The 56,925-nt window shown below is 72.4% G+C and carries 50 protein-coding genes, 2 rRNA genes and 2 pseudogenes (1 of these 54 only partly in view); 36 read left to right on the plus strand and 18 right to left on the minus strand.

All coding sequences use genetic code 11. The features are described 5' to 3' along the window. The 4 genes and pseudogenes from ACFYOY_RS17995 to ACFYOY_RS18010 all read left to right on the plus strand — a co-directional run. Positions 1-93 (plus strand): 23S ribosomal RNA (locus ACFYOY_RS17995); the annotation flags it as partial. 110 nt (positions 94-203) lie between these two features. Continuing rightward, positions 204-320: ribosomal RNA gene (rrf, locus tag ACFYOY_RS18000) — 5S ribosomal RNA — on the plus strand. Positions 321-818: 498 nt separating this feature from the next. Further along, positions 819-1,517 (plus strand): annotated as a pseudogene (locus tag ACFYOY_RS18005) (tetratricopeptide repeat protein); the annotation flags it as partial. A 207-nt stretch (positions 1,518-1,724) separates the two neighbouring features. Further along, positions 1,725-2,735: a tetratricopeptide repeat protein gene (locus tag ACFYOY_RS18010; RefSeq protein ID WP_351886423.1), complete on the plus strand. Its 1,011-nt coding sequence runs from the start codon at positions 1,725-1,727 to the stop codon at positions 2,733-2,735. A 73-nt stretch (positions 2,736-2,808) separates the two neighbouring features. Here the strand turns inward: ACFYOY_RS18010 and ACFYOY_RS18015 are convergent, their stop codons facing one another. Further along, positions 2,809-4,155, minus strand: coding sequence for a DUF1015 domain-containing protein (locus ACFYOY_RS18015; protein WP_351886330.1), 1,347 nt, complete (start codon positions 4,153-4,155; stop codon positions 2,809-2,811). 76 nt (positions 4,156-4,231) lie between these two features. On the opposite strand from ACFYOY_RS18015, the gene ACFYOY_RS18020 reads away from it, so the two are divergent. From ACFYOY_RS18020 to ACFYOY_RS18035, 4 genes are all read left to right on the plus strand, one after another. Continuing rightward, the gene (locus ACFYOY_RS18020) at positions 4,232-5,269 is read left to right on the plus strand and encodes an HAD-IIA family hydrolase (protein WP_351886328.1); all 1,038 of its coding nucleotides are present in this window, start codon (positions 4,232-4,234) and stop codon (positions 5,267-5,269) included. 106 nt (positions 5,270-5,375) lie between these two features. Then, on the plus strand, positions 5,376-6,425 hold the full coding sequence (locus ACFYOY_RS18025) for an iron chelate uptake ABC transporter family permease subunit (RefSeq protein WP_351886325.1): 1,050 nt from the start codon (positions 5,376-5,378) through the stop codon (positions 6,423-6,425). Further along, positions 6,422-7,486: an iron chelate uptake ABC transporter family permease subunit gene (locus ACFYOY_RS18030; RefSeq protein ID WP_351886322.1), complete on the plus strand. Its 1,065-nt coding sequence runs from the start codon at positions 6,422-6,424 to the stop codon at positions 7,484-7,486. Before ACFYOY_RS18025 ends, ACFYOY_RS18030 begins: the two co-directional genes overlap by 4 nt. Before the next feature lie 139 nt (positions 7,487-7,625). Next, positions 7,626-8,528, plus strand: a complete 903-nt coding sequence (locus ACFYOY_RS18035; protein ID WP_388588346.1) for an ABC transporter ATP-binding protein — start codon at positions 7,626-7,628, stop codon at positions 8,526-8,528. A 131-nt stretch (positions 8,529-8,659) separates the two neighbouring features. Here the strand turns inward: ACFYOY_RS18035 and ACFYOY_RS18040 are convergent, their stop codons facing one another. Continuing rightward, entirely contained in the window at positions 8,660-9,007 is a 348-nt protein-coding gene (locus ACFYOY_RS18040) for a sterol-binding protein (protein ID WP_351886319.1), read from the minus strand. 275 nt (positions 9,008-9,282) lie between these two features. Here ACFYOY_RS18040 and ACFYOY_RS18045 point away from each other — a divergent pair, with 275 nt between their 5' ends. The 6 genes from ACFYOY_RS18045 to ACFYOY_RS18070 all read left to right on the plus strand — a co-directional run bounded on the left by ACFYOY_RS18045 (position 9,283) and on the right by ACFYOY_RS18070 (position 16,371). Then, positions 9,283-9,555 carry a hypothetical protein gene (locus ACFYOY_RS18045; RefSeq protein ID WP_351886417.1) on the plus strand — a complete coding sequence of 91 codons (273 nt, stop codon included), beginning with the start codon at positions 9,283-9,285 and terminating at the stop codon, positions 9,553-9,555. Positions 9,556-9,668: 113 nt separating this feature from the next. Then, positions 9,669-10,565, plus strand: coding sequence for a TlyA family RNA methyltransferase (locus ACFYOY_RS18050; protein WP_351886414.1), 897 nt, complete (start codon positions 9,669-9,671; stop codon positions 10,563-10,565). A gap of 83 nt (positions 10,566-10,648) precedes the next feature. Beyond that, positions 10,649-11,587: an NAD kinase gene (locus ACFYOY_RS18055; protein ID WP_388588350.1), complete on the plus strand. Its 939-nt coding sequence runs from the start codon at positions 10,649-10,651 to the stop codon at positions 11,585-11,587. A gap of 445 nt (positions 11,588-12,032) precedes the next feature. Next, positions 12,033-13,778 (plus strand): DNA repair protein RecN, encoded by a 1,746-nt coding sequence (recN, locus tag ACFYOY_RS18060; protein WP_351886316.1) that lies wholly within the window; start codon positions 12,033-12,035, stop codon positions 13,776-13,778. A gap of 149 nt (positions 13,779-13,927) precedes the next feature. Next, complete coding sequence (locus ACFYOY_RS18065) at positions 13,928-15,088, plus strand: glycosyltransferase family 4 protein (protein ID WP_388587991.1); 1,161 nt, start codon at positions 13,928-13,930, stop codon at positions 15,086-15,088. 110 nt (positions 15,089-15,198) lie between these two features. Next, positions 15,199-16,371 (plus strand): glycoside hydrolase family 64 protein, encoded by a 1,173-nt coding sequence (locus ACFYOY_RS18070; protein WP_388587994.1) that lies wholly within the window; start codon positions 15,199-15,201, stop codon positions 16,369-16,371. Between the two features lie 340 nt (positions 16,372-16,711). Here the strand turns inward: ACFYOY_RS18070 and ACFYOY_RS18075 are convergent, their stop codons facing one another. Next, complete coding sequence (locus ACFYOY_RS18075; protein ID WP_351886408.1) at positions 16,712-18,367, minus strand: PucR family transcriptional regulator; 1,656 nt, start codon at positions 18,365-18,367, stop codon at positions 16,712-16,714. Between the two features lie 129 nt (positions 18,368-18,496). After that, positions 18,497-20,305 carry a glycoside hydrolase family 15 protein gene (locus tag ACFYOY_RS18080; RefSeq protein ID WP_137969928.1) on the minus strand — a complete coding sequence of 603 codons (1,809 nt, stop codon included), beginning with the start codon at positions 20,303-20,305 and terminating at the stop codon, positions 18,497-18,499. Positions 20,306-20,724: 419 nt separating this feature from the next. On the opposite strand from ACFYOY_RS18080, the gene ACFYOY_RS18085 reads away from it, so the two are divergent. The 14 genes from ACFYOY_RS18085 (at position 20,725) to der (ending at position 37,203) form a co-directional block, all read left to right on the plus strand. Next, complete coding sequence (locus ACFYOY_RS18085; protein ID WP_351886310.1) at positions 20,725-22,380, plus strand: CTP synthase; 1,656 nt, start codon at positions 20,725-20,727, stop codon at positions 22,378-22,380. A gap of 78 nt (positions 22,381-22,458) precedes the next feature. Beyond that, positions 22,459-23,085, plus strand: a complete 627-nt coding sequence (locus ACFYOY_RS18090) for an NUDIX hydrolase (protein WP_351886307.1) — start codon at positions 22,459-22,461, stop codon at positions 23,083-23,085. A 467-nt stretch (positions 23,086-23,552) separates the two neighbouring features. Next, on the plus strand, positions 23,553-25,589 hold the full coding sequence (locus ACFYOY_RS18095) for a tetratricopeptide repeat protein (protein WP_351886405.1): 2,037 nt from the start codon (positions 23,553-23,555) through the stop codon (positions 25,587-25,589). 197 nt (positions 25,590-25,786) lie between these two features. Then, positions 25,787-26,902, plus strand: coding sequence for an alanine dehydrogenase (gene ald, locus ACFYOY_RS18100; protein WP_351886403.1), 1,116 nt, complete (start codon positions 25,787-25,789; stop codon positions 26,900-26,902). A 559-nt stretch (positions 26,903-27,461) separates the two neighbouring features. Further along, positions 27,462-28,478, plus strand: a complete 1,017-nt coding sequence (locus ACFYOY_RS18105; protein WP_020872375.1) for a ParA family protein — start codon at positions 27,462-27,464, stop codon at positions 28,476-28,478. Continuing rightward, positions 28,463-29,041 carry a hypothetical protein gene (locus tag ACFYOY_RS18110; protein WP_351886303.1) on the plus strand — a complete coding sequence of 193 codons (579 nt, stop codon included), beginning with the start codon at positions 28,463-28,465 and terminating at the stop codon, positions 29,039-29,041. Before ACFYOY_RS18105 ends, ACFYOY_RS18110 begins: the two co-directional genes overlap by 16 nt. A gap of 68 nt (positions 29,042-29,109) precedes the next feature. Next, positions 29,110-30,735 carry a segregation/condensation protein A gene (locus ACFYOY_RS18115; RefSeq protein WP_351886300.1) on the plus strand — a complete coding sequence of 542 codons (1,626 nt, stop codon included), beginning with the start codon at positions 29,110-29,112 and terminating at the stop codon, positions 30,733-30,735. After that, complete coding sequence (gene scpB, locus ACFYOY_RS18120) at positions 30,732-31,412, plus strand: SMC-Scp complex subunit ScpB (protein ID WP_059146883.1); 681 nt, start codon at positions 30,732-30,734, stop codon at positions 31,410-31,412. Before ACFYOY_RS18115 ends, scpB begins: the two co-directional genes overlap by 4 nt. Beyond that, positions 31,412-32,512: a pseudouridine synthase gene (locus tag ACFYOY_RS18125; protein WP_351886297.1), complete on the plus strand. Its 1,101-nt coding sequence runs from the start codon at positions 31,412-31,414 to the stop codon at positions 32,510-32,512. The genes scpB and ACFYOY_RS18125 overlap by 1 nt, the downstream gene beginning before the upstream one ends. Before the next feature lie 205 nt (positions 32,513-32,717). Then, positions 32,718-33,080, plus strand: a complete 363-nt coding sequence (gene aroH / locus ACFYOY_RS18130) for a chorismate mutase (RefSeq protein ID WP_208518005.1) — start codon at positions 32,718-32,720, stop codon at positions 33,078-33,080. Further along, positions 33,077-34,162 carry a prephenate dehydrogenase gene (locus tag ACFYOY_RS18135; RefSeq protein ID WP_351886291.1) on the plus strand — a complete coding sequence of 362 codons (1,086 nt, stop codon included), beginning with the start codon at positions 33,077-33,079 and terminating at the stop codon, positions 34,160-34,162. Before aroH ends, ACFYOY_RS18135 begins: the two co-directional genes overlap by 4 nt. A 143-nt stretch (positions 34,163-34,305) precedes the next feature. Further along, positions 34,306-35,010, plus strand: coding sequence for a (d)CMP kinase (gene cmk, locus ACFYOY_RS18140; RefSeq protein WP_351886289.1), 705 nt, complete (start codon positions 34,306-34,308; stop codon positions 35,008-35,010). Next, complete coding sequence (locus ACFYOY_RS18145; protein WP_351886286.1) at positions 34,968-35,684, plus strand: lysophospholipid acyltransferase family protein; 717 nt, start codon at positions 34,968-34,970, stop codon at positions 35,682-35,684. Before cmk ends, ACFYOY_RS18145 begins: the two co-directional genes overlap by 43 nt. A gap of 55 nt (positions 35,685-35,739) precedes the next feature. Beyond that, complete coding sequence (der, locus tag ACFYOY_RS18150; RefSeq protein WP_388588003.1) at positions 35,740-37,203, plus strand: ribosome biogenesis GTPase Der; 1,464 nt, start codon at positions 35,740-35,742, stop codon at positions 37,201-37,203. Between the two features lie 141 nt (positions 37,204-37,344). Here der and ACFYOY_RS18155 read toward each other — a convergent pair whose 3' ends face one another. After that, positions 37,345-37,644, minus strand: a complete 300-nt coding sequence (locus tag ACFYOY_RS18155) for a hypothetical protein (RefSeq protein WP_351886282.1) — start codon at positions 37,642-37,644, stop codon at positions 37,345-37,347. Between the two features lie 158 nt (positions 37,645-37,802). After that, a complete protein-coding gene (locus ACFYOY_RS18160) occupies positions 37,803-38,711 on the minus strand; it encodes a hypothetical protein (RefSeq protein WP_351886401.1) in 909 nt (302 codons plus the stop codon). Between the two features lie 280 nt (positions 38,712-38,991). On the opposite strand from ACFYOY_RS18160, the gene ACFYOY_RS18165 reads away from it, so the two are divergent. The 3 genes and pseudogenes from ACFYOY_RS18165 to ACFYOY_RS18175 form a co-directional block, all read left to right on the plus strand. Next, positions 38,992-40,230: a glycosyltransferase family 4 protein gene (locus ACFYOY_RS18165; protein ID WP_388588005.1), complete on the plus strand. Its 1,239-nt coding sequence runs from the start codon at positions 38,992-38,994 to the stop codon at positions 40,228-40,230. A gap of 41 nt (positions 40,231-40,271) precedes the next feature. Next, positions 40,272-41,132 carry a hypothetical protein gene (locus ACFYOY_RS18170; RefSeq protein ID WP_351886398.1) on the plus strand — a complete coding sequence of 287 codons (861 nt, stop codon included), beginning with the start codon at positions 40,272-40,274 and terminating at the stop codon, positions 41,130-41,132. Between the two features lie 76 nt (positions 41,133-41,208). Then, positions 41,209-42,165, plus strand: a pseudogene (locus ACFYOY_RS18175) (helix-turn-helix transcriptional regulator); the annotation flags it as partial. On the opposite strand, the gene ctaD reads toward ACFYOY_RS18175, so the two are convergent. From ctaD to gvpO, 9 genes are all read right to left on the minus strand, one after another. Further along, entirely contained in the window at positions 42,137-43,840 is a 1,704-nt protein-coding gene (gene ctaD, locus ACFYOY_RS18180; RefSeq protein ID WP_351886276.1) for a cytochrome c oxidase subunit I, read from the minus strand. The pseudogene ACFYOY_RS18175 and the gene ctaD overlap by 29 nt on opposite strands. 88 nt (positions 43,841-43,928) lie before the next feature. Beyond that, positions 43,929-44,159: a gas vesicle protein K gene (locus ACFYOY_RS18185; RefSeq protein ID WP_388588355.1), complete on the minus strand. Its 231-nt coding sequence runs from the start codon at positions 44,157-44,159 to the stop codon at positions 43,929-43,931. A gap of 44 nt (positions 44,160-44,203) precedes the next feature. Further along, entirely contained in the window at positions 44,204-44,404 is a 201-nt protein-coding gene (locus ACFYOY_RS18190; RefSeq protein WP_014059691.1) for a gas vesicle protein, read from the minus strand. After that, the gene (locus ACFYOY_RS18195) at positions 44,401-45,264 is read right to left on the minus strand and encodes a GvpL/GvpF family gas vesicle protein (protein WP_388588009.1); all 864 of its coding nucleotides are present in this window, start codon (positions 45,262-45,264) and stop codon (positions 44,401-44,403) included. The genes ACFYOY_RS18190 and ACFYOY_RS18195 overlap by 4 nt, the downstream gene beginning before the upstream one ends. Then, on the minus strand, positions 45,261-45,542 hold the full coding sequence (locus tag ACFYOY_RS18200) for a gas vesicle protein (RefSeq protein WP_351886395.1): 282 nt from the start codon (positions 45,540-45,542) through the stop codon (positions 45,261-45,263). Before ACFYOY_RS18200 ends, ACFYOY_RS18195 begins: the two co-directional genes overlap by 4 nt. A gap of 80 nt (positions 45,543-45,622) precedes the next feature. Continuing rightward, positions 45,623-45,811, minus strand: coding sequence for a gas vesicle protein GvpG (locus ACFYOY_RS18205; protein WP_374212267.1), 189 nt, complete (start codon positions 45,809-45,811; stop codon positions 45,623-45,625). Positions 45,812-45,828: 17 nt separating this feature from the next. Then, a complete protein-coding gene (locus tag ACFYOY_RS18210; RefSeq protein WP_351886268.1) occupies positions 45,829-46,548 on the minus strand; it encodes a GvpL/GvpF family gas vesicle protein in 720 nt (239 codons plus the stop codon). Further along, positions 46,545-46,997, minus strand: a complete 453-nt coding sequence (locus ACFYOY_RS18215; protein WP_078640669.1) for a gas vesicle structural protein GvpA — start codon at positions 46,995-46,997, stop codon at positions 46,545-46,547. The genes ACFYOY_RS18210 and ACFYOY_RS18215 overlap by 4 nt, the downstream gene beginning before the upstream one ends. Positions 46,998-47,042: 45 nt before the next feature. Next, positions 47,043-47,345 (minus strand): gas vesicle protein GvpO, encoded by a 303-nt coding sequence (gene gvpO / locus ACFYOY_RS18220; RefSeq protein ID WP_078640668.1) that lies wholly within the window; start codon positions 47,343-47,345, stop codon positions 47,043-47,045. A 389-nt stretch (positions 47,346-47,734) separates the two neighbouring features. Here gvpO and ACFYOY_RS18225 point away from each other — a divergent pair, with 389 nt between their 5' ends. Continuing rightward, the gene (locus tag ACFYOY_RS18225; RefSeq protein WP_093460717.1) at positions 47,735-47,950 is read left to right on the plus strand and encodes an I78 family peptidase inhibitor; all 216 of its coding nucleotides are present in this window, start codon (positions 47,735-47,737) and stop codon (positions 47,948-47,950) included. 165 nt (positions 47,951-48,115) lie between these two features. On the opposite strand, the gene ACFYOY_RS18230 is transcribed toward ACFYOY_RS18225, so the two are convergent. Next, positions 48,116-49,150, minus strand: a complete 1,035-nt coding sequence (locus ACFYOY_RS18230; RefSeq protein WP_351886263.1) for a phosphatase PAP2 family protein — start codon at positions 49,148-49,150, stop codon at positions 48,116-48,118. A gap of 304 nt (positions 49,151-49,454) precedes the next feature. Further along, positions 49,455-50,642, minus strand: a complete 1,188-nt coding sequence (locus ACFYOY_RS18235) for a hypothetical protein (RefSeq protein WP_351886260.1) — start codon at positions 50,640-50,642, stop codon at positions 49,455-49,457. A 354-nt stretch (positions 50,643-50,996) separates the two neighbouring features. Between ACFYOY_RS18235 and ACFYOY_RS18240 the strand changes: the two genes are divergently transcribed. Further along, the gene (locus tag ACFYOY_RS18240; protein ID WP_351886257.1) at positions 50,997-52,664 is read left to right on the plus strand and encodes an MFS transporter; all 1,668 of its coding nucleotides are present in this window, start codon (positions 50,997-50,999) and stop codon (positions 52,662-52,664) included. A 266-nt stretch (positions 52,665-52,930) separates the two neighbouring features. Continuing rightward, positions 52,931-54,118 (plus strand): acyl-CoA dehydrogenase family protein, encoded by a 1,188-nt coding sequence (locus tag ACFYOY_RS18245; RefSeq protein WP_351886254.1) that lies wholly within the window; start codon positions 52,931-52,933, stop codon positions 54,116-54,118. 30 nt (positions 54,119-54,148) lie between these two features. Here the strand turns inward: ACFYOY_RS18245 and ACFYOY_RS18250 are convergent, their stop codons facing one another. Further along, positions 54,149-54,580 (minus strand): cell division protein SepF, encoded by a 432-nt coding sequence (locus tag ACFYOY_RS18250; protein ID WP_351886251.1) that lies wholly within the window; start codon positions 54,578-54,580, stop codon positions 54,149-54,151. 233 nt (positions 54,581-54,813) lie between these two features. Between ACFYOY_RS18250 and ACFYOY_RS18255 the strand changes: the two genes are divergently transcribed. Both ACFYOY_RS18255 and ACFYOY_RS18260 read left to right on the plus strand, forming a co-directional pair. Continuing rightward, positions 54,814-56,016 carry a DUF5685 family protein gene (locus ACFYOY_RS18255; RefSeq protein WP_351886392.1) on the plus strand — a complete coding sequence of 401 codons (1,203 nt, stop codon included), beginning with the start codon at positions 54,814-54,816 and terminating at the stop codon, positions 56,014-56,016. 501 nt (positions 56,017-56,517) lie between these two features. After that, positions 56,518-56,925 carry the 5' end (the start) of an FAD/NAD(P)-binding protein gene (locus ACFYOY_RS18260; RefSeq protein ID WP_388588018.1) on the plus strand. Its footprint extends 1,482 nt past the window's final position, so 408 of the gene's 1,890 nt are visible here — the first part of the coding sequence; it begins with the start codon at positions 56,518-56,520; its stop codon lies off the right edge, out of view.

The raw sequence follows: 56,925 nt of genomic DNA on the forward strand, positions 1-56,925 counted from the left end.
GGCTCCCAGTAGACGACTGGGTTGATAGGCCAGATATGGAAGCCGGGTAACTGGTGGAGTTGACTGGTACTAATAGGCCGAGGGCTTGTCCTCAGATGCTCGCGTCCACTGTGTGGTTCCCGGGTTGCGAACAGTCGCACCGGTGAATCAGTTCCACTTGACTTAATTGAAGAGTGTGCTTGTTCGCTAGAACCCGATAGGGTTTCGGTGGTCATTGCGTTAGGGAAACGCCCGGTTACATTCCGAACCCGGAAGCTAAGCCTTTCAGCGCCGATGGTACTGCAGGGGGGACCCTGTGGGAGAGTAGGACGCCGCCGAACAATCTTTGAAGGACCCTTGGTCCCAGCGTGCATGCTGGGACCAAGGGTCCTTTTCGTTTTTGCTGGGCCCGCATCGGTGTGGCTGGTGCGGGAGAATGGCTGCAGTACATGAAGACAGGAGTCACGCCGATGTCCACCAACTCTCCCGACGACCGGTCGGGCCGCGAGCCGCGGCGCCGGGACGCCGGCGACCGGCGGGACGTTCGCGGCTCGGGACCGCGCCGCGATGGCGATCGTGGCGGTTTCCGGCGTGATGACCGCCGGGACGAGCGGCGTGATGATCGCCCGCGTGGGCCGCGCCGGGATGACGATCGTGGTGGGTTCCGCCGCGATGACCGCCGCGACGATCGCAGGGATGACCGCCGCGGCGATCGACGCGACGATCGCAGCGATGACCGGCCGCGTGGGCCGCGTCGGGACGATGACCGCGGAGGCCGCCCCGGCGGCTATGTGCGCCGCGACGACCGGGGCGGGGGCGGCCGTCCCACCGGCCGTTACGAGCGACGAGACGATCGTCGTGACGAGCGGCGTGATGACCGGCCGCGTGGGCCGCGCCGCGATGACGACCGCGGTGGGTTCCGGCAGGGGGGCTTCCGCGGGGACCGTGACGATCGGCCGGGCTTCCGCCGGGACGACGACCGCGGTGGTTTCCGTCGCGATGACCGCCGTGACGATCGGCCGGGCGGCCCGCGTCGGGATGACGACCGCGGTGGGTTCCGCCGGGATGACCGTGACCGTGGCGCCCGGGGCGGCGGCTACGACCGCCGGGACGACCGGCCTTCGTACCGGCGTGAGGACGACCGCGGTGGGTTCCGCCGTGACGACCGCCGGGATGAGCGCCGTGACGACCGCCGGGACGAGCGGCCTTCGTACCGCCGTGACGACGACCGTGGTGGGTTCCGTGGTGGAGACCGCCGTACGGACGATCGCGGTGGGTTCCGTGGTGGAGACCGCCGTACGGACGATCGCGGTGGGTTCCGTGGTGGAGACCGTCGCACGGATGATCGTGGTGGGTTCCGTCGGGATGACCGTCGCGATGAGCGGCCGGGCGGGCCGCGCCGCGATGACGACCGTGGTGGGTTCCGTCGGGACGACCGCCGGGATGAGCGGCCGGGCGGGCCGCGCCGCGATGACGATCGTGGTGGGTTCCGCCGTGACGAGCGGCGTGATGACCGGCCGCGTGGGCCGCGGCGCGACGACCGGGACGGTGGCTTCCGGGGTGGCCGGGACGACCGCGGGCCGCGTCGTCCGTACGGTCAGGGCGGGGGCCGCGACGACCGTCGCTCCGGTGGCGGTGGTTTCAAGCGCCGGGACGACCGCGCCGGGGGCTACGGACGCCGTGACGACCGCGCGGGCGGCTACGGGCGCCGCGATGAGCGCGGCAGGGACCGTGACCGCGAGCCGATCAAGCGGCTGCCGATCCCCGAGGACGTCACCGGCGAGGAGATCGACAAGAGCGTGCGGCAGGAGCTGATGAGCCTGCCGAAGACCCTCGCCGAGGACGTCGCCAGGAACCTCGTCATGGTCGCCAAGTTGCTGGACGACGAGCCCGAGCAGGCGTACCAGTACGCGCGCGTCGCCCTGCGGCTCGCCTCCCGGGTGGCCGCCGTGCGCGAGGCCGCGGGCTTCGCCTCGTACGCCGTCGGGAAGTACTCCGAGGCGCTCGCGGAGTTCCGTGCCGCGCGCCGGATGACCGGCAACTCCGACCTGTGGCCGGTGATGGCCGACTGCGAGCGCGGCATGGGCCGTCCCGAGCGGGCGCTGGCCATGGCCGGTGAGCCGGAGGTGCAGAAGCTGGACCGGGCCGGTCAGGTCGAGATGCGGATGGTGGCCGCCGGTGCCCGGCGGGATATGGGCCAGGCGGACGCCGCCGTGGTCACCCTGCAGAGCCCGGAGTTGGCCTCGCATTCCATCCAGCCGTGGACCGCCCGGCTGCGTTATGCGTATGCCGACGCGCTGCTGGCGGTCGGCCGCGAGGACGAGGCCCGCGAGTGGTTCGCCAAGGCGCTCGAGGCGGATCAGGGCGGGACCACGGACGCGTCGGACCGGCTCGCCGAGCTGGACGGGGTCGAGTTCGTGGACGCCCTCGACCCCGAGCAGGAGGCGGACGACGCCCTCAAGCCGGACGCGGAGTCCAAGGTCGAAGAGGTCGAGGTCGAAGAGGCCAAGGTCGACGAGTCCAAGGTCGAAGAGGCCGAGGTCGAAGAGGCCGAGGTCGACGAGTCCAAGGTCGAAGAGGTCGAGGCTGACGAGGAGCCCGAGCTCGTCGAGTCCGAGCTCGTCCAGCCCGAGGACGCCGAGGACGAGCTCCAGGGCGACGACGTCGAAGACCCGGCCGAGGACGCCGAGCCGACGGCGGAGGCGAGGTCCGAGGACCAGGCCGGGCTGCCAGAGAAGGACGGCCACGGCAGCTGAAGTCATGAGTGGGGCGGGATCCCGGTGCCCGGGGTTCCGCCCCACTCGTATGTCCGCTCGCAGGCCGAAGGGCTCAGCCCAGCGTCAGGCTCCGCAGCACCAGCCCCGTCGCCGGCTTCGGCCCGAAGGACGTCGACTTGTGCGGCATCGCGATGCCCTGCCGTGCCAGCTCGTGCACGACGTCCTCGCCCACCGCATGCATCAGCACCGCCGTACCGCCCAGCCGCTCCGCCTGTTCGACGGCCGCCGCCGAGTCGTGGATGTAGCCGATGTGCTCGGGCGTGTCCGGGACGTTCCACAGATGGTCCAGCAAGGCGTGGTGGAGCACCGTCGCGTCCAGCGTCCGCCATGCCTCGGGCCGTCCCTCGGGGACCGTACGGGCCAGCAGTTCCGGATCCGGCCGGTCCAGGAGGTGGAAGCGGCCGTCCCCGGCCAACAGGAAGGCGTTTGGCGCGCCGGGCTCGGCGCGTGCTGCCTCGGCCGCCTCGGCGAGTGTTTCCAGGGCGCGCGGGAGCGGGCCGTCGATCGTCCGTACCCGGAAGGCATGCCGCGCCGCCGTAAGAGCGTCGTCCGGTGACAGTTGGCGGAGCAGCCGGTGGATGGCCCGGACGCGGAGGGGATAGCGGGTGGTGTCGACGAGCAGGACGAGCCCGAAGTCCCAGGGGCCGGGCTCCCGGCGCTCCTCGCGCAGCCGCAGATAGGTGGCCCAGCGGTGGTGGCCGTCGGCGATGAGGGCCTGGTGGTGGCGGAGGTCGGCGGAGACCGCCACGAGGTCGGCGGGGTCCGTGACCCGCCACAGATGGTGGTCGACGCCGTCCTCGGTGGTCGTGGAGAGCAACGGCTCGCGCCGGATGGCGCTTTCGATGACCCGAGCGGCCCCGCCGGTGCCCGGCTCGCCGGTCCCCGGCCCGGGGGCTCCGTTCCCCGAAGTCCCGTTCCCGTTGCCGCGGTAGGCGAGCAGCAGCGGCTCCAGGTGGGCGGCGGTGGCGCGCATCAGATCGGCTCGGTCCTCGACGACATGCGGCATGACCTCTTCGTGGGGGAGGACGATGCCCTCCTCACGGGGGCTCAGCCGCAGTGCGCCGATCAGTCCGCGCTGGAGGGTGGGGCCGTCGCGCTGTTCGTAGACGTAGAGCGCGGGTTCGGGGTCCGGGGCGAGCACGCCGTCCGCCTGCCAGCGGCGCAGCGTCTCGGCGGCCTGGCGGTGGCGGGCCTCTGCGGAGTCGGCCTGCGGCAGGATCAGCCGGACGATGTTGTAGGGGTCCGCCGTCTCCAGATGGCGCAGGCCATCGGGCCGTACGACCACATCGTAGGGGGGTGAGGTGACGGCGGCGAGACTGCCGACCCGCTCCGCGACATAGCGCAGCCCCCGGAAAGGGGTGAGCTGCAGACCTTGTCCGCCAGGCCCTGAAATGCTCATCAGTGAATGTTATGCCCCGCGCGGCGATACGCGATGATCGGGGGAGAAGCGCACAGATCAGCGAGGAGTTGCCCCCATGAACCAGCCCGTCCGCACCCGGCCCGAGTCCAGCCGGCAGTCGCTGAACGAGGCGTACGACACGGCCCTGCTGGACCTCGACGGGGTGGTGTACGCGGGCGGCGAGGCCATTGACCATGCCGTGGAGTCGCTGGTCACCGCGCGGGACGCCGGGATGCGGCTGGCGTATGTGACCAATAACGCGCTGCGGACGCCGGAGGCGGTGGCCGAGCATCTGACGCGGCTCGGGATGCCCGCCGCCCCCGACGATGTGATCACCTCCGCGCAAGCGGTCGCCCGGCTGATCTCCGAGCAGGTGCCCAAGGGGGCGCGGGTGCTGGTGATCGGCGGGGAGGGGCTGCGGGTGGCGCTGCGCGAGCGCGGGCTGACGCCGGTGGATTCGGCGGACGACGACCCGGCGGCGGTGGTGCAGGGGTACGGGGGGCCGGATATGCCGTGGGCGCGGCTGGCGGAGGCGGGGTACGCGGTGGCGCGGGGGGTGCCGTGGTTCGCCTCCAACCTGGATCTGACGATTCCCAGCGGGCGGGGTATCGCCCCGGGTAACGGCGCGGCGGTGGAGGTCGTGCGCATCGTCACGGGCAAGACCCCGCAGGCCGCGGGGAAGCCGCTGCCGCCGATGCACCGGGAGACGGTTCTGCGCACCGGCGCCCAGCGGCCGCTGGTGGTCGGGGACCGGCTGGACACCGATATCGAGGGCGCGTACGCGGGCGGGGTGGACTCGCTGCTGGTGCTGACCGGGGTGACCACGCCCGCACAGTTGCTGGCCGCCGAGCCCCGGCACCGGCCGGCGTATGTGGACCGTGACCTGCGGGGGCTGCTCACCCCGCAGCCGGAGGTGGCGCGCGACGAGGCGTCCGGCGGTTTCCGGTGCGGGGGTTGGACCGCGCGGGTGGCCCAGCGCGCGCTGGTGCTGGAGGGCGAGGGCAAGGAGCCGCTGGACGGTCTGCGGGCGCTGTGCGCGGCGGCCTGGTCCGAGGCGGGGGACGGTGTGAGCGAGGCGGATGCGGGGAAGGCGCTGGCGCGGCTGGGGTTGTGAGCCGAACTCGCGCTCCAGGAAACCCGCGCACATGCGGCCAGCGGGACTTAGGGTAACCTAACTTAACCTGAGTCCTGATCGGCCGTGTTGTGAGGTGGAGTTCCGCGTGACCGTGGTCAGTCCGGCGAAAGCCGGGACCGAGACAGCGAGCGCGCCGCCCCGGCGGCGCACCGCGCGCCGTGCGACCGGCCTGATCGCCTCCCTGGGCGTGCTGCTGGCGATCGCCGCGGCGTCCATCGCGATCGGCGCCAAGCCGATTCCGCTGGACCAGGTGTGGCACGGGCTCTTCCACTACACCGGCAGCGACACCGATGTGGTGATCCGGGACGTACGGCTGCCGCGCACCATCCTCGGGCTGCTCGTCGGCGTCGGCCTCGGCCTCGCTGGCGCGGTCATCCAGGCCCTCACCCGCAACCCGCTCGCCGACCCCGGGCTGCTGGGGCTGAACGCGGGTGCGTCCGCCGCCGTCGTCTCGGCCATCAGCTTTCTCGGCGTCACCTCCCTGACCGGCTATGTGTGGTTCGCGTTCCTCGGCACCGCCGTCGTCTCCGTGCTGGTGTACGCGCTCGGCGGCAGCCGGAGCGCCACCCCGGTGCGGCTCGCGCTCGCCGGTACGGCGGTGTACGCGGCGCTCTACGGCTACATCAACGCCGTTCAGCTGCTGGACAGCGCGGCGCTCGACAAGATGCGCTTCTGGACGGTCGGTTCGCTCGCCTCCGCCAATATGACCGTGGTCCGGCAGGTGACCCCGTTCCTCCTGGCCGGTGCGGTGCTTGCGCTCGCGCTCGGCCGTTCGCTCAACGCCGTGGCGCTCGGCGACGACACGGCGCGCGCGCTCGGCACCAACCTCAACCGCACCCGGGCGCTCTCGATGGCCGCCGTCACCCTGCTGTGCGGTGCCGCGACCGCCGCCTGCGGGCCGATCGCGTTCGTCGGGCTGATCGTGCCGCATCTGGTCCGCGCGATCACCGGGCCCGACATGCGCTGGATCCTGCCGTATGCCGCCGTGCTCTCGCCCGTTCTCCTGCTGGGCTCCGATGTGCTGGGGCGGCTGGTCACCCGGCCCGCCGAACTGCAGGTCGGCATCGTCACCACGTTCATCGGCGGGCCCCTGTTCATCTACCTCGTACGCCGCCGAAGGATGGCCCAACTGTGAACGCGAGCAAGCGCATCAGCAAGCGCGGGACGCGCGCGGTCACGCTGCGCACCGCCGGCCTCTCGCTGCGCCTGGACGTCCGCGGCGCGGTCGTGGGGCTGCTGCTGCTCGTCGTGGCGCTGGCGATGAGCGTGGTCCTGATCGGCACCGGCGACTTCCCCCTCGCCCCCGCCGATGTCCTGCGCACCCTTACCGGAAACGGCACCGTGGCCCAGGACTTCATCGTCAACGAACTGCGGCTGCCCCGGATCCTGGTGGGGCTGCTGGTCGGCGCGGCCCTCGGGATGGCCGGGGCGATCTTCCAGTCCATCTCCCGCAACCCGCTGGGCAGTCCGGACGTGATCGGCCTCGGCCAGGGCTCGGCGGCCGGGGCGCTCACCGTGATCGTCCTCCTCCAGGGCGATCCGACCGAGGTCGCCATCGGCGCGCTCGGCGGCGGCCTGCTGACCGGGCTTGCGGTCTACGCGCTGGCCTGGCGGCGGGGCGTGCACGGATACCGGCTGGTGCTGGTGGGCATCGGCACGTCCGCGATGCTCACCGCCGTCAACGGCTATCTGCTCACCAGGGCCGACCTCCCGGACGCGACCCGCGCTGTGGTGTGGATCGCCGGATCGCTCAACGGACGGGACTGGGCCCAGGTGTGGCCGCTGGCATGCGTCTGCGCGGTGCTCCTGCCCGTGGTCCTCGGGCAGGCCCGGAACCTGCGGATGCTGGAGATGGGCGACGACAGCGCGTACGCGCTCGGGGTGCGGGTCGAGCGAACCCGTCTGGTGCTCATGTTCGCGGCCGTCGTGTTCACCGCCGCCGCCACGGCCGCCGCCGGGCCCGTCGCCTTCGTGGCGCTCGTCGCCCCGCAGCTCGCCCGCAGGCTCACCCGTTCGTCCGGGCCCAACCTGCTCCCCGCGGCCTGGATGGGCGCGGCCCTGCTGGTCACCGCCGACTGGGCGGCCCTGCGGGCCTTTGGCGCCGACCAGCTTCCGGTCGGGGTGCTGACCGGGATGCTGGGCGGGGCCTATCTGCTGTGGCTGCTGGTGACTGAGCGCAAGGCGGGGCGGATATGAGGGCTTGGATGGGTAGGTCGATGCGGGGGCGGGTTGGGTGCTGGATGAATGGGGTGCTGGGTCCCGATACGACGCTGGGGCCAGGTATGACGCTGGGGCGGATATGACGACTGTGGGCACGACCCGGACGGAAGGCGACATGGACAAGGACACCCGGCAGACCGTGGCCGACGGCGGCAGCGGGAGTGGCAGCGGGAGCGACACCGCTCAGGGGCGGCAGCGGCTCATGGCGGAGGGGCTGACCCTCGCCTACGACCGGCGCACGGTGGCCGAAGAACTGTCCGTGACCATCCCCGACCACTCCTTCACGGTGATCGTCGGGCCGAACGCCTGCGGCAAGTCGACCCTGCTGCGCGCCCTGTCCCGGATGCTCAAGCCGGTGGCCGGATCGGTGCTGCTGGACGGGCAGGCGATCGGCACGATGCCCGCCAAGAAGGTCGCCCGCACCCTCGGGCTGCTGCCCCAGTCCTCGATCGCCCCGGACGGGATCACGGTCGCCGATCTGGTCGCCCGTGGCCGCTATCCGCACCAGGGGCTGCTGCGGCAGTGGTCGGAGACGGACGAGCGGATCGTCGACGAATCGATGGCGGCGACCGGGGTGGCGGAGCTCGCGGATCGGTATGTCGACGAATTGTCCGGCGGTCAGCGTCAGCGGGTATGGATCGCGATGGCCATCGCCCAGCAGACCCCGCTGCTGCTCCTCGACGAGCCCACGACCTATCTGGACATCCAGCACCAGATCGATGTGCTGGACCTGTGCGCCCAGCTCCACGAGGAGCAGGGCCGCACCCTCGTCGCCGTTCTGCACGACCTGAACCACGCCGCCCGCTACGCCACCCATCTGATCGCGATGCGGGGCGGCGAGGTCGTCGCCGAGGGGGCGCCGGGGGACGTGGTCACGGCGGAGCTGGTGGAACGGGTCTTCGGGCTGCCGTGCCAGGTGATCGACGACCCGGAGACGGGGACGCCGCTGGTCATCCCGGCCGCCCGCCGGTCGCGTACGATGCCTGCGCCGCTGGCGGGTGCGGTGAGCGAGTCCTGAGTGCCTTGAGCCTCGCGGCGGGGGCGCGGTCGGGCTGGTGTCCGCGCCCGTGAGCGGTGGCGCGCTGGCTGCCGTGCCCCGCCCTCGGCGCCTCGGCGTCCCGCCGGCGGCGTGGGCGAGCGATGTGGCGGCTAGAGCAGCTTCCGTAGCCGCAGCAGGTCGCGCAGCCCGGCCTCGAGCTTGACCCGTCCGCTGCCCCACGCTCGTGCGAAGTGCAGCTCACCGTCGACCAGGGCCACCAGGTCGTCGCCGGTCATCGCCAGCCGGATCTGCGCGCGCTCGGCGGGCGGGCCCGGCTCGGTCATCACATCCTCGATCCGGCTGTCCACGAGACGGCCGGCGAAGGTGGTGTCCAGGTCGGTGATCCAGCAGCTGACGGAGCGATCGAGCGCGGCAGCGCTGTGCAGGTCCCCGTTCGCGCTCGCGAGGTTCTCCGCCAGTTTGTCGAGTGCGCTGCGGCACTGTTCCAAGGTCGCCATCGAGCATGACGTTACCCCAGGTCCCGTACGTCGGAGAACGAGGGATTCGCGGTAGCGTCGGGGCCATGAGCGAGCCGATGTCGGTCGGATGGCCCGGCCCACAGCCCGATACGGCGGCCGAGCGGGCCCAGGAAGCCACGCCCGAGCCGCTCCCGGGGGCTGGTGCGGTGCCCGGTGCGTTGCCTGGTGCGGAGGCGGGACCGTCCACGGTTCCGGGAGGGCCCGCGGCGGTGGCTCCCGGGCCCAGGGCGGGGCAGGAAGAGACGCCGGAGCCGGTGCCGGAGGGCGTATCGGAGCCGGTGCCCGAGCCCGTGCCGGAGCCGCCCGGCCCCGCTGAACCGGCCCCGCTCGGCGTGGACCGTACGCCCACCGGCGTCCCCGAGGTGGATGCCCGGCTCGACCGGCTGGCCGACGCCGACCACCTCGAGACGAGCGGGCATCTGGAGGTGTACGAGGATGTCCACGGTGGCCTTCGCGACACGCTGACAGCACTCGACCGGCGGCCCGGACCTCCGGCGCCCGGCCCGCGGACCCCGTCCGGTACGTAAGCGACTCCGTCGGCTGGGTACGCGGCCCCGTCCGTTACGCAAACGGCTTCGTCCGCTACGCAATGACCTCATCCGCTACATGAACAACCTCAGGAGCTGAACCACCCGTGGCAGTGACCCGCCCACGACGCGTACGACTCGACGCAGAGCTGGTGCGCCGCAAGCTGGCGCGTTCGCGTGAGCATGCGAGCCAGTTGATCGCCGCGGGCCGGGTCACCGTCGGCGGGGCGGTGGCGAGCAAACCGGCCACGCAGGTGGAGACCAGCGCGGCCGTCGTCGTGATCGAGGACGACAGCGATCCGGACTACGTCTCGCGCGGTGGCCACAAGCTCGCGGGGGCGCTGTACGCGTTCAGCGAAGAGTACCGGGAGGGCGCGGGTGCGGGGCAGGACTCCGCGGCCCGCCCGGCCCCGGCCCCGGGCGTGGGAGCCGGTGCCGGAGCCGGGTTGAAGGTCGCCGGGCGGCGGGCGCTGGACGCGGGCGCGTCGACCGGAGGCTTCACGGACGTCCTGCTGCGCGCGGGCGTCGCGCAGGTGCTCGCCGTCGACGTCGGCTACGGCCAGCTCGCCTGGTCGCTGCAGAGCGATGAACGCGTCAGTGTTTACGACCGTACAAACGTACGCGAGCTGACACTTGAGCGGATTGGTGGGGAACCGGTGGACCTGGTGGTCGGCGACCTCTCCTTCATCCCGCTCGGGCTGGTACTGCCCGCCCTCGTGCGGTGCGCGGCGCCCGACGCCGATCTGGTGCTGATGGTCAAACCACAGTTCGAGGTCGGCAAGGAGCGGCTGGGCAGCGGGGGAGTAGTCCGCAGCGCCGACCTGCGCGCCGAGGCGGTGCGCACGGTGGCCGGGCGGGCGGCGGAACTCGGACTGGGCGTGCTGGGCGTGACGGCCAGCCCGCTCCCGGGGCCGTCGGGCAATGTCGAGTACTTTTTGTGGATGCGCGCCGGGGCGCCGGCACTGGACCCGGCGGATGTTGACCGTGCAGTGGCGGAGGGGCCCAGTTGACCACTTCAGAAGCAGCGCAGGAGAAGGAAGCAGCGCCCGTGTCCGAGACGGCAGCGGCCGCGAAGGCCACGCGCGAGGGGGCTATGCCCGAAACGGCGCACGTGCCGTCGATGCCGGCGGCCGAGCCGACGGCGGACCGCACTGTCTTCCTGCTTGCGCACACCGGCCGCCCGGCGGCCATCCGCAGCGCCGAACTGGTCGTTCAGGGGCTGCTGCGCAGCGGAATCGGGGTACGGGTGCTCGCCGCTGAGGCCGCGGACCTGCCGCTGCCACCCGCTGTCGAGCGCGTCGACGCGGACCGTGACGTGCTGAACGGCTGTGAGCTGCTGATCGTGCTCGGCGGGGACGGGACGCTGCTGCGCGGAGCGGAGTTCGCCCGGGTCTCGGGTGTGCCGATGCTCGGGGTGAACCTCGGGCGGGTGGGCTTCCTGGCCGAGGCCGAGCGAGACGACCTCGACAAGGTGGTGGACCGGGTGGTGACCCGGCAGTACGAGGTCGAGGAGCGGATGACGATCGATGTGCTCGTCCGCAACGACGGGCACATCGTGCACACGGACTGGGCGCTGAACGAGGCGTCGGTGGAGAAGGCGGCGCGTGAGCGGCTGCTCGAGGTCGTCACGGAGGTCGACAACCGGCCGGTCTCGCGCTTCGGCGGCGACGGCGTGGTCTGCGCGACCCCGACCGGCTCGACGGCGTACGCGTTCTCGGCGGGCGGGCCGGTGGTGTGGCCCGAGGTGGAGGCGCTGCTGATGGTGCCGATCAGCGCCCATGCGCTGTTCGCCAAGCCGCTGGTGACGTCGCCGAAGTCGGTGCTCGCGGTGGAGGTGCAGCCGCAGACTCCGCACGGGGTGCTGTGGTGCGACGGCCGCCGCACGGTGGAGCTGCCGGCGGGGGCGCGGGTGGAGGTGCGGCGGGGCGCGGTACCGGTGCGGCTGGCCCGACTCCACCATGCGTCGTTCACCGACCGCTTGGTCGCCAAGTTCGCGTTGCCGGTGGCGGGGTGGCGGGGGGCGCCGCACTAGTTCGGTGGCTGCCGGGGTGCGGTGGTCGTTGCCGGGGTGCGCGGTGGGTCCGGTGGCGGGTGCTGGGTGCGGGGCCCTGGACCGTATATTTACGGCGCCATTGGCCGGGGGCGTGGGGTTGGTCGGGGATGGGCGCCACACGAACACGTAAGCGTCCAGGGCCCCACCCCTGCGGCCCCGCCCCTTCCCGTCTCGCTGGCGTCCGCGCCCCGGTGGCACGGGCCGCCTGTCCGTCCCGGGGGCGGCAATTCAGTCTCTCCGGCGTTTGAGGAGCGGGGTCCGGGGCGGAGCCCCGGCGGGGGTGAGGGGGGGGAGCCCCTCCGTCGGGGAGGGGCGGGGTGGGGGGGGCTTTCCGCCGGAGGCGCCCACCCTCCGCACCGGGCATGTGTGCGGGTCGACCCCACAAGTGGCGCCCCTTCGTCGCATCGCACCGGCCAAACCTCGTATGGTCGTGCACGTGCTGGAGGAGATGCGGATACGTGCGCTGGGCGTCATCGACGACGCGGTCGTCGAGCTGTCGCCCGGCTTCACCGCGGTGACCGGTGAGACCGGCGCGGGCAAGACCATGGTCGTCACCAGCCTCGGGCTGCTGCTGGGCGGCCGGGCCGATGCCGCCCTGGTGCGGATCGGGGCCAAGGCGGCGGTCGTCGAAGGGCGCCTTACGGTCGACGCCCGTTCGGCGGCGGCCGTGAGGGCCGAGGAGGCAGGGGCCGAGCTCGAGGACGGCGTGCTGCTGATCAGCCGTACGCTCTCCGCTGAGGGGCGGTCGCGCGCGCATGTGGGCGGCCGGTCGGTACCCGTGGGGCTGCTGGCCGAGCTGGCCGACGATCTGGTGGCCGTGCACGGTCAGACCGATCAGCAGGGCCTGCTGCGGCCCGCCCGGCAGCGGCAGGCGCTGGACCGGTACGCGGGGGCCGCGGTGGCCGGGCCCCTGGAGAAGTACGCGGGGGCCTATCGCCGGCTGCGCGCCGTCTCGGCCGAGTGGGAGGAATTGACCACGCGGGCCCGCGAGCGCGCGCAGGAGGCGGATCTGCTGCGGTTCGGGCTCGAAGAGGTCGCGGACGCCGAGCCCCGGCCCGGAGAGGACGCCGAGCTGGCGGCCGAGGCCGAACGGCTGGGGCACGCCGAGGCCCTGGCGTCCGCCGCCGCTCTCGCGCACGCCGCCCTTGCCGGGAACCCTGAGGACCCCGAGGGCGTGGACGCGGCCACGCTCGTCGCGGGCGCCCATCGCGCCGTGGAGGCCGTGCGCTCCCATGACTCGGCCCTCGCCGGGCTCGCCGACCGGATCGGTGAGATCGGCATCCTGGTGTCCGATGTGGCCGGGGACCTCGCGGGGTACGCCGACAACCTCGACGCCGACCCGATCCGCCTGGGCGCCGTCGAGGAGCGCCGCGCCGCGCTGGCGCAGCTGACCCGTAAGTACGGCGAGACCATCGCGGACGTGCTGGCCTGGGCGGAGCAGGGCGCCGCCCGGCTGGCCGAACTCGACGGCGACGACGACCGCATCGGCGAGCTGGCCGCCGAGCGCGACGCGCTCCGCGCCGAGCTGGGCGAGCTGGCGCAGACGCTCACCGACGCCCGTACGGAGGCGGCGGGGCGCTTCGCGGAGGCGGTCACCGCCGAGCTGGCCTCCCTGGCGATGCCGCATGCCCGGGTCACGTTCGCGATCAGCCAGACCGAGACGGAGGCGGACGGCATCGAGGTGGGCGGCCGCACGGTCGTCTTCGGGCCGCATGGGGCCGATGAGGTCGAGCTGCTGCTCGCCCCGCATCCGGGCGCCCCGCCCCGGCCGATCGCCAAGGGCGCCTCCGGGGGTGAGCTGTCCCGGGTGATGCTCGCGGTGGAGGTCGTGTTCGCGGGCTCGGACCCCGTACCGACCTATCTCTTCGACGAGGTGGACGCGGGCGTCGGCGGTAAGGCGGCGGTCGAGGTGGGCCGCCGGCTGGCCCGGCTCGCGCGCTCCGCGCAGGTCGTGGTGGTCACCCATCTGCCGCAGGTCGCGGCGTTCGCCGACCGGCATCTGGTGGTCGAGAAGACCAACGACGGCTCGGTGACACGCAGCGGGGTGAAGGCCATGGAGGGCGAGGACCGCGTACGGGAGCTGTCGCGGATGCTCGCGGGCCAGGAGGACTCCGAACTCGCGCGGGCGCATGCGGAAGAGCTCCTGGAGGCGGCACGCGCGGGACGCTGACCTTCACCCGAAAGGGTGGTACCGCGGACGCACGGGCGAGCTCGGGGTAGACGTCGCCGGGGAGCGTTGCGACGAGGGTTCGGCGAGTGCTGGCATCCTTGGGCGGTCCCTCCTTTTCGCCCCGACACCGTCTCAGGAGCTCCGCCCGCGTGAGCAGTACCGTGAGTAGCACCCCGGTCCCGCCGCACGGGCAGCCGTCGCTGCACGCCGTTCAGGTGCTGGGCGGGGGGAGTTCGGGCAGCGGGGTGCATGTGCGGTCGCTGTCGGCCGGGCTGGTGGCGCGCGGGCTGCGGGTGACCGTCTGCGGGCCGTGGAGCGCCGAGCGGGGCTATGGCTTCGCCCAGACGGGAGCGCGGTTCACCGGGCTCGACGCCCTGACGGGCGCCGGAAGCATGGCGTCGCTGCGCAAGGCCACCCACGGGGCGGCCCTGGTGCACGCCCACGGGCTGCGTTCGGGGCTGCTGGCCGCGGTGGCGCTGCGTGGCCGGAATGTGCCGCTGATCGTCACCTGGCACACCCGTGTGGATGCCGAGGGGGCGCGGGCCCGTCTCGTCGGGCTGATGGAGCGCCGGGTGGCGCGGGCCGCCGCCATCGTGCTGGGGGCCTCCTCGGATCTGGTGGAGCGGGCCCGGGCCCGCGGCGCCCGCGACGCGCGGCTCGCCCCGGTCGCGGTGCCCGCCCCGCGCCGGGGACCGGAGCCCGGTGACGGCCGCCGCCAGAAGGCGCGGGCCGAACTGGGCGTGGTGGAGCGGCCGTTGCTGGTCACGGCGGGGCGGCTGGAGGCGGTGGCCGGACATGGCCCGCTGCTGGACGCGGCGCGGCGCTGGCGCGGGCTGGACCCGCAGCCGCTGCTGGTGGTGGCGGGGGAGGGGCCGGACCGTGCGGTGCTGCAGCGCCGGATCGACCTGGAGGGGCTGCCGGTGCGGCTGCTCGGCCGGCGTGAGGATGTCCCAGGGCTGCTCTCGGCGGCCGATGTAGCGGTGCTTTCCAGCCGCTGGGAGGCGCGGTCGCTGCTGGCCCAGGAGGCACTGCACGCGGGGGTGCCGCTGGTGGCGACGGCGGTGGGCGGGGTGCCGGAGCTGGTCGGGGACGCGGCCGAACTCGTCCCGTACGGCGATCCGGAGGCCCTGGCCAAGGCTGTGACCGGACTGCTCGCCGATCCGGTGCGCCGGGTGGAGCTCGCCGCGGCGGGGCGGGCGCGGACGGACGGCTGGCCGACGGAGGACGACACGGTCGCCCATGTCCTCAGCGTCTACGATGAGTTGGTGCAGACCTTTCTGTGTGAAGGGGTTGACGGGCCCGGTCGTTGATCGGCAGGGTGCTGGGCAGAGGAACGAGAGAGCGCTCTCAACTCGCGCTTCTCGTTACCCCCCACGCCATTTTCCCGGCAACCCCCACTACGCCGAGGAGCACCATCATCATGATCAGTCGCAGGAAGCTGCTGGGTGGCATAGCCGCCTCCGCCGCTGCCGCGGGAACCGGCCTGGCCTTCGCAGGCGGCCGCGCCAGCGGTGCGCCGAGCACGAAGGCCGCCGCCTCCCTGCCCCTGACCGTCGTCAACAAGACGGGGCAGTACGACAACGCATCGGTCTGGCTCTACATCGTCGGCAACGAGGGCGACCGGCAGGTGCACGTCACCCCTGACGGCACCATCGCCCCCGTCGCGCTCTCCGACAACGGCTCGGACGGTTTCACCGACTACGCGATCCCGCTGGCCGGAAGCGGTGACACGAAGCTGAACCTGCCGCAGATGTCGGGCCGGATCTATGTCGCGCTCGGCTCGAAGCTCAAGCTGAAGGTGGTCGAGGACGGGGCGGGCAAGCCCGCGCTGCAGTACCCGGCCGGCTGGGTGTCCGGTGACCCGAACTTCGACATCATGCACGACTGCGCGGAGTTCACGTACAACTCCTCGGGGATGTTCTGCAACACCACCATGGTGGACATGTTCAGCGTCCCGCTGTCGATCCACCTCACCGGCGCCCAGGATCAGACGACCGGCACCCTCAAGGACGGCGCCCGCGCCAAGGTCTTCTCCGACCTCGCCGGCGTCGACGCCTACAAGAAGCTGATCGTCGGCGACAATCTGCGGGTGATCGCTCCGGGCCATGGCATGGGCGCGGGGCTGTTCGCGGAGGACTACTTCGCGTCCTACATCGACCAGGTCTGGGACGCCTACGGATCGAAGGACCTCAAGGTCACCACCAACGCGGGCACCTTCACCGGCCGGGTGAGCGGCGGGAAGTTCGCCTTCACCGGCCCGGCGTCGGTCTCCTTCGACAAGCCCTCCACCAAGGACGTGCTGTTCTGCGACGGCGCCCTGGCCGCGCCCAACGACGGGACGACGGGCCCGGTCGCGGCGATCCTCGGCGCGGGCTTCAACCGCACCACGCTGCACAACACCGATGCCCAGCCGACCACCGACCCGGCCGCCTTCTATGGCGAGGAGGTCACCAACCACTACGCCAAGGCCATGCACGCGGCGACCGTGGACGGCAAGGCGTACGGCTTCGCCTTCGATGACGTGGCCGAGTTCGCGTCCTACATCCAGGACACCGCCCCGAAGGGGATCACGCTCACGCTGACTCCGTTCTAGGGAGCGTCCGGCGGATCGTGACGCCTGCGGCGGGCTGCTCCGGCTTCGCCCTCGCCCCCGACCCCGGGGCCTGGGGGCGAAGCCCCTGCCATGCGGCGGAGCCGCATATCGACGCTGCGGGAAGGGGCGGGGAGGGGAAAGATCCGCAGGGCCGGGCAGGGTCCGGCCGCGGTTCGGCACAGGCGGCCGGGCGGGGAGGTGTCCGCGGCGCACGGCGGGGCGGCGCGGCGGACGGTGAGGGAGCCTCTCCCCGCCCGGCTACACGTCTGGCGACCCGCCCGGCGGCACGGGGGGACGCCGGGCGGGCCGCCCGGGCATGGCGGGGCGGCCCGCGAACGCGTCACCGCACATGGCGGCGGGCCTGGAGGGCCACCCCCAGGGCGAGAACCGTCTGGGGGTCCTCCAGATCGCTGCCCAGCAGCCGGGAGATCCGGGCCAGCCGGTCGTACAGCGTCTGGCGGTTGAGGTGCAGCGCGCGGGCCGTCTCCGCCTTACGGCCCGCATGGCGCAGATATGTCTCCAGTGTCGGCACCAGCGGCGGACGGGCGGTGCGGTCATGAGCGAGCAGCGGCCCGATCACCCGGTCGACAAAGGCGGCCAGATCCCCGTGCTCCCGCAGTCGCCACAGCAACAGGTCGACATCCAGGCTCCGTACGTCGTACCAGTCCCGGTCGGTCAGCCCGCGCGCCGCGTTCGCCGCCTCCGCCGCATGCCGCAGCTCGGGGCCGGCCGCGTCCCAGCCGACCGCGAGCCCGGCGATCACCACCGGCGGCCGGGCGCCGGTCCGGTCCGGCCAGGCCCGCTCCACTCCGGCCCGCAGCGCCGCCGCGATCCGCTCGGCCACCGCACCGCGCTCGGTCGCGCCGCGCAGCCCCGCCAGCAGCGGAACCCGGCCCTCCGGAAGTCGTACGCCGAGCAGCACCGGCACCCCGACCGCCGCCAGCTCCTCCTGCAGGGCGTGGGCCAGCGCCGCCCAGCTCTCCCCGCCCCCGGCCAGCGGGCGCGGATCCTCCACCAGCCGCATCACCACCGGCAGCAATGGCCCGTCCGCGCCCGGCCTAAAGCCCAGTACCCGGGCCTGGGCGGGGGCGTCCGACGCCTCGATGCGGCCCTCCGCGAGATCGGTGAGGAAGTCCCCGCGCCCGCGCGCCGCCAGTTCCTCCTCCTGACGCGTCCGCAGCAGCACCACCGCCAGCAGATCCGCCGTCCGCTCGGCGGCGATCTTGTGCACCGGCCCCAGCGGCCCGGCCACCGGAAGGACGGTCAGCCGCGCCCGTACGGAGCCGGGGCCGGGCCCGCCGCCCGGGATGTCCGCCATCACACTGCCCGCCGGCGGTTCGGGCCGCGCGGCCGCGCGCCGCGCCCGCAGCCCCTCCCAGACCTGCAGCGGATCGGCCGCGCCCGCCGGGGGCGTACCGCCGGGCCCCGCCGCGTACAGCAGTTGCCCGTCGGGGGTCTCCAGGAAGACCGGATTGGCCGCGAAGGCGGCGAAGTGGCACAGGATCTCCGGTACCCCGCCGCCGCGCAGCAGCACCTCGGTGGCCTGCCGGTGCACCACATCGGCCTGGCGCAGCAGGGCGTAGTGCGCATTGACGATCTCGGTGTGGATCTCCTCGGTGACCGTCACGAACGGCACCTCGCGATGGAGTTGCACCAGCGGCAGCCCGCACGAGCGCGCCGTGTCCACGACCGGTCCCGGCAGTGTGCGGAACCGGGCCCCCAGCTCCACCACCAGTGCCGCGATGCCCCGTTCGGCGAGCCGGCGGACGAAGGCGCGCTGCTCGGCGGGGCGCGACCCGACCCCGAGGCCGGTGGTCAGCAGCAGTTCACCGCCCTTGAGCAGCGCGGCGATGTTGGGTACCTCGCCCGCGTGCACCCAGCGCACCGGGCGGTCCAGCAGCTCTTCCCCGGACACCACCTCGGGGAGCCCGCGGCGCAGGGCGGGAAGGCCGAGGGCCCGCGCCACGGTGATCGTCCCATGCGGCTCCCGAGGCATCCGCGGCTCGTGCGGTTCGCCGGGCACCCGCGACTCTTGCGGTTCCCGCGACTCCTGCGGCTCGTGCGGTTCCTGCGGTTCCATGGTCAGGACGCTCCCCGGGCGGGGCCCTCTTCGCCGGTCAGCGCGCTAGCCTCCGTACGCGCCGGACGCCGTCAGCCGCAGCGCGGTGTCGATCAGCGGCACATGGCTGAACGCCTGCGGGAAGTTGCCCACCTGACGCTGGTTCTTCGGGTCCCACTCCTCGGCCAGCAGCCCGAGGTCGTTGCGGAGCCCGAGCAGCTTCTCGAAGAGCTTCCGGGCCTCGTCCACCCGGCCGATCATCGCCAGGTCGTCGGCGAGCCAGAACGAGCAGGCCAGGAAGGCCCCTTCGTCGCCCTCGAGACCGTCCACCCCGGCGTCCTCGCCCGCGGTGGGGTAGCGCATGACGAAGCCGTCCTCGGTCGACAGCTCCCGCTGGATCGCCTCGATGGTGCCGATGACCCGCTTGTCGTCCGGCGGCAGAAAGCCCATCTGCGGGATGAGCAGCAGCGAGGCGTCCAGCTCCTTGGAGCCGTAGGACTGGGTGAAGGTGTTGCGCTCGGCGTCGTAGCCCCGCTCGCAGACGTCCCGGTGGATCTCGTCGCGCAGCTCCCGCCAGCGCTCCAACGGCCCGTCCACATCGCCGGATTCGATCAGCTTGACGGTGCGGTCGACCGCGACCCAGGCCATCACCTTGGAGTGCACGAAGTGGCGGCGCGGCCCGCGCACCTCCCAGATGCCCTCGTCCGGCTCGTCCCAGTGCTCTTCCAGGTAGCGGATCAGCTTCAGCTGCAGCACGCTCGCGTAGTCGTTGCGCGCCAGGCCCGTCATATGGGCCAGGTGCAGCGCCTCGGTGACCTCGCCGTAGACGTCCAGCTGGAGCTGGCCCGCCGCGCCGTTGCCGACCCGGACCGGCTGGGAGTTCTCATAGCCGGGCAGCCAGGTCAGCTCGGCCTCGGCCAACTCCCGCTCGCCCGCGATGCCATACATGATCTGCAGGTTCTCCGGGTCGCCCGCGACCGCGCGCAGCAGCCATTCGCGCCAGGCGCGCGCTTCCTCGCGGTAGCCGGTGCGCAGCAGCGAGGAGAGGGTGATCGCGGCGTCCCGCAGCCAGGTGAAGCGGTAGTCCCAGTTCCGGACGCCGCCGATCTCCTCGGGCAGCGAGGTGGTGGGCGCCGCGACGATGCCGCCGGTGGGGGCGTAGGTCAGCGCCTTGAGCGTGATCAGCGAGCGGACCACCGCGTCCCGGTAGGGGCCGTGGTACGTGCAGTGCTCGACCCACTCCCGCCAGAACGCCTCGGTGGCCTCCAGGGCGACCTCCGGCTCGGGCAGCGCGGGCGGCTCGTTGTGCGAGGGCTGCCAGCTGATGGTGAAGGCGATCCGGTCGCCGGGGCCCACCGTGAAGTCGGAGTAGGTGGTGAGGTCCTTGCCGTAGGTGTCGGCCTCGGTGTCCAGCCATACGGAGTCCGGGCCGGCGACGGCGACGGTGCGGGTGTCCACCCGGTGCACCCACGGCACGACCCAGCCGTAGGAGAACCGCATCCGCAGCGCGGAGCGCATCGGCACCCGGCCGCTGACCCCCTCGACGATCCGCACCAGTTGCGGGGCGCCGTCACGGGGCGGCATGAAGTCGATCACACGGACCGTGCCGCGCGGAGTGTCCCACTCCGATTCCAGCACCAGCGAGTCGCCGCGGTAGCGGCGGCGGTCGGCGGCGGGCGGCTGACTCCCCGAGGGGAAGGCGGGCCCCAGGCGCCAGAAACCGTGTTCCTCCGTGCCCAGCAGACCGGCGAAGACGGCATGGGAGTCGAACCGCGGCAGGCACAGCCAGTCGACCGTGCCATCCCTGCAGACGAGGGCGGCGGTCTGCATATCACCAATCAGTGCGTAATCCTCGATACGCCCGGCCACGTGCATTCCCCATTCGAACGGCCGTACCACCCCGGAGGGCGCTTCTTACGGTCTCGGAAATTCTGACGAGCTCTTGTTCCGGGGGCGTGCTGGTGGTGCCGTGCCGGGTGGCTCGCATGCGTGCGTCCGATGAGGATACGACGGACAACGGTGATCCGCTTGAGCCCGTCCACATCGTGGCTCGCATCTCGCGGCCGATCGGGTGGCCAGGTCACGCATGGTGTTCGGGCGGTTGCGCAGACCGAACGCGGGAACCAGGTCATCAGCGACCGCTCCGAGGCGCTGATACCCTGGTAGCCCGTGGAGCGGCGGGCACAAAACCCCCGAACCATCAGCGACGGCACCCCCCGAATCCGGAGCGGCTGCCGTACGCACCCTCACGACGCGACCACGGGAGCCCCCTCTTGGCCATTGCCGCTAAGCCCATGACGACCAAGCACCTCTTCGTCACCGGGGGTGTCGCCTCCTCACTCGGCAAGGGTCTTACCGCCTCCAGTCTGGGGGCGCTGCTGAAGGCGCGCGGTCTGCGCGTCACCATGCAGAAGCTCGATCCGTATCTGAACGTCGACCCGGGCACGATGAACCCCTTCCAGCACGGTGAGGTGTTCGTCACCAACGACGGCGCCGAGACCGATCTGGACATCGGCCACTACGAGCGCTTCCTCGACGTCGACCTCGACGGCTCGGCCAATGTGACCACCGGACAGGTGTACTCCACCGTAATCGCCAAGGAGCGGCGCGGTGAGTACCTCGGTGACACCGTGCAGGTCATCCCGCACATCACCAACGAGATCAAGCACCGCATCCGGCGCATGGCCACCGACGACGTGGACGTCGTCATCACCGAGGTCGGCGGCACCGTCGGCGACATCGAGTCGCTGCCCTTCCTGGAGGCCGTCCGCCAGGTCCGGCACGAGGTCGGCCGGGACAACGTCTTCGTGGTGCACATCTCGCTGCTGCCCTACATCGGCCCGTCCGGTGAGCTGAAGACCAAGCCCACCCAGCACTCGGTGGCCGCGCTGCGCAACATCGGTATCCAGCCGGACGCGATCGTGCTGCGAGCCGACCGCGAGGTCCCGACCTCCATCAAGCGCAAGGTCTCGCTGATGTGTGACGTGGACGACGCGGCCGTGGTCGCCGCCATCGACGCCAAGTCGATCTACGACATCCCGAAGGTGCTGCACTCCGAGGGCCTGGACGCCTATGTCGTCCGCAAGCTGGACCTGCCCTTCCGCGACGTGGACTGGACCCAGTGGGACGATCTGCTGCGGCGGGTCCACCAGCCCGACCACGAGGTCACCGTGGCGCTCGTCGGCAAGTACATCGACCTGCCCGACGCCTACCTCTCGGTCACCGAGGCGCTGCGCGCCGGCGGCTTCGCCAACAACGCCCGCGTCAAGATCAAGTGGGTCACCTCCGACGACTGCAAGACGGCCGCCGGCGCCCGGGACCAGCTCGACGGTGTGGACGCGGTCTGCATTCCCGGCGGCTTCGGCGACCGCGGAGTGATCGGCAAGGTCGGCGCGATCACCTACGCCCGGGAGAACAAGCTCCCGCTGCTGGGCCTCTGCCTCGGCCTGCAGTGCATCGTCATCGAGGCCGCGCGCAACCTCGCGGGCGTCGAGGGCGCCAACTCCACCGAGTTCGAGCCCGCCACCACCGACCCGGTGATCTCCACCATGGCCGAGCAGCTCGACATCGTCGCGGGCGAGGGCGATATGGGCGGCACCATGCGACTGGGCATGTACCCGGCCAAGCTGGCCGAGGGCTCGATCGTCCGCGAGGTCTACGACAACCAGCCGTATGTCGAGGAGCGCCACCGCCACCGCTACGAGGTCAACAACTCCTACCGCGGTGAGCTGGAGAAGAAGGCCGGGATCGTCTTCTCCGGCACCTCTCCGGACAACAAGCTCGTCGAGTACGTGGAGTACCCGCGCGAGGTCCACCCCTATCTGGTCGGCACCCAGGCGCACCCCGAGCTGCGCTCCCGCCCGACCCGTCCGCACCCGCTCTTCGCGGGCCTGGTGAAGGCGGCGGTCGAGCGACAGACCGCTGGTCAGACGCGTAGCGCGGGGGCCTGACCGATACGGTTGACGGGGGCGGGCGGCCGTCGCGGCCCGCCCCCGTCAACCGCACGCGGAAAGGACGCTGAGGCAAGCATGCGTATCCAGGACACCCCCGAGGAATGGCCGGTCACCGCCACCGCCACGCCGTTCACCGGCAACAAGACGAGCGTGCGCACCGACGAGGTGGAGATGCCCGACGGCAGCCGGGTCAACCGCGACTACCAGGTCCATCCCGGCTCCGTCGCCATCCTCGCCCTGGACGAGGACGGCCGCGTGATCGTGCTGCGGCAGTACCGGCACCCGGTCCGCCAGCGGCTGTGGGAGATCCCGGCGGGTCTCCTGGACATCCCCGGTGAGAACCCGCTGCACGCCGCCCAGCGGGAGTTGTACGAGGAGGCGCACGTCAAGGCCGAGGACTGGCGCGTGCTGATCGACGTCTACACCTCGCCCGGCGGCTCCGACGAGGCCGTACGGATCTTCCTGGCCCGGGAGATCGCCGCGGCCGAGGGCGAGCGGTTCGAGGTCTCCGAGGAGGAGGCCGACATGGAGCTGGCCCGGGTGTCCCTGGAGGAGCTGGTGCGCGGCGCCCTCGCGGGCGAGCTGCACAACACCTGCCTCGTGATGGGTGCGCTGGCGCTGCAGGCCGCGCTCTCCGGCGACGGTATCGACGCCCTCCGCCCGGCCGACGCCTCCTGGCCGGCCCGCCCCTTCGCGGCGTAGACCCACTGAGCGGCGCGGGCCCAGTGAGCGGCGCGGGCCCGCTGATGCGGCGCATAGGCCCCAACCGGTCCCGGTGAAGATCCGATGGAGTGATTTTCGGTACGTGCCATGGGCCTGGAGTGCCGGGTACCTGACGCGGAGTGAACTACGCTCATAGTGGCCCCGGCCGCAGCGGCGCGGCGGGCTCGTAAGCGCAGGTGGACGGGAGTGGGCCCGTGGCGGAGCAGGCGGTCGACACCGAGGGGGAGCCGGCGGCCCCAAGGAAGCGGCAGCCGCCGTCCGCCACGCCCGCTTCGTCCGCTTCCGGCCGTCCGCCGGAGGCCCGTTCCGATCGTTCGCCGGAGGACCGCCCCCATCGTTCGCCGGAGGACCCGGCGCCCTCGTCCGAGACCCCGCCGCGGCAGCGCTCCGCGGCCGGACGCGCGGACCCTCAGGACGGCGGGGTGTGGAGCGGGGCGACCCGGGCCGTGCTGTTCGCGGCGGCGGCCACCGTGGGGCGGGGGTTCGCCGGGCGGCGGCGGGAGCTGCTCTCGCTGCGGGCCGATATCGAGCGCGCGGGCCTGGACACCCTCGCCGGCCGTAAGGCCGCCCGCAGCCGGGTGCTGCTGATCGCGGGCCGCCCCGGCTGGGGCCGTACGGCCCTGGCCGAGGAGCTCGCCCGGCGGCTCGCCGACGGCTACCCCGACGGAGTGCTGAGCGCCCGGCTGACGACCTCCGCCGGTGACCCCGTTCCCACCGAGCGCACCGCCCGTGAGCTGCTCGGACGGCTCGGCGTGAGCGCCTCGCCGGGCGCGGACGAGGACGATCTGAGCGAGGCGCTGCGCGCGGCGCTGGACGGCAAGCGGGTGCTGTTGCTGCTCGACGACGTGGCCGGTGCCGAGCAGGTGGACGCGCTGCTGCCCGACGAGCCCGACTGCCTGGTGGTCGCCGTCTCGCGCGGCCCGCTGACCGGGGTGCCGGATGTGCGGCCGTGCACGGTGGGCGGGCTGGATGTGAGCGCGGCGGTCGGGCTGCTGGCGCAGTACACCGGCCCCACCCGGATCACCTGCGACCCGGTGGCCGCGCAGTCCCTCGTCGAGGAGTGCGCGGGCCAGCCCGCCGCGCTCGTCCTGGTCGGCGGCTGGCTCGCCGCCCGCCCTCAGGCGTCGGTCGCCGACGCGCTGGCCCGGCTGCGCGAACTGCCGCCGGACGACGGTGATCTCGACCACGGCGCCCGCCCGCTGATCCGCGCCTTCCGGCTGGCCTACGCCGCGCTGCCGTCCGCCGCCGCCCGGATGCTGCGGCTGCTGGTGCTGGCGCCCGGCGGATCGGCCGACGCCCAGACCGCCTCCGCGCTGGCCGGATGCTCGGTGGCGGACGGCGAGGCGGCGCTGGAGGGCTTCGCCGCGTACGGGATGCTGCGCCCGCGCGGGCCGGGCGACTACCAGGTGCCCGGCTGTCTCGATCCGCTGCTGCGGGAGCGGCTGGCGGCCGAGGAGCGCCCGGCGGAGGTGGAGCTGGCGCGGGCGCGGATGCTGGAGCGTGCCGTACGGCAGCTGCACGCGTGCCGACTGGCCGCCGAGCCCGCCGGTTCGCCGGGCCGCAAGAAGCTGGCCGGGATGCCGAAGCCGCTGCGCTTTTCGTCGTCGGCCCAGGCCGCGGAATGGTTGGAGGCCCGGCTGCCCACGCTGATCGAGGCCGCGCGGCTGGCGGTGGAGACCGGTGAACTCGACACGCTGGCACGGCGGTTGGTGGCCGCGCTGACCCACGCCCTCACCGCCCACCGGGGTGCCGAGGGCGCCGCGGTGGAGCTGTACGGGCTGCATCAGCTGGTGCTGGACGTGGCCCGGCGCCGCGATCTGCCGGTGGAGCGGGCGGCCGCGCTGCTGAACCTCGGCGATCTGGACGCCGGGGCGGCCCGGGTGGACAAGGCCCTCGCGCGGTACAAGAGCGCCCTCGAGGCCGCCCGTGAGTCGGGCGATCCGTATACGACCGGGCGGGCGCTGGAGTCGATCGGTGGTATGTACCAGGAGCTGGAGGACTGGCACCGGGCCGCCGACTGGTACGGACGCGCCCTGGAGCTGCGGCTGAGCCGCCGCGATCTGTCCGCGGCCGCCCGGATGTACGCACGGCTCGGCACCGTCCACGGCTACGCCGGGCAGTGGGGCGAGGCGCTGCGCGACTGGCGCGCCGCCGCGGCCGCCTGCCGCCGGGCGGGGGACCGGCCGGGGTATGCGCGGGCGCTCAGCGGCGCCGCGGGCGCCCAGGAGCGCACCGGGCGGCCGAGGGAGGCGCTGCGCACCTGGGCGGAGGCCGCCGCGGCCGCCCGGACCTGCGGTGACACCGGGCTGCACGCCGATCTGGCGGGCTATGCGGCGGACGCGATGGACCGGCTCGGCGGGGACCCGGCGGTGGCGCGGTCGCTGCGGCGCACCGCCCGTAAGAGCGCCACGGCGGGGGCGGAGGACATGGGTCCGTCACCTCAGAGTGGCGAAGGAAGCCCAGCCGACCTACGAAATCAGTAGTCGTCTTCCAAAAGATTGATGCATTGCAAGGCTAGACAGCGCGACGTCCTTCATTAGACTGGCCGTACCGCGATTGTTGCGGTCGTCTCCGGCATGCGGACGCGTTCCGGTTTGCCTGTCTATGGTCGATGGTGTACGGACCCATGGCTGGCTATGGCGATATGTTCCTTTCCCCCCATTCAAGGACCGTGATCGACGTGAAGGTCGGTATCCCCCGCGAGGTCAAGAACAACGAGTTCCGTGTGGCCATCACCCCCGCCGGTGTGCACGAGCTGGTCCGAGGCGGCCATGAGGTCGTCGTGGAGCAGGGTGCGGGCCTCGGCTCCTCCATCACGGACGAGGAATACACCGCCGCCGGTGCGCGCATCCTCGGCACCGCCGACGAGGTCTGGGCCACCGCCGACCTGCTGCTGAAGGTCAAGGAGCCCGTCGCGGAGGAATACCACCGGATGCGCAAGGGTCAGACGCTCTTCACCTACCTGCATCTGGCCGCCTCCCGGGCCTGCACGGACGCGCTGCTGGAGTCCGGCACCACCGCCATCGCCTACGAGACCGTCGAGACCGCGAACCGCGCCCTGCCGCTGCTCGCGCCGATGTCCGAGGTCGCGGGCCGGATCGCGCCGCAGGTCGGCGCGTACCACCTGATGCGCTCGGCCGGCGGCCGTGGTGTGCTGCCCGCCGGGGTGCCGGGTGTGGCCGCCGCGCGGGCCGTGGTCATCGGCGGTGGGGTCTCCGGGTGGAACGCCGCCCAGATCGCCATCGGCATGGGCTTCCATGTCACCCTGCTGGACAAGGACATCAACAAGCTGCGCGAGGCCGACCGGATCTTCGGCACCCGGGTGCAGACCATCGCCTCCAACGCCTTCGAGCTGGAGAAGGCCGTCCTCGAGGCCGACCTGGTCATCGGCGCGGTGCTCATCCCGGGCGCCAAGGCGCCCAAGCTGGTCACCAACGAGCTGGTGTCCCGGATGAAGCCGGGAAGTGTCCTTGTCGACATCGCGATCGACCAGGGCGGCTGCTTCGAGGACTCCCGCCCCACCACTCACGCCGAGCCGACCTTCGCGGTCCACGACTCGGTCTTCTACTGCGTCGCGAACATGCCCGGCGCGGTGCCGAACACCTCCACCCACGCGCTCACCAACGCGACGCTCCCGTACATCGTGGAGCTGGCCAACCGCGGCTGGCGGGACGCGCTGCGCCGGGACGCCGCGCTGGCCAAGGGGCTCAACACCCATGAGGGACAGGTTGTCTACGGCCCGGTCGCCGAGGCGCACGACCTGCCCGCGGTCGAACTGAGCTCGCTGATCGGCTGAATGACGCTCGGAGTTCACCGGCCCGGCCGCCGGAGCGGGTGAACTCCGGTTGCCGGACGGTCAACCCGGACCGTCAACCACATGTCAACAATGGGCATCCGGCCGGGTCTTGTCGAAGGGCGAGGCCCGGCCGAAGGTGTGTCCGCTGTGCCCCGTATCACGGGTGGCCCACGGCTCGGCCAACTCGCCCTAAATGCAACTATTCAGACGCTTTATGCGGCGGTGAAATCTCCGCGGCGCCGTTCACACGCCCTTGACATCGGGGTGTTCGATTGCCGACACATCATGCCGTGTCCGGTGGATTGTGTTGCTGCGGACCGCCGACACGCCATAGAGTCGCCAACCGTCGGCATGGTGTCACGCTGACCTATAGAGAAATTTCCTGGTCACCAAGGAGGTAGGACGACTTGTGAATGAGTCGACATTTTCTCCCGGGGGTGGTCAACCAGGACCGGCTGCGCGGGGCCAGGGCCCCTCGGGGCTCGAGGCTGTCGGCTCCGTCGCTGTCCGTACCTTCGCAACCCGCCAGAGCCCGACGACAGCCCACCAGAGCCACAGCATGGACGGCCATCACGTGAACGCCATGGCCGGCGACCAGGGGGGCACGGATCCCGCCCGCTTCGCCGACTACGACGACCTCCCCGACGGGCACTTCTACGACCCGGACGCGGAGTACGAGCCAGACCCCGAATACGCGGCCACGCTCGCGCCCGACGCTGCCCGCCAGCGCCGCGAGCGGATCGGCCCCACCGGGCGCCCGCTGCCGTACTTCCCGATCCCGGGGCCGCTGACCGATCACGGTCCAGCGAAGATCATCGCGATGTGCAACCAGAAGGGCGGGGTCGGTAAGACCACCTCCACCATCAACCTGGGCGCGGCCCTGGCCGAATACGGCCGCCGGGTGCTGCTCGTCGACTTCGACCCGCAGGGCGCCCTGTCGGTCGGCCTCGGGGTCAACCCGATGGAGCTCGACCTCACGGTCTACAACCTGCTCATGGAGCGGGGCATGTCGGCCGACGAGGTGCTGCTGAAGACGGCCGTGCCCAACATGGATCTGCTCCCCAGCAATATCGACTTGTCGGCCGCCGAGGTGCAGCTGGTGAGCGAGGTCGCCCGGGAGTCGACCCTGCAGCGCGCCCTGAAGCCGCTGATGGCCGACTACGACTACATCGTCATCGACTGCCAGCCCTCGCTCGGTCTGCTCACCGTCAACGCGCTCACCGCGGCGCACAAGGTGATCGTGCCGCTGGAGTGCGAGTTCTTCGCGCTGCGCGGTGTGGCGTTGCTCACGGAGACGATCGAGAAGGTCCAGGAGCGGCTCAACCCCGACCTGGAGCTGGACGGCATCCTCGCCACGATGTACGACTCGCGCACCGTGCACAGCCGTGAGGTCCTCGCCCGTGTGGTCGAGGCGTTCGACGATCACGTCTACCACACGGTCATCGGCCGCACGGTCCGCTTCCCCGAGACCACGGTCGCGGGCGAGCCGATCACCACGTACGCGTCCAACTCCGTCGGTGCCGCCGCCTATCGCCAGCTCGCCAGGGAGGTGCTCGCCCGGTGTCACGCCGAGTGAGTCTGCCGGGAGCCGACGAACTGTTCCGCACCACGGGAGGGATGGGGCTCCAGTCCTCCGCTCCCGCCTCCGGGCGCCGCCAGGCGAACGGTGAGGGCCCCCGGGTGCCCCCGCCCGCCGCCGACCCCGACGCCGAGCCCCGGGAAGGGCAGGAGCAGCGCCCGGACGGTGAGCAGTCCGGCTCGGGCGAACACATGGGACGCGAGACGGCGGCCTCCCAGGACGCGGTCGGCGAGCGGCGCCCCGCGGCCGGGGACCGGCCCAAGGGCCGCCCGGCCCAGGGTGGTTCGGCCGCGGCCGAGCAGAGCGGCCAGGCCCGCCGCCGCGCACGGGCGGCGAACCGTCGGCCCAGCGGGCGCGAGCGCCACGACGAGAAGATCACGGTCTATGTCTCCGCCGAGGAGCTGATGGACCTCGAGCACGCGCGACTGGTGCTCCGCGGCGAGCACGGGCTCGCCGTCGACCGCGGCCGGATCGTCCGCGAGGCGGTCGCGGTCGTCCTCGCCGACCTCGAGTCGCGCGGCGACGCGAGCATCCTGGTGCGCCGCCTCCGCGGCCGTTGACCGGGCCGGGCGATAGCCTGCCCGGTCGTACGGGCTGCCCCGCCCGGCCCTGAGCACCCTGGACCGCGATGCCGACGAACGACGACTCCGCCCCGCCGCCCCGCCCCCCTCGCCGCACCCTCGGCCGAGGCCCCGGCGCGGCGCCCCCCGACGCGGGCCCGGACCGTCCCTCGGAGCGTTCCACCGCGCTCCCGCCCCCACAGACGGCCTCTCAGCGCCCTGCGCCGCCGTCGCCCGAGCCCAGCTCGCCCCTGGCGCCCGGAGAGCCGCAGAGCGGCGCTCACGCGGCGCGTGAGGCCACTGCCGAGCCGGACGTCGAGCCCGGGGAACGCGAGGCGGCACCGGGCACCCCTGCGCCGGAGGCCGAGCCTGAGGCAGACGAGGCGGCCCCGGAGGGCCGCGCTGAGGCGGACGCAGGGCCCGGGGCACCCGACGCGGCACCAGAGCGAAGCGCCGCGCCGGACGCCGAGCCCGAGTCGCCCCCGACGGTCACCGAGCCCGAGTCGCCCCCGGTGGTCACCGAGCCCGCCGCCGTGGTCCCGGCGACCGCTGAGCCCGCCGCCCCGCCCCCGCCGCGGATCGCCGCCCCGGAGGAGCAGGCCGTGCCGAGGGGCGAGCCGGAGCCGGTGCATGCGCGGGCCGACCTCGATGTGGCGCCCTCCGCGGGCGGGCACGGTGGCGACGCGGCCGGGGCCGGGAGCGACGCCGGTGACGGGACCGAGGAGAGCGGCGGGAGTGACACCGGCGGGACCGGCCGGGGCGAGGCGCAGGGCGGCGAGGCGCAAGGCGGCGAGGCGCAGGCCGAGGACGGCGGCAATCGGTTCACCGTGCGGCTGGACAACTTCGAGGGGCCCTTCGACCTCCTCCTCCAGCTGATCTCCAAACACAAGCTGGACGTCACCGAGGTCGCGCTCTCCAAGGTCACCGACGAGTTCATGGTCTATATCCGCGCCATGGGGCCGGACTGGGACCTCGACCAGACCACCGAGTTCCTCGTCGTCGCGGCGACCCTGCTGGACCTCAAGGCGGCCCGGCTGCTGCCCGCCGCGGAGGTCGAGGACGAGGCGGACCTGGCGCTGCTGGAGGCGCGTGACCTGCTCTTCGCGCGGCTGCTCCAGTACCGCGCGTACAAGCAGATCGCGGACATCTTCAACGACCGGCTGATCGCCGAGGCCAGCCGTCACCCCCGTACGGTCGGCCTGGAGCCGCACCACGCCGAGCTGCTCCCCGACGTCGTCATCAGCATCGGCCCCGAGGGCTTCGCCAAGCTGGCCGTGAAGGCGATGCAGGCCAAGCCCAAGCCGCAGGTCTACATCGACCACATCCACGCCCCGCTGGTCAGCGTCCGGGAGCAGGCCGAGGTGGTGGTCGCGCGGCTGCGGGAGCTGGGGGAGGCCACCTTCGCCGCGCTCACCGAGGATGCTCCCGACGTCCTTACGGTCGTCGCGCGCTTCCTGGCGCTCCTGGAGCTCTACCGCGAGCGCGCGGTCCTGCTCGATCAGCCGGAGGCGCTCGGGTCGCTCATGGTCCGCTGGACGGGCGAGGCGGGGCGGGAGCCGCTGGTCACCGACGAGTTCGACCAGGAGGCCCAGGCCAAGCCCCGGACCAAGCCCCAGGCGGAGCCGCAGGACAAGCCGCGTAGCGAGACGGCCGCGCCGGAGCCGGAGAAGGAGAAGGAGGAGGTACCGAGTTGAGCGAGCAGCGGACACCCGCCGGGCTCTCCGAGGTCGCCGAGCTGGACCTCAAGCCCGCCCTGGAGGCCGTCCTCATGGTCGTCGACGAGCCGGCCACCGAGGAGCACCTCGCCAAGGTACTGGCGCGACCGCGCCGCGCCGTCGCGGACGCGCTGCGCGAGCTGGCCGACGAGTACGCGACGCAGGGCCGGGGCTTCGAGCTGCGGCTGGTCGCGGGCGGCTGGCGCTACTACACGCGCCCGGCCTACGCCGCCGCCGTCGAGGGGTTCGTCCTGGACGGCCAGCAGGCCCGGCTCACCCAGGCCGCTTTGGAAACCCTCGCGGTGGTCGCGTACCGTCAGCCGGTCAGCCGTTCCCGTGTCTCGGCCGTCCGCGGTGTCAACTGCGACGGCGTGATGCGGACCCTCCTGCAGCGGGGACTGGTCGAGGAGGCGGGCACGGAACCCGAAACAGGTGCGATCCTGTACAGGACGACGAACTACTTCCTGGAGCGGATGGGCCTGCGAGGGCTGGACGAGCTTCCGGAGCTCGCGCCGTTCCTCCCCGAGGCAGACGCGGTCGAGGGCGAGTCCCAGGAGGGCGTGCCCTCGTTCGATCCGGACGCCATCGACAGCGATGACGCGCACGACGACGTAGAACACCGAGCCCGTAGCGGCCACTCTCAGACGGAAACTTGATGCGAAGCAGCGGCAGGAACAGCAGGGGCAGCGGCAGCGGTAGCGGCGGCAACAACTACCGGGGCGCGGGGAACCGGCGCGACGAGCAGCAGCAGCGCGCCGGCCGCCCCCGCCCCGAGGAGCGCCGCTACGACGTGGGCGGCGGCCCCCAGGCGGGCCCCGGCCCCAAGTCGGGTCCCAAGGGTGGCTCCCAGGGCGGCCCCAAAGGCGGCCCCAAGGGAGGCACGGCCAAGAGCGGTGCCCCCAAGGGCGTCGGCGGCCGCGGCCGCAAGCCGAACGCCCCGGCCCGTCCGCGCGAGTACGAGGCGCAGATGGAGGAGCGCAACCGCGCCCGCCACGACAAGCCGCGGGTCGCGCTGCCCAAGACCTTCGGCGAGGTGGAGGGCGAGCGGCTGCAGAAGGTCCTCGCCCGCGCCGGGATGGGCTCGCGCCGTGCCTGTGAGGAGCTGATCGACCAGGCCCGGGTCGAGGTCAACGGCAAGATCGTGACCGAGCAGGGGCTGCGCGTCGACCCCGAGAAGGACGAGATCAAGGTCGACGGGCTGACCGTGGCCACCCAGTCGTACCTCTTCTTCGCGCTGAACAAGCCCGCCGGTGTCGTCTCCACCATGGAGGACCCCGACGGCCGCCAGTGCCTGGGCGACTACGTGACCAACCGCGAGACCCGGCTCTTCCACGTCGGCCGGCTCGACACCGAAACCGAGGGCATCATCCTGCTCACCAACCACGGTGAGCTGGCCCACCGCCTCACCCACCCCCGCTACGGCGTGAAGAAGACCTATCTCGCCGCCATCCAGGGCCCGCTCCCGCGCGACCTCGGCAAGCGGCTCAAGAGCGGTATCGAGCTGGAGGACGGCTACGCCCGCGCCGACCACTTCCGTGTGGTGCAGAACACCGGCAAGAACTATCTGGTCGAGGTGAGCCTGCACGAGGGCCGCAAGCACATCGTGCGGCGGATGCTCGCCGAGGCGGGCTTTCCGGTCGACAAGCTGGTGCGGACGGCCTTCGGCCCGATCGCGCTCGGCGACCAGAAGTCCGGCTGGCTGCGCCGGATGACCAACACCGAGGTCGGCATGCTGATGCGCGAGGTCGACCTCTGAGGACCGGGAACCTCTGAGGCCGGGGACCTCTGAGGCCGAGGGACCGGGACCGCTGACGGCCCCGGCCGTCGGCGGCCCGCCGCGTCTCGTCCAGCGGTCGCCCCGGGAGCCTGTCGGACCCGCTCGTTAGGCTGATCGGGAGTGCGGCCGGCGACGCGGCCGCGCCCGACGCACGACAGGGCACAGCGCGCACAGGGAGCGAGACGTGGCGGTACGAGCGGTCCGCGGGGCGGTCCAGCTGGAGCGGGACGAGCCGGAGCACATGCATGAGCAGGTCTCCGCGCTGCTGACGGCCATACTCGGGCGCAATGCCCTCGACCCCGACGATCTGATCAGCGTGTGGTTCACGGCCACCCCCGATCTGCACAGCGACTTCCCCGCGGCCGCCGCCCGCAAGCTCGGCATCACCGACGTGCCGCTGATCTGCGCCCAGGAGCTGGACATCGAGGGGGCCATGCCCCGCGTCGTCCGCATCCTGGCGCATATCGAGACCTCCCTGCCCAAGTCCGAGATCGCCCATGTCTACCTCGGCGCCGCCGCCGCCCTCCGCAAGGACATCGCCCAATGAGAACCGCGCTCGTCATCGGCACCGGCCTGATCGGCACCTCCGCCGCGCTGGCCCTGGCCGGCCGCGGCGTCCAGGTGCACCTCGCCGACCATGACGCGGACCAGGCCCGCACCGCCGAGGCGCTCGGCGCCGGGACACAGGGCGAGCCCGAGGGGCCCGTGGACCTGGCGATCGTCGCCGTGCCCCCGGCGTACGTGGCCGGGACGGTGGCCGATGTGCTGCGCCGCGGCCTGGCCCGCGGCGTGCTGGACGTCGCGAGCGTCAAGGGCGGCCCGCGCCGCGAGCTGGAGGCCCTCGGCAGCGATCTGACCCGCTACATCGGCACGCATCCGATGGCGGGCCGGGAGCGCTCCGGGCCGCTGGCCGCCACCGCCGACCTCTTCGAGGGGCGGCCCTGGGTACTCACGCCCACCGGCGGCACCGACACCGAGGTGCTCAACCTCGCGCTCGAGCTCGTCGCGCTCTGCCGGGCGGTGCCCGTGGTGATGGAGGACGAGGCCCACGACCGGGCGGTGGCGCTCGTCTCGCACACCCCGCACCTGCTGTCCAGCATGGTCGCCGCGCGACTGCAGGACGCCGATGAGACGGCGGTGCGGCTGTGCGGGCAGGGCATCCGCGACGTCACCCGGATCGCGGCCTCCGACCCCGCCATGTGGATCGACATCCTCTCCGCCAATCCCGGCCCGGTCGCCGATGTGCTCGCCGCCGTCGCCTCCGATCTCGACGAGACGGTGCGGGCGCTGCGCGCGCTCCAGTCCGCCGACGAGGCCAAGCGCGGTGACGGCACGGCCGGTATCGAGGACGTGCTGCGCCGGGGCAACGCCGGGCGCGAGCGGGTGCCGGGCAAGCACGGCGCCGCCTCGGCCGTCTATGAGACCGTGACGGTGCTCATCGGCGACCAGCCGGGCGAGCTGGCCAGGATCTTCGCCGACGCGGGCCGGGCGGGTGTCAACATCGAGGACGTCCGGATCGAGCACGCCACCGGGCAGCAGTCCGGTCTGATCCAGCTGATGGTCGAGCCCTCGGCGGCCCCGGGGCTCACCAAGGCCCTGCGCGAGCGGGGATGGTCCATCCGGCAGTAACGGCGGAGCCGTCCGCCCGGCGCCCGGGCGGACGGGGGCCGTCCACAGGGGTGCGAAGCCGCCCGTGGGAAGCCAGTAACCTTGTCCGAGGCTCACATGGCCCGTTCAACTCAGCCCCGTGCACACGAAAGGTGTCTGTCACCGTGGAAACCGCCGCCCGGACCGCCCCGGCAGCAGTGATTGTCGCGATCGACGGCCCCGCAGGCACGGGTAAGTCCAGTACCTCGAAGGCCGTCGCCGCCAAGCTGGGCCTGGGCTACCTGGACACCGGCGCCCAGTACCGGGCGATCACCTGGTGGATGGTGACCAACGGCATCGACGTCGACGACGCCGTGGCCGTGGCCGACGCCGCCGCCAAGCCCCACATCGTCTCCGGTATCGACCCGGCCGCCCCGACGATCAGCGTCGACGGCACCGATGTCTCCGGGCCGATCCGCACCCAGGAGGTCACCTCACGGGTCAGCGCGGTCAGCGCGGTGCCCGAGGTGCGGGCCGTGATCACCGAGCTGCAGCGGACCATCGCCGCCGAGGCGCCGCGCGGCATCGTGGTCGAGGGCCGGGACATCGGCACCACGGTCCTCCCGGACGCCGACATCAAGATCTTCCTGACCGCCTCCCCGGAGGTCCGGGCGGCCCGCCGCAGCGGTGAGCTGAAGGGCAAGGAGGCCGCCGACCTGGCCGCCACCCAGGCCGCGCTGGCCAGGCGGGACGCCCTGGACTCCGGCCGTAAGACCTCGCCGCTCGCCAAGGCGGACGACGCGGTCGAGGTGGACACCTCCGAGCTCACCCTCGACCAGGTCATCGAGTGCGTCGTCACTCTCGTCGAGGAGAAGCGGACGGTCGCGTGAGCGCCACCGACGCGACGCTTCCCAGCGCGGCCGGGGCCGTCGTGGCGCGGCGGATCGGCATCGGCCTGATGTACGGGCTGTGGCGGCCCCGGGTGCTGGGCGCATGGCGGATCCCGTCCGCCGGGCCCGTCATCCTCGCGGGGAACCACTCCCACAACATCGACGGCCCGATGCTGATCGGCACCTCGCCGCGGCCGGTGCACTTCCTGGTCAAGAAGGAGGCGTTCGTCGGCCCGCTGGACCCGTTCCTGCGCGGTATCGGGCAGCTGAAGGTGGACCGTGCGAGCGCCGACCGCGCTGCGATCGGCCAGGCCCTGGGCGTGCTGGAGCGAGGCGGGGTCCTCGGGATCTTCCCGGAGGGCAGCCGCGGCGAGGGCGACTTCGCGTCGCTGCGCTCGGGTCTCGCGTACTTCGCCGTGCGCTCCGGCGCGCCGATCGTGCCGGTGGCGGTGCTCGGCACCGCCGCCCCGCGCGGCGGCGACGGGCGGGCCAGGGCGCTGCCCCGGCTGCGCAGCAGGGTCGACGTGGTGTTCGGCGACCCCTTCGAGGCGGGAGACGGAAGTGGCAGGCGGACGCGGGCGGCCCTGGACCAGGCCACCGAGCGCATCCAGAAGCGGCTGGGCGCGCATCTGGGCACCGCCCGGCGGCTGACCGGCCGCCCAGACCAGACATGAGATCCGCGAGCCCTCAGGGGCGGCCGCGGTATTGAGGGACGACGAGGAAATCTTCATGAACGACCAGATCCACAACGGCGGCGACGAGCACGGGGAGCTTGGCGACGCCGAGTACGCGGAGTTCATGGAGCTCGCCGTGCAAGAGGGCTTCGACCTGGAGGAGGTCGAGGGCGACCTCGCCGCGGCGGGACACGGCCCGCTGCCGGTGCTGGCCGTCGTCGGCCGCCCCAACGTCGGCAAGTCCACCCTGGTGAACCGGATTCTCGGCCGCCGTGAGGCGGTCGTGGAGGACCGCCCCGGGGTCACCCGCGACCGGGTGACCTACGAGGCCGAGTGGTCCGGCCGCCGCTTCAAGGTGGTCGACACCGGCGGCTGGGAGCAGGACGTGCTCGGTCTCGACGCGTCCGTGGCGGCCCAGGCCGAGTTCGCGATCGAGGCCGCCGACGCGGTGGTCTTCGTCGTGGACGCGACGGTGGGCGCCACCGACACCGACGAGGCCGTGGTCAAGCTGCTGCGCCGGGCCGGAAAGCCCGTGGTGCTGTGCGCCAACAAGGTCGACGGGCCCAGCGGCGAGGCGGACGCCGCCATGCTGTGGTCGCTCGGCCTCGGTGAGCCGTACCCTGTCTCCGCGCTGCACGGCCGTGGCACCGGCGACATGCTCGACGCGGTCCTGGAGGCGCTGCCCGAGGCCCCGGCCCAGACCTTCGGGGCGACGCTCGGCGGACCGCGCCGGATCGCCCTGGTCGGCCGCCCGAACGTGGGCAAGTCCTCGCTGCTCAACAAGGTCGCGAACGAGGAGCGGGTGGTCGTCAACGAGTTGGCGGGCACCACCCGCGACCCGGTCGACGAGATCATCGAACTCGGCGGCATCACCTGGAAGTTCGTCGACACCGCCGGTATCCGCCGCCGGGTCCACCTCCAGGAGGGCGCCGACTACTACGCCTCGCTGCGCACCGCGGCCGCCGTGGAGAAGGCGGAGGTCGCGGTCGTGCTGATCGACGCCAGTGAGTCCATCAGCGTCCAGGACCAGCGGATCATCACGATGGCCGTCGAGGCCGGGCGCGCGCTCGTCATCGCGTACAACAAGTGGGACACCCTCGACGAGGAGCGCCGCTACTACCTCGAGCGCGAGATCGAAACGGAGCTGGGGCAGATCCAGTGGGCGCCACGGGTCAATGTCTCGGCGCGCACCGGCCGCCATATGGAGAAGCTGGTCCCGGCGATCGAGACGGCGCTGGCCGGCTGGGAGACCCGGGTCCCGACCGGGCGGCTCAACTCCTTCCTCGGCGAGATCGTCGCCTCCCACCCGCATCCGATCCGCGGCGGCAAGCAGCCGCGGATCCTGTTCGGGACGCAGGCCGGCACCCGGCCGCCGCGGTTCGTGCTCTTCGCCTCGGGCTTCCTGGAGGCGGGCTACCGCCGCTTCATCGAGCGGCGGCTGCGCGAGGAGTTCGGCTTCGAGGGGACGCCCCTGCAGATCTCGGTGCGGGTGCGCGAAAAGCGCGGCCGCAAGAGGTAACGGCGGCGGCGCGCGATTGACGCCATCCCGGCCCCGGACGCACCGTCCGGCGGCGGGTCGGCGGCGCTTGGCGCGCTCAGCGGCGGGTCGGTCCCGGCCCGCCGGGCGCGCATGACGGCACCACGTCAGTAGGTGTCCACGTCAGTAGGTGTGGCCCCGCTCCTCGCTCCGGCCGGGCGGCAGGGCGGGGAGATAGCCGCGGTAGTACAGCTCGTCGGTGTGCCAGGCCCCGCTGTGGCTGTCCGGGCGGCCCTGGCCGCCGCTGACGAGGCCCCGGGGCTGGCCGATGGCGGCGAACGCCACGAACTCCATGTTCTCCTCGTCCGAGCGGTCGCCGGGCAGCGCCCGGAACAGCCTCCGGTACTCCGCGTACAACGCGTCGTAGATCGGCGTGGCGGAGTGGCGCCAGGGATCGTGCGCTGCCTCCAAGGCGGGGCGCATGGCCGGAATGCAGCCGTATGACGGGGATCGGTAGGAGAGGTCGTATGCGTGCACGTATGTGCCAACGACCCGGCCGCCCGTGGGATGCGGCATCGGTGGCGAATGGGCTGCCCACCAAGGGTCGCCGAGGTCCGGTGGGAGGTCCGGGACGGCGGCGGTCATGTGCCCGCGAGCGGCATCGACGCACCGACCAGCGCCCCGCGCGCCGCGGCCCGGTCCAGCGCCGCGCGCAGCTGGTCCTCGCGCGGCTGGGTGCCGATCGTGCCCGTGGCCGCGGCGTAGATCAGCACCTTCTGGGAACGGCCGACGGCGCTCCGCCAGCCCTCGCTGAGCGGCATGGGGCTGTGCGCCTGCCACCAGGCCACCGGGCGGCCGCCGCCCGGGGCCGGCATCAGCACCGCGTGCAGCCGCCCCATGGCCAGCAGCACCGACCAGCCGGGGTTGGGCGCGGGCGGCCGGCCCAGGTCGACCACCGGGGCGAACCCCTGCTCGCTGAGGAGCTGCAGGAACTCGTCGCCGTGCCCGGGCGAACCGGGGCGGATGATCGGCGCGGTCGGCTCCACCACCAGTGCCGGGCACGCCTCCTGACCCACCAGCACCACCCCGCTGGTCACGCCGAGCACCGCTTGCTGGGGCGCCGGTGCGTGGCCGGAGGGCGCGGAGGTGTGGGAGGCGGTGGCGGGAGACACGGGCGATGGCGCCGGGGCGGGGTACGCGGGCGGGGCGGCCGGGGCGGGGAAGTGCGGCGCCGAAGCATGCGCGGCGGCCGGGACGGGGGGCGCGTAGGACGGCGCGGTGTCCTCAGCCGTGATGGACCGCACCGCACCGCGCAACTGGTCCTCGGAGACCGGGACGACCTGGGAGGGCACGCAGGTGGCGTGCGCGAAGGCCAGCACCGCCGTCTCCTGTCCCACGAAGAGCACGGTGCTGGTCCGCTCCTGCTCGGTGTTGCCGGGGGTGCGGCAGGACGTGCAGTCGTAAGCGCCCGGGGCGTTGTCCCCGGCGAGCAGCCGGTCGGCTTCTTCGTCGCCGATCTCGGCGCGTACGTCATTGCTGACGTCGAGCATGCGCGGCACGGGTGGCTCCTCGGTCTCGGTGGGTGCGCGGGGTGGGTCCCCGGCTCATACGTAGACAACGGGCCATGCGGGGCGGGGGTCACGCGGCCCGGCCGCCCCGGGGTCTGATGCGTCGTCGGGCCGGAAAGTTCCCCCGACTTCCTACCGATTGCGCATCTGTTGGGGCACAAGAAGGTGATGAAACCCAACCCTGTGCCACCTTTCTCGGTCTTACACCGTGGTAGGCGGACGACACACCCGTCCGCGGGGAAGCCATGGGATACGGGGCCGGATGCACATCTCTTTCCTTATTCACAACGCGTACGGGATCGGCGGGACGATCCGGACCACGTACAACCTCGCCCGTTCCCTGGGAGAGCAGCACGATGTGGAGATCGTGTCGGTGTTCCGCCACCGCGACCAGCCGATCTTCGACCCCGGTCCGCGGGTGCGGCTCAGCCATCTCGTGGACATCCGGAAGAACAGCCCGTCCTACGACGGCGCCGACCCGGACCACGGCCGCCCGGCGGAGGTCTTCCCCGCGTCCGAGGGCCGCTACAAGCAGTACAGCGCCCTCACCGACCGCCGTATCGGGGACCATCTCCGCCGCCTCGAGGCCGATATCGTTGTCGGAACCCGCCCCGGGCTCAATGTCCACATCGCCCGCGCGGCCCGCCGCGGTCCGGTACGGGTCGGCCAGGAGCATCTGACGCTGGGCACCCACTCCAAGGGGCTGAAGCGGGCCCTGCGCGCCGTCTATCCCCGGCTGGACGCGGTGACCACCGTGACCGAGGCCGACGCGCGGACCTACCGCGACCAGATGCGGCTGCCGGGTGTACGGGTCGAGGCGGTCCCCAACAGCGTGCCCGAGCCCGGTCTCGAGCCCGCCGACGGCACCGGCAAATGGGTTGTCGCGGCCGGTCGGCTGGCCCCGGTGAAACGCTACGACCTGCTGATACGCGCCTTCGCGAAGGTCAGCGCGGCCCGCCCGGACTGGCGGCTGCGGATCTACGGCGGCGGCGCCCAGCACGCCAAGCTGCGCGCCCTCATCGACCAGCTCGGCCTCTACAACCACGTCTTCCTGATGGGCCCGGCCAATCCGCTCGACCCCGAGTGGGCCAAGGGCTCCATAGCCGCCGTCACCTCCAGCCTGGAGTCGTTCGGCATGACCATCGTGGAGGCGATGCGCTGCGGCCTTCCCGTGGTGTCCACCGACTGCCCGCACGGGCCCGCGGAGATCATCGACAACGGGGTGGACGGCCGTCTCGTGCCCACCGGCGACACCGACGCCATCGCCGCCGCGCTGCTCGACCTCATCAACAACGACGAGCTGCGCCAGCAGATGGGACAGGCGGCGCTGAAGGACTCGGCCCGCTTCGACCCCTCCCGGGTGGCCGGGCGCTACGAGACGCTGTTCTCCGGTCTGATCGGCCGCAGCGGGCTGCGGGGCTCCCTGCACCGCGCCCGCGGCTCCCTGCTCAGTGGCGCGTTCGCCACCAAGGACTCCCTGCGGAAGGTGCGTGTCGCATGAGTGCAACGGCACAGGCAGCGCAGCACGTCGAGGAGGACAGGATGAGTGAGGCCCCCGAGGCCGCCCCCGCCCGCGCCGACTGCGTGGCGGACTCCGCCGGAGGGCTCACCTTCCACATCGCCGACTGGGCCCGGCCCGGCCCGGGCGGCCACGACGACTGGAGCGGTGCGCTGGTGCTGGTCCGCCGGGGCGCCGAGGACACCCCCGACGGGGAGGTGCGGCTGCCGCTGGGCCCCACCGCGGACGGCCGGCTGCAGGCCGCCCTGCCCAGCAATGTCGCCCTGCCCGAGGGCCGCTGGGACGTCCATGTGGCCCACCGGGACACCGAGCCGCAGCGGCTCGCCCCGGGCCTGAACGATCTGCGCTCGCTCGTCGACCGCCGGCCCGGGCCGAGCACCTCCCCGCTGTCCGTCCGCATCCCCTACGCCACCAAGCACGGCAATCTCTCGCTGCGCAGCTGGCGGCGGGCGCCCCACGCCGAGGCCGGGGAGATACGGCTGGAGGACGACACGATGGCCGTCCGGGGGCGGCTCTACCGCGTGGCGTACCCGTCCGAGTGGCTGGCCGAGGCGGTCGTCGAGGCCCGCTGCCGCCGGGGCGCCGCCCCGGTGCGGACGGCACCGCTGGTGGTGGACGGCCCGGACTTCTCCTTCACGCTCTCCTACGCCGAGCTCGCGCGGAGCTGGGACGGCGGCGCGCACGTCTGGGACCTGTGGCTGCGCCCGGCGGACGCGTCCATGGCCCCGGCCCGGCTCGCCCGGATCCTGGACGATGTCGCGGACAAGAAGGAGATCTTCACCTACCCGCCGCGCACGGTGGCCGGTCCGCACGGGGAGGCGCAGGCCCAGCCGTACTACACCCGGGACAACGATCTGGCGGTGCGGATCGAGGCGCCCGTCTGATCCCGGGAGAGCAGCCAGGCGAGCAGGAGCGCTTTGCGGACCAGGACTGTCCTCAATCGGTGGCAGACTCGGCCGCATGCTGGAGACCTCGGCCCGCCTGCTCCGCCTGCTCTCCCTGTTGCAGGCCCACCGCGAATGGTCCGGCGCGGATCTCGCCGACCGGCTCGGGGTCACCCCGCGCACCGTGCGCCGCGATGTGGACCGGCTGCGCGAGCTGGGCTACCCCGTGCACTCCACGCCGGGCACCGGCGGCGGCTATCAACTGGGCGCGGGCGCCCAACTGCCGCCGCTGCTGCTCGACGACGAGGAGGCGGTGGCGGTCGCGGTGCGGCTGCGCCAGGCCGCGGGCGGCGGGGTCGAGGGCATCGAGGAGACCTCGGTACGGGCTCTCGCGAAGCTGGAGCAGGTGCTGCCGGACCGGCTGCGCCGCCGGGTGGGCGCGCTGAGCGCCTTCACCGTGCCGCTGTCCGGCTGGAGTCCAGGCCCCGGCGTGGACCCCGGGGTGCTGACCGAGCTGGCCGCCGCCTGCCGGGACTGCCATCAGCTCCGCTTCGAGTACCGCGACCACGGCGGTGTCCTCACCCGCCGTACCGCCGAACCGCACCGGCTGGTCGCCGCGCAGCGCCGCTGGTACCTGGTGGCCTGGGATGTCGACCGCGCCGACTGGCGTACGTACCGGGTCGACCGGATCACCCCGACCCCGCCGCACGGCCCCCGGTTCACCCCGCGCCGCCCGCCCGCCGAGGACATCGCCGCCTATGTGGCCCGGGGCATCACCACCTCGGTCTACTCCCAGCGGGCCACCGTGCTGCTGCGGGTGTCCGCCGAGCGGGCGGCCGAGCGGTTCTCGCCCTTGGTGGGGGTGCTGGAGGCCGTCGACGAGCACAGCTGTCTGCTGCACACCGGCGCCCGCAGCCTCGATGAGCTGGTGGTCCATATCGCGCTGAGCGGCTTCGACTTCGAGGTGCGCGAGCCGGTGGAGCTGAGCGACCACATCCGGGAGATCAGGGACCGGCTGGATCGGGCCCTGGGCTGATCGTGCCCCGCGCCTTCAGCCGCCGGTCCTGCTCCAGGCTCGCCACCTCGGGATGGTGCAGATCGAAGGCCGGTGACTCGGAGCGGATCCGGGGCAGCGTGGTGAAGTTGTGCCGGGGCGGGGGACAGGAGGTCACCCACTCCAGGGAGCGGCCGAACCCCCAGGGGTCGTCGACCTCCACCTTCGTGCCGTACCTGGCCGTCCGCCAGACGTTGTAGAGGAACGGCAGGGTCGACAGGCCCAGCAGGAAGGAGCCGATCGTGGAGACGGTGTTGAGCGCGGTGAAGCCGTCCGCCGCCAGATAGTCGGCGTAGCGGCGCGGCATCCCCTCCACCCCCAGCCAGTGCTGCACCAGGAAGGTGGTGTGGAAGCCGGTGAACAGGGTCCAGAAGTGGATCCGGGCCAGCCGCTCGTCCAGCAGCTTCCCGGTGAACTTGGGCCACCAGAAGTAGAACCCCGCGAACATCGCGAAGACGACCGTCCCGAAGACCACGTAGTGGAAGTGGCCCACGACGAAGTACGTGTCCGTGACATGGAAGTCCATGGGCGGCGAGGCCAGGATGACGCCGGTGAGCCCCCCGAAGAGAAAGCTCACCAGGAACCCGACCGCCCACAGCATCGGCGCCTCCAGGGACACCGAGCCGCCCAGCATGGTGCCGATCCAGTTGAAGAACTTCACTCCGGTCGGCACCGCGATCAGGAACGACATCAGGGAGAAGAAGGGCAGCAGTACCGATCCCGTGGCGAACATATGGTGGGCCCAGACGACCATCGACAGCCCGGTGATGGCCATGGTCGCGCCGATCAGCGTCACATAGCCGAAGATCGGCTTACGCGAGAAGACCGGGATGATCTCGGTGATGATGCCGAAGAACGGCAGCGCGATGATGTAGACCTCGGGATGGCCGAAGAACCAGAAGAGGTGCTGCCACAGCAGCGGTCCGCCGTACTGGGCGTCGAAGACCACCGCCCCGAACCGCCGGTCGGTCTCCAGCGCCAGCAGCGCCGCCGCCAGCACCGGGAACGCCATCAGGATCATGATCGAGGTGAAGAGGGTGTTCCAGGTGAAGATCGGCATCCGGAACATCGTCATGCCCGGCGCGCGCATCGCCATGATGGTGGTCAGGAAGTTCACCGCGCCCAGGATCGTCCCGAAGCCCGACAGCGCCAGCCCCATGATCCACAGATCGGCGCCGACACCGGGGGAGCGGATCGCGCTGTTGAGCGGGGCATAGGCGGTCCAGCCGAAGGCCGCGGCGCCCTGCGGCACCACCAGACCGGCCAGCACCATCAGCCCGCCGAACAGATACAGCCAGTACGACAGCATGTTGAGGCGCGGGAAGGCCACATCGGGCGCGCCGATCTGCAGCGGCATGATCTCGTTGGCGAACCCCGCGAAGGCCGGGGTCGCGAAGAGCAGCAGCATGATCGTGCCATGCAGGGTGAACGCCTGGTTGAACTGCTCCTGCGAGACGACCTGGAGGCCCGGACGGGCCAGCTCGGCGCGCATCACCAGCGCCAGCACGCCGCCGACCAGGAAGAAGCCGAACGACGAGACCAGATACAGATGCCCGATCTTCTTGTGGTCGGTGGTGGTGACCCAGTCCACGAGCACGCTGCCCTGCCGTGTCACCCCTGCCGGACCGGCGGCCCGCGCGGTGTCTGTCGCCATCGGGGCTCCTCTGCGTCCTGGGCGGGTATCGCCATGATCGCGCGGTGGCTCCCGCGATCCGCGGAGCTGCCCGGAGCTGTCCGGAGCATCACTCCCTCGGGGACAGCAGCGGACCGAGTGGCCCAAGGTCCAGATTGAGATCGGAGGGCGCGATGCCGTAGCGGTCGCAGAGCGTGCCCATCCGGTCCTCCAGCAGCATCAGCGTGACCCCGATCCGCTCTTCCTGGTCCTCGGTCAGATCACCCTCGTCCACCCGGCGCAGCGCCTGCCGCTCCATGAGCTGGCGCAGCAGCTCCACGACGGTCAGCACCAGCTTCATCAGGTCGCGTTCGACGGTGTCCTGGTCCAGCTCCACCTTGTGGCTCACGGTTCCTCCCAGGGGGACGGCACATTGGCGTTGACCGAGCTGATGAGGGCGCGCAGATCGATGCGGACCAGATCGACGTCGGCGATGCGCAGGGTCAGATCACCGGTGATCACCACGCCGCCGGCGAGCAGCCGGTCCAGCACGTCCACCAGGGCGATCTGCTGATGGGCCAACGGGCCCTCCGGGGCCATCGTCATCCCTCGGCCCCCGCGCTCTCGGCCCTGTCCGGGGCAGCGGTCGCGTCGGTCTCGTCCGGGGCGGTGAAGGAGTACGGCGCCCAGGGGCCGGTCAGCTCCACCCGCAGCGCCGCCGTCCGCCCGGCCAGCTCACCGACCCGCTCGGCGAAGGCGGCGCTGTCCTCGCGCCGCACCAGATACGCGGCGTTCAGCACATTGCGGTCGGACACCCCCGACAGCCGGGGGTCCTGCGGCGGATGCAGCCGGGCCCGCTCGGCCAGCCCGCTGAGGGTGTCGTGCACCAGCCGCGCACCCTCCTCCGTATCGCCCCAGCGCCGCTCGGCCGCCTGCCGCTGTGCCTTGCGGCGGCGCAGATAGTCGCGGCCGGACATGCCGCCCGGGGCGTTCGGGGTTCCGGCGGGCGGCCCGTTGGGCGCGGGCGGCTCCTCGGGCGCGGGCGCCGCGGCGTACGCCTTGACGCCCCATTCGACCCGGCCCTCCAGCCGGTCCAGCGCCGAGGCGAACCGCTCCCGGCCGGTGGCGAGCATCCGTCGCAGCCCCTCCTCGCCCTGGCAGACGGTGGCCAGCCGGACCGGTATGACACAGGATTCGGCGCCGACGGTGTCGACCACCCGCTGATGGGTCCGGGCCACCTTCTCCAGCCACGCCATGTCCTCCAGCCGCTCCCGCAGCGGGCCCTCGTCGAAGTCTTCGGCCGGTACGGCGCCCGCCAGCACGGCGAGCCCCTGATGGCGCACGGCCACCACCGGTTCGCCCGCGACTCCGGGCACCTCCTCCAGGGCGGTGAGGGCGTCCAGGGCGGCCTCCGGCGCGGCGGTGTCGCGCACGACCGCGTAGGCGTACCGCAGTCCTTCGGTCATTCGGCGCTCTCCCGGTTCTCCCCGCTGGTCACCTCGGTCTTCTCCTGGCCGTTCACCTCGGTCCGGGCGCGTGACGAGAGCGATGGGTCGTGCTCCCACCAGTCGATGCCCATCTCCTTCGCCTTGTCGACCGAGGCCACGATCAGCCGGAGCTTGATCGTGAGAAGTTCGATGTCGAGCAGGTTGATGCGGATATCGCCCGCGATTACCACACCCTTGTCGAGTACCCGCTCCAGGATGTCGGCGAGGTTGGCCCCGCCCTCGCCACGGCTTGCCAGCCCGTACGACCCCGAGGAGCCGAACGACGACGCCGGTGAGCCATGCGCGCCGGCCGTCGGGGTCACACCGCCCCGGGTGGTCACAGAGTCCCGTTCGCCCACTGGCGTGCCTCCTCCAACCGGTCGAGCAGCGCGTCCTCCTGCCGCTCGAACTCTCGTCCATCGATCACGCCCTGGTCGAGCTGGGTCTCCAGCTCGGCCAGGGCGCGCTGGATGTTGGCCGGGTCGTAGTACTCCCGCTCCGCGGCGGCGACGACCTGCCTCAGCACCCAGCCGATCATCAGCATCAGGACTCGACGAAGCTGTACGGCGGCAGCGGACCGTTGACCCGCAGCTTCAGCCAGGGGTGGGTCCGCTCCACGTCGGCGGCGGCCGTCAGCAGCGGATCGGTGCCGTCCTTGGCGAGCAGCAGGGACAGGCTGAGGAACCAGCCGCCGCTCTCCGGGCCGGGGCGCACGTCCTCGGCGGCCGGGGCCAGCGCCTCCTCCACCAGCTTGGCGTCCCGCACCTCGCGGGCCCGCACGGCGCTCGCCATCAGCTCGCCGAAGCGCACCCGTTCCTCGTAGGTGCCGCCGCCGGCCGCCCGGTTGGCCTCCGCCATCACCCGCAACTCCGGCTCCTCGGCGAGCACTTGGTGGAGCACCGCGTCCTCGTCGTGCACGACCTTGACGTTGTACTCCACCCGGTCGCTCAGCCGACTCAGCTGGTCCTGGTAGCGGTCGGCGTGCTCGGCCAGCACGCTGCGGACGTCGTCGTCGCTGGAGGAGACGCTGCCGAAGCGCATCGGCAGCACCGGGCGGGAGTCGCTCACCTCGGCCAGCACATGCTGATGGGCCAGCAGGTCGCGGCGCCGGGGCTTGAGCTCCGGCGGGCAGTCGCTGACGATCGCGGCCAGCTCGCCCTGGTTCAGCGCCCGGACCGGCAGTGGGGGGTCGCCGATGCCCAGCAGCCGATCGCCCAGGTCCCGGACCTCACCGCGCGCGATGCCGTAGACATACGTGGTCATGCGGACTCCTCGGACTTCCTCGGCGCCGCCTTACGGGCCGGACGCCGACGGCGGGGCTCCTCCTCCTCGTCCTCCTCCGACGGCCGGATCGCGTCGGCCACGGACTGGGCGGCCTTGGAGACGGTTTCGCCGGCGCCGGACAGGGCGCCCTTGGTCTTGGAGCGCGCACCGCCCTCGGTGATGCCCTCGACGACCTCGGGCAGGCCGGGGGACTTGTTCGGGCCCGACTCCAGGTCGAGCCGGTTGCACGCCTCGGCGAACCGCAGATAGGTGTCGACGCTCGCCACCACGATCCGAATGTCGATCTTGAGTATCTCGATGCCGACGAGGGAGACGCGGATGAACGCGTCGATCACCAGCCCTCGGTCGAGGATGAGTTCCAGGACGTCGTACAGGCCGCTGGAGCCGCCTCCGCCCCTGGATTGCTGTGCCGGGACAACAGTGGTCATGTCGGGTGTTTCCTCTCGTATCGGTGGGCGTCCGGCTCGCCGCCGTCAGCGGCGGTCGCTCCGGCCGCGCTCATAGCGGCGGAGTCGGCGGTATCCGGTGAGCAGGCCGTCCGGGTCGAGAGTCACCTCGTACAGGGCCATCAGGCTCATCGTCTCCGGCACCCGGGCCAGCTCCACCACCTCGGCCTCCAGCAGCCACCCCTCGTCGGTCCGCTCCAGACGAGGGAGGGACTCGGGGTACAGGCCCGTCAGCTCGACGAGCTGTTCACGGGCGGCACGCAGGAGTGCCAGCGGGCTCGGACCGCCGGCCGCCGTCTTCTCGGGGGTTTCATCTGATCTGTCAGTCATGTTGGCTCCGGTGGCGGCGGGTACCGCGTCCCGGTGGGCGTAAACCTCGACGTTCGGCCCGAGGCCCCGGCGATTTGTGGTGGAATTGTGCGCTCCGGAGGGGTCCGGGCAGAGCTTTTCCAGCCGCCGTGCGAATTGCTCGAAAGATCTCGGCGGTCTCCCGCCGCCCATACCGGAGCCGGTCGTTTGACGCGGGATATCGACGAAAACTCGCAATCATCTTCGAGGGGTCAACACAAGCCCCGGAAGAGTGAAGAAGTCGCCCACAAACCCGGGCGTGTTTTCTGTGACACAAGTGTGACGAATGGCGGCCGTGAGAGGCATGAGGCGGTGGCAGTCCTTCGCCACTCTGGGTTTGCCCCGCGTGGGGAGCCACCTACGGTGGCGTCATGGGACCTGTACCGAACCATCCGGCCGAACCCGACGACGACCTCGACAGCTATGTGGGCCTCGATGCCCGGACCGCCGAGGAGAGGGCGCGCGCACGCGGCTGGAGCACCGTACGGACGCTTCCGCCGGGCGCGATCATCACGATGGAGTATCTGCGCGGGCGGATCGACTTCGAGGTGGACGACGGCACCGTGAAGCGCTGCTGGCGCGGCTGACCGGCCCGGGTCCGCGCCGGTGGGCCGGTGCGCCCGGCGCGGACACGACCACGGACACGGCCACGACCACGGCCCCGGACGCTCTCGCCGGAGCGTCCGGGGCCGTGGTGTGACCGGTCGGCGCGGGGGAGGGGGTGCGTACCGCCCCGCGGCGTGGTGGCTGGCTCAGCCTCCCGTGGCGGTCCGGCCGCGGGAGGCGCCGGACGGGCCGAAGGGCGTCGTGGCGCGCGGCACCCGGTCGGCGTGCGGCGGCCGGCGGCTGCCGACCGGGGTCACCGGGGTGCGCTCGGAGCGCACGGTGTGCTGACGGACCGGGTGGTGGGGCCGCGTGTCGGGGCCACGGCCGGTGGCAGCGCCGGGCCGGACCACGGCCACGGGCTCGCGGGCGGGCAACTCGTCGTCGCGTGCGGCGCGCGGGGTGGCCAGCGGGGTCCCGGCGACCGGGCGGCCGGACGGCACCGGCGCGGGCGCCCAGCCCTCGCGCATCCGGCGCCACAGGGTCAGCAGCAGCACCTCGGCGCGGGCCATGGCGGGCTCCAGCCACGGCAGCGCCAGCAGCACCAGCACTCCGGCGGCCCAGCCCAGCACCACATCGCTCAGCCAGTGGGTGCCGAGGTAGACGGTGGTCATGCCGACCCCGAAGGCGAAGCCCGCGGCGATCAGCGAGGCGACCCGGCGCGCGACGGGGGTGGTCGCCAGATAGGCCAGAATCCCCCAGGTGACCACGGCGTTCGCGGTGTGACCCGAAGGAAATATATCGCCGGTCCCCCACATCTCATTGGAGCCGACGGTGGTCGCGTAGTGCGGACCGAGCCGGCCGAAGCCGATCTTCACCGCGCCCACGGTGGCGTTCAGCAGCAGCAGGGAGGTGCCCAGCGCCAGCAGCGGGCGCAGGGTCCGCTGCCGGTAGCAGCACCACCCCAGCCAGGCGGCGACGGCCACCGCGGTGGGTCCGCGCTGGCCCATGACCACGAAGTAGTCCAGGAAGGTGTGGAACTCGGGCCACTGCTTGTAGGGCCGGAAGAGCATGATCTGCCAGTCGAGCTTCACCAGCCATGAGGTGGTGAGCACGCCGATCACGGTCGCCGCGTAGACCGCCAGCGTGGTCCCGAGCAGCCAGAAGCGTGTTCGGGTCATGCGCGGTCGCGCGAGATCGGGCCTTCGCTCCTCGGACGCGGGGAGCTTGTCTTCGGTACGCACCTAATCGACGTTACATTGCGTGACAGGCGGGTTCAGTCGATCAGGTCGCTTTGTGATGACGATGTGATGTGGAGTGCGTCTCGTCCACGGCTTTTGGCCGCGCCCTTTCCACGGAATGCACGAGGCCCGGGAACTTTTCTGCTCCCGGCCTTCCAATGGGCGTGTCTCGGGGACTTTATGGAATTCTTACAGGGCGTGTTTATCGCTTATTAGCCGGGGCGTTCCCGCAAGTTTCCCCAGGCGTCGCCGGGCGGCCCGGGGTGATCGTCCGCGGGGTCCGGCCCGGCCGGAAGGGGTGGCCGGATCATGGCGGTCCGGAGCCATGCAGCCAGAAGGCCCCGTACACCGCCGAGGCGAGCCCGGCCGACCCCAGGGCCAGCGCGGTGCGCACCGGGCGCAGCCGGGCCAGGGCGACCGCGATCGGCAGCAGCAGCGGGAAGGCCGGTATCAGCAGCCGGGGTTTCGAGCCGAAGTAGCCCTTCGCGGCCAGCGCCAGGACGAGCACCGCCCCGCCGTAGGCCAGCAGCGGCAGCGGCTGGCGCTGCCGCACACAGCGGATCGCGAGCCAGATCAGCGCCCCGACGCCGAGCAGCAGCCCGAGCCCGCCCACGAAGGGCGGCTTGATGAGCAGCCCCCCGATGAAGCCCGCGAAGGCCAGCCCGCCGTCGAAGCCGTTTCCCCAGCCGTTCTGGACGTCGAAGTAGCCGGTGACGCTTCCGGTCCGGACGGCGACCCACACCACATAGCCCAGCCAGCCCAGCGGCGCCAGCACGACGCCCGCGAGCAGGCCCCGATGAGTGCGCCACGCCTGGCGCCACCGCCCTTCGGGCAGGAGCTCCACCGCGGCCGCCACCCAGAGCGCCGCGACCACCGCCGCCCCCACCGGCCGGGTCAGCCCCGCCAGCGCCGCGAACAGCCCCGCCCACAGCCACCGCCGGGTGAGCGCCGCATAGACCCCCCAGGCGGCCAGCGCCGTGAAGAGCGACTCCGAGTACGCCATCGACTGGACGATCCCGACCGGCAGCACGCCCCACAGCACGGCCAGGGTGAGGCCCACCCGCCGTCCGTACAGCAGATCGCCGATCGCGAAGATCCCCCAGGCGGCGAACAGGGACGTGACCCAGCTCACCAGCAGACCGGCGTCGGCCGCGTCCAGCGGGGCTATGGCCGATATCACTCGCTCCAGGGCGGGGAGCAGGGGGAAGAACGCCAGGTTGGAGTGGACCGCGCCGTCGGGCAGATGGACCGTGTAGCCGTACCCCTCCTCGGCGATGCGGGTGTACCACAGCGAGTCCCAGCGCGCCGAGAGGAGCTGGTGCGGGCTCTTGGCCGCGAAGGCCCCCCAGACCGCGAGAACCACGAGCCCCAGCAGGCGCGTCCCCGCGTAGGCGAGCAATGCAGGAGCGGCCCGGCGCAGCGCGGCCCGGGCGGCGCGGCCCGGTCGGCCGTCGTCGCTGAGCGGCGCGGTGCCGGCCTGGGCGAGATCAGTCACGGCGACGATTATCAAGGATGCCCCGGACCGCCCGCGGGGGGCTGTGGACAACCCTCGGCGGAGGGGCCGCGGAGGCTGTGGACAACGGACGACGAACGCGAGACGGCCACCGGGGGGCCACAGGAGGGACGGCAGAGAGACGGGGGACAAAAAGGGAAGTCCGGAACGTACGCCTCCGTAACCCTCCGCGGTGTGCTCTCAACATGACCTGCGGCACACGGCCCGCGCGGGGACTCGCGTACCCTGACCTCTCACTCGCGCCTTCGCCACCGGGGTCACCCGGACGTCCCTACGACGTGACGTACCGCCCCTCCGACGGCGGACCGCGAGCGCAAGAGCCAGGGAGGTGCGTACATGTCCGGGACGACCACGGCCCGCACTCGGCGGACGGCGGGCGTTCCCCGGCAATGGCGCGGCACCGAGGCGGGCGGCGGGGCGAACCGCTGGGTCGTACTCCTCGTGCTCTGCGTCAGCCTGCTGCTCGTCGCCGTGGACGCGACCGTGCTGCATGTCGCGGTCCCGGCCGTGACCGAGGATCTGCGCCCCGGCGCGATGGAACTGCTGTGGATCGTGGACATCTACCCACTGGTCTGCGCCTCGCTGCTGATCCTCTTCGGCACCCTCGGCGACCGTGTCGGCAGACGGCGCGTCCTGCTGCTCGGCTACGGGCTCTTCGGCGCCGCCTCCGCGCTCGCCGCCTTCGCCCCCACCCCCCAGATCCTCATCGTGGCCCGCGCCCTGCTGGGCGTCGGCGGCGCGATGATCATGCCCGCGACGCTGTCGATCCTGCGCCAGGTCTTCCCGGACCGCCGGGAGCGGGCGCTGGCCATCGGTGTCTGGAGCGCGGTCGCCGCCGTCGGCGCGGCCGTCGGCCCGCTGCTCGGCGGGTTCCTGGTGGAGAACTTCTGGTGGGGCTCGGTCTTCCTGATCAACCTGCCCCTGATGGTCGTGGCGCTGCCCGTCGGCCGCTGGCTGCTGCCGGAGTCCACCGGCGACCGGAACGGGCCCTGGGACGTGCTGGGCGCGGTCATGGCCGCGTGCGGGCTCTTCTGCGTCGTCTTCGGCGTCAAGCGGATGGGCAGCGGCGCGGATCCGCTGGACGCCGTGACCACCCTCCCGCTGGTGTTCGGGGTGGTCCTGCTGGTGCTCTTCGTGCGCCGCCAGCGCCGCCGTACGCATCCGCTGGTCGACCTCAAGCTGTTCGCCCGGCCCGCCTTCTCGATCTCCGTCGGCTGTATCGTGCTCGCCCTGCTGGCACTCGTCGGCCTGGAACTCATAGCCGCCCAGTACCTCCAGCTCGTGCTCGGGCTCACCCCGCTCGAGACGGGTCTGCGGCTGCTGCCGCTCACCTTCGCCGCCATGGCCGCCGGGCTCGTGGGGTCCCGGATGCTCCAGTGGCTCGGCCCGCGGGTCATGGTCGCGATCGGCTTCGGGCTCACCGCGCTCGCCGTTCTCTCGCTCACCGCCATGGGCGAGTCCGACCGGCCCGCCGTGCTCGTCGGCGGCTTCATCGTCCTGGGCTTCGGCCTGGAGACCACGCTCTTCAGCGCGTACGAGTCGATGCTCAACGAGGCGTCGGCCGGTTCGGCGGGCGGCGCGGCCGCCATCGGCGAGACCTCGTACCAGCTCGGCGCCGGTATCGGCATAGCCCTCCTCGGCAGCGTGATGAACGCCGCCTACAAGCCCGGTGTCTCCTCGGTGCCCGGCGTCCCCGCCTCGGCCAGCTCCGACGCGAGCCAGTCGCTGGGCGCCGCGTACAAGGTCTCCGACCGGCTCGGCGGCCACGCCGGGGAGGCTCTGCGCTCGGCCGCCCGTGGCGCCTTCGTCCACGGTCTGCATGTCACGCTGGCGGTCAGCGCCGGTCTGCTGCTGATCGGCGCGCTCGCCGCGCTGCGGCTGCCCAAGGCCATGGAGTGCGCCGCCGACGAGGAGGAGCCCGCCCAGGGCCCCGACCAGCGCGCACAGGGCGGTTCGGACACCCCGGCCCGGCGCGACCGCGCCACCGTCGCCGCCGAGTCCTGACCGGCCCCGCCCGAGTTCCGGGTGGATCCCCCGCCGCTGCCTTGCCCGCGCCCCGGTCCCGGCCTGCCCGCGTCCGGCCCCGGGCCTGCCCGCGTGCTGCCCGTGTCCTGGTGGCGCGGTGTGAGCGGGTCTGGACGTCAGGGGTTACCCGGCCGTAGCGTCGGATCGACCGGGCTGATCACCTCGGCCGCCGGGCGGAAGGACGCGCCCCGGCGACCGGTGTCCGCCCGGCGACCCGGACCCGCATCCACCGGAGGCCGCCACCCATGTCCGCTGGCACCCTGCCGTCGTTCGATCCGCGTGACCCGCTGGGGCTCGACGATCTCCTCGACCCCGAGGACCTCGCGGTCCGCGACACCATGCGGCAGTGGGCCGCCGACCGCGTGCTGCCGCATGTCGCCGACTGGTTCGAGCGCGGCGAGGTGCCCGGTATCCGGGAGCTGGCCCGCGAGCTCGGCTCCCTGGGCGCGCTCGGGATGTCGCTCACCGGATACGGCTGCGCGGGTGCCAGTCCGATCCAGTACGGCCTGGCCTGTCTGGAGCTGGAGGCCGCCGACTCCGGGATCCGCTCGCTGATGTCGGTGCAGGGTTCCCTGTCCATGTACGCCATCCACCGCTTCGGCTCCGAGGAGCAGAAGCAGCAGTGGCTGCCCCGGATGGCCTCCGGTGAGGTCATCGGCTGCTTCGGGCTGACCGAACCGGACCACGGCTCCGACCCGGCGGGCATGCGCACCTATGCCAAGCGGGACGGCTCGGACTGGGTGCTCACCGGCCGCAAGATGTGGATCACCAATGGCTCGGTGGCCGGGGTCGCGGTGGTGTGGGCCCGCACCGACGAGGGCATCCGCGGCTTCGTCGTCCCCACCGACGCGCCCGGCTTCTCGGCCCCCGATATCAAGCACAAGTGGTCGCTGCGCGCCTCGGTCACCAGCGAGCTGGTCCTGGACGAGGTGCGGCTGCCGGCCGACGCGGTCCTGCCCGAGGTCACCGGGTTGCGGGGGCCGCTGAGCTGTCTGGGCCACGCCCGCTACGGCATCATCTGGGGCTCGATGGGGGCCGCCCGCTCCGCCTTCGAGTCGGCGCTGGACTACGCGCGCGATCGCGAGCAGTTCGGCCGGCCGATCGGGGGCTTCCAGCTCACCCAGGCCAAGCTGGCCGATATGGCGCTGGAACTCCACAAGGGGATCCTGCTCGCCCACCATCTGGGGCGGCGCATGGCGGCGGGACGGCTCCGCCCCGAGCAGGTCAGCTTCGGCAAGCTGAACAATGTGCGCGAGGCGATCGAGATCTGCCGCACGGCCCGGACGATTCTGGGCGCCAACGGGATCTCACTGGAGTATCCGGTGATGCGGCACGCCACGAATCTGGAGTCCGTGCTCACCTATGAGGGCACCGTCGAAATGCACCAACTGGTGCTGGGCAAGGCGCTCACCGGAATCGACGCATTCCGGTGAGCGGCCCTGGGCGCCAGGCCCTGTGCGGGCCTAGCTCTGGTTGAAAAAGCCCGTGGCGTGGCCGGCCGGGCCGCTGACGATCTGGTAGTCCGCGGGGGTGAGGAGGAAGACGCGGTTGGCCACGCGGTCGATCGAGCCGCGCAGCCCGAAGATCAGCCCGGCCATGAAGTCCACCACGCGCTTGGCGTCGGCCGACTCCATCGTCGTGAGATTGACGATGACCGGAACGCCCTCCCGGAACATCTCGCCGATGCCGCGGGCATCCCGGAACCCGTCCGGGGTGACCGTGGCGATCCGAGAGCCGTGGTCCTGCGCGGTCTCGTCGGCCACCCGCGCTCGCGGGTCGGTCATCCAGGAGTCGCCGGGCTCGGACCCCTCGGCGTAGTCGTCGTCGTAGTAGCGCTCGTCATCGCTGTCGTCGACGAGGCCAAGCCAGGCACTCGCCTTGCGTACCGATCCCATAGACGCCTCCTCTCCCTGATGGTGTGTACCGTCCGCCCCTCTATGGTCGTCCATGATGCGGATGGTCTGCCACGTGGATTGCGGCCGCACAGGGGATTCGTGACGTTACTGGTGCACAACGGCTGGCGCCATATCAGAGTTCCACCTGCTTATGGGGGCTGACGGAGCGACGGGTAGAATCCGCCGCGGCCGGACGGGTGACGTCGGGGACGTACGGGTGAACGGGGTTCGTGGTGTTTGGCATTATCCGGCCTTGTCGGCATCGGCTCTCGGAAAACCTGCGCACCGAGTGGATGGCGCATTTGTGCGGGCTGTGCCTCGCGTTGCGGGGTGACCACGGGCAGTTCGCCCGCGTCGCCACCAATTACGACGGCCTGGTGATATCGGTGCTGGTGGAGGCCCAGGCCGGACGGTCGGACGGCTGGCGGCGCACCGCCGGGCCCTGCCCGCTGCGCGGGATGCGGACGGCGTCGGTCGCCCAGGGCGAGGGGGCGCGGCTGGCGGCCACCGTCTCGCTGGTGCTGGCCTCGGCGAAGGTACGGGACCATGTCGCGGACGGCGACGGGGCGTTGGCCCGGCGGCCGGTCGCCGCGGCCGCCCGCCGGGTGGCCGGGCGGTGGGACCGGGCGGGGGAGCGCAGCGGCGCCGCGCTCGGCTTCGACACCGCCCTGCTGCTCGACGCGGTCGGCCGGCAGGCGGAGCTCGAGTCCCACGCGGGCCCCGGCACCTCGCTGCTGACCATCACCGAGCCCACCGAGACCGCGACCGCCGCGGCCTTCGGGCACACCGCCGTCCTGGCCGGGCGCCCCGGCAACCGGACCCCGCTGGAGGAGGCGGGCCGGCTCTTCGGGCGGCTCGCGCATCTGCTGGACGCGGTGGAGGACCTGACCGAGGACGCCGAGACCGGTGCCTGGAATCCGATCGCGGCCACCGGAGCCGACCTCGCCGAGGTCCGCAGGCTGTGCGACGACGCGGTCCACGGGGTGCGGCTGGCGCTGGGGGACACCGAATTCGCGGGCAAGGGCTCCGGCCGGCTCGCCCATGTGCTGCTGGTCCATGAACTGGAGCGCGCGGTCGACCGCACCTTCGGCACTACCGGCTGTGCGCACACCGGCCACGGCCCCGGCACCCCGGAGTCCTCCTACGGGCCGCCGCAGTCGCCATGGATCACCCCGGGCGGCCCCGGCGGCGCCCCGCCGGAGCCGCCCGGGCGCCGCCGGGGGCTGCTCGCCGGCTGCCTGGTGTGGACCGGGCTCTGCTGCACCTGCCAGGTGTGCTGCCGGGATCCGTACCACGACCCGTGGTCCGGGCAGCCGCGCGAGGGCCTGTGCCATAAGTGCGGTGACTGCTGCGACTGTTGTGACTGCTGTAGCAACTGCGGCGACTGCTGCAGCTGCGACTGCTGTGATGGTTGTGACTGCGGCTGCGACTGTTAGCCGACGGACGGGAACAGGGACACGAAGGGCGGGGGAAACGGAACAGGCGGTGCCGGGGCACCCGAGGGGAGGGGCGGAGCGCTGAAGCGTGTGGGAAGGCCGAAGGCGCGTGACGACGCGGATATGCGGCGGCCACACCGGGGGAGGGAATCCGGCGGGCGCGGGCGAAGCCTCGAAGCGCTGGGGAAGGGAGTCCCCCTACGGCAGCGGAGGCGGGCGGTCAGCCCGAACAGGACGACGACCACACTCGACCGAAGTCGATGTGGTCGCGCGTGACCAGTCGCTGCCTTGAGTCCATGGGCCAAGTGGAGCAGCCATCCGCTTCCGCGTCAACCGCGGTGAGACGCGCTGCTCACAGTTCGGACAGTCTTGACAGCGCACCGTGGGGACGCTTTAACCTCGGGCTCATGTCGAGCTGAGGGGCTCGCCTGCCGAGCTGAGGGGTTCGGCCGTGTGTGAAGGCCATGCGTGTGTTCACTTCAGAACTCACGGAGCCTCCGCATGTCCGCGAACCCGGACCAGCCTTCCCGATCACCCGCCACGATCGTCATCGTCGGCGCGGGCCCGCGTGCCACCGGCCTGATCGAGCGCCTCGCCGCCAACGCCCCCGAACTGCACGGCGACGGCGCCCCGTTCGAGCTGCACCTGGTTGATCCGCATCCGCCCGGCGGCGGCCGCATCTGGCGCCCGGACCAGTCCCCGCTGCTGTGGATGAACTCCATGGCCGAGGACGTCACCATGTTCACCGACGAGTCGGTGGAGCGCGAAGGACCGATACGCCCCGGCCCCTCCCTCGCCGAATGGGCCGACGAGGTCCGCGAGGAAGGGCCGGCCGGCGCCCGCGCCCTGCCGCCCGAACTCGCCGCCGAGGCCGCCACCCTGACCGGGCAGAGCTTCGCCACCCGACGC

Origin of the sequence: Streptomyces sp. NPDC007875, assembly GCF_042868035.1 — a bacterium.
GTDB classification, from domain to species: domain Bacteria; phylum Actinomycetota; class Actinomycetes; order Streptomycetales; family Streptomycetaceae; genus Streptomyces; species Streptomyces antimycoticus.

What these genes read in the sequence shown, in the direction of transcription:
- ACFYOY_RS18210 (WP_351886268.1), bottom strand. Translation starts at nt 46,548, where the DNA reads ATGACCACGTATGTCTACGGCATCGCGCGCGGTGAGGTCCGGGACCTG.
- ACFYOY_RS18105 (WP_020872375.1), top strand. Translation starts at nt 27,462, where the DNA reads ATGGACGGCCATCACGTGAACGCCATGGCCGGCGACCAGGGGGGCACG.
- ACFYOY_RS18085 (WP_351886310.1), top strand. Translation starts at nt 20,725, where the DNA reads ATGACGACCAAGCACCTCTTCGTCACCGGGGGTGTCGCCTCCTCACTC.
- ACFYOY_RS18070 (WP_388587994.1), top strand. Translation starts at nt 15,199, where the DNA reads ATGATCAGTCGCAGGAAGCTGCTGGGTGGCATAGCCGCCTCCGCCGCT.
- ACFYOY_RS18015 (WP_351886330.1), bottom strand. Translation starts at nt 4,155, where the DNA reads ATGAGCATTTCAGGGCCTGGCGGACAAGGTCTGCAGCTCACCCCTTTC.
- gvpO (WP_078640668.1), bottom strand. Translation starts at nt 47,345, where the DNA reads ATGACTGACAGATCAGATGAAACCCCCGAGAAGACGGCGGCCGGCGGT.
- recN (WP_351886316.1), top strand. Translation starts at nt 12,033, where the DNA reads ATGGTCGTGCACGTGCTGGAGGAGATGCGGATACGTGCGCTGGGCGTC.
- der (WP_388588003.1), top strand. Translation starts at nt 35,740, where the DNA reads ATGAACGACCAGATCCACAACGGCGGCGACGAGCACGGGGAGCTTGGC.
- ACFYOY_RS18115 (WP_351886300.1), top strand. Translation starts at nt 29,110, where the DNA reads ATGCCGACGAACGACGACTCCGCCCCGCCGCCCCGCCCCCCTCGCCGC.
- ACFYOY_RS18020 (WP_351886328.1), top strand. Translation starts at nt 4,232, where the DNA reads ATGAACCAGCCCGTCCGCACCCGGCCCGAGTCCAGCCGGCAGTCGCTG.
- ACFYOY_RS18250 (WP_351886251.1), bottom strand. Translation starts at nt 54,580, where the DNA reads ATGGGATCGGTACGCAAGGCGAGTGCCTGGCTTGGCCTCGTCGACGAC.
- ACFYOY_RS18170 (WP_351886398.1), top strand. Translation starts at nt 40,272, where the DNA reads ATGAGTGAGGCCCCCGAGGCCGCCCCCGCCCGCGCCGACTGCGTGGCG.
- ACFYOY_RS18185 (WP_388588355.1), bottom strand. Translation starts at nt 44,159, where the DNA reads ATGAAGCTGGTGCTGACCGTCGTGGAGCTGCTGCGCCAGCTCATGGAG.
- ACFYOY_RS18090 (WP_351886307.1), top strand. Translation starts at nt 22,459, where the DNA reads ATGCGTATCCAGGACACCCCCGAGGAATGGCCGGTCACCGCCACCGCC.
- ACFYOY_RS18080 (WP_137969928.1), bottom strand. Translation starts at nt 20,305, where the DNA reads ATGCACGTGGCCGGGCGTATCGAGGATTACGCACTGATTGGTGATATG.
- ctaD (WP_351886276.1), bottom strand. Translation starts at nt 43,840, where the DNA reads ATGGCGACAGACACCGCGCGGGCCGCCGGTCCGGCAGGGGTGACACGG.
- ACFYOY_RS18215 (WP_078640669.1), bottom strand. Translation starts at nt 46,997, where the DNA reads ATGACCACTGTTGTCCCGGCACAGCAATCCAGGGGCGGAGGCGGCTCC.
- ACFYOY_RS18135 (WP_351886291.1), top strand. Translation starts at nt 33,077, where the DNA reads ATGAGAACCGCGCTCGTCATCGGCACCGGCCTGATCGGCACCTCCGCC.
- ACFYOY_RS18245 (WP_351886254.1), top strand. Translation starts at nt 52,931, where the DNA reads ATGTCCGCTGGCACCCTGCCGTCGTTCGATCCGCGTGACCCGCTGGGG.
- ACFYOY_RS18155 (WP_351886282.1), bottom strand. Translation starts at nt 37,644, where the DNA reads ATGCGCCCCGCCTTGGAGGCAGCGCACGATCCCTGGCGCCACTCCGCC.
- ACFYOY_RS18225 (WP_093460717.1), top strand. Translation starts at nt 47,735, where the DNA reads ATGGGACCTGTACCGAACCATCCGGCCGAACCCGACGACGACCTCGAC.
- ACFYOY_RS18035 (WP_388588346.1), top strand. Translation starts at nt 7,626, where the DNA reads ATGGACAAGGACACCCGGCAGACCGTGGCCGACGGCGGCAGCGGGAGT.
- ACFYOY_RS18240 (WP_351886257.1), top strand. Translation starts at nt 50,997, where the DNA reads ATGTCCGGGACGACCACGGCCCGCACTCGGCGGACGGCGGGCGTTCCC.
- ACFYOY_RS18075 (WP_351886408.1), bottom strand. Translation starts at nt 18,367, where the DNA reads ATGCCTCGGGAGCCGCATGGGACGATCACCGTGGCGCGGGCCCTCGGC.
- ACFYOY_RS18055 (WP_388588350.1), top strand. Translation starts at nt 10,649, where the DNA reads ATGCCCGAAACGGCGCACGTGCCGTCGATGCCGGCGGCCGAGCCGACG.
- ACFYOY_RS18160 (WP_351886401.1), bottom strand. Translation starts at nt 38,711, where the DNA reads ATGCTCGACGTCAGCAATGACGTACGCGCCGAGATCGGCGACGAAGAA.
- ACFYOY_RS18165 (WP_388588005.1), top strand. Translation starts at nt 38,992, where the DNA reads ATGCACATCTCTTTCCTTATTCACAACGCGTACGGGATCGGCGGGACG.
- ACFYOY_RS18195 (WP_388588009.1), bottom strand. Translation starts at nt 45,264, where the DNA reads ATGACCGAAGGACTGCGGTACGCCTACGCGGTCGTGCGCGACACCGCC.
- ACFYOY_RS18125 (WP_351886297.1), top strand. Translation starts at nt 31,412, where the DNA reads ATGCGAAGCAGCGGCAGGAACAGCAGGGGCAGCGGCAGCGGTAGCGGC.
- ACFYOY_RS18040 (WP_351886319.1), bottom strand. Translation starts at nt 9,007, where the DNA reads ATGGCGACCTTGGAACAGTGCCGCAGCGCACTCGACAAACTGGCGGAG.
- ACFYOY_RS18190 (WP_014059691.1), bottom strand. Translation starts at nt 44,404, where the DNA reads ATGACGATGGCCCCGGAGGGCCCGTTGGCCCATCAGCAGATCGCCCTG.